At 68.1% G+C, this 57,671-nt stretch carries 47 protein-coding genes and 1 tRNA gene (2 of these 48 cut by a window edge); 19 read left to right on the top strand and 29 right to left on the bottom strand.

The features are described from left to right. From ABB55_RS01325 to topA, 5 genes are all read right to left on the bottom strand, one after another. Positions 1-510, bottom strand: the 5' portion of a protein-coding gene (locus ABB55_RS01325; RefSeq protein ID WP_054357190.1) for an NUDIX hydrolase. It extends 258 nt beyond the left edge of the window; 510 of the gene's 768 nt are visible here — the first part of the coding sequence; it begins with the start codon at positions 508-510; its stop codon lies beyond the left edge, outside the window. Further along, on the bottom strand, positions 507-959 hold the full coding sequence (locus ABB55_RS01320) for a DUF983 domain-containing protein (protein ID WP_054357189.1): 453 nt from the start codon (positions 957-959) through the stop codon (positions 507-509). The genes ABB55_RS01325 and ABB55_RS01320 overlap by 4 nt, the downstream gene beginning before the upstream one ends. 98 nt (positions 960-1,057) lie before the next feature. After that, positions 1,058-3,445 (bottom strand): ribonuclease R, encoded by a 2,388-nt coding sequence (gene rnr / locus ABB55_RS01315; protein WP_083463253.1) that lies wholly within the window; start codon positions 3,443-3,445, stop codon positions 1,058-1,060. A 37-nt stretch (positions 3,446-3,482) separates the two neighbouring features. After that, entirely contained in the window at positions 3,483-4,622 is a 1,140-nt protein-coding gene (locus ABB55_RS01310) for a helix-turn-helix transcriptional regulator (protein ID WP_054357188.1), read from the bottom strand. A 458-nt stretch (positions 4,623-5,080) separates the two neighbouring features. Then, positions 5,081-7,801 carry a type I DNA topoisomerase gene (gene topA / locus ABB55_RS01305; RefSeq protein ID WP_054357187.1) on the bottom strand — a complete coding sequence of 907 codons (2,721 nt, stop codon included), beginning with the start codon at positions 7,799-7,801 and terminating at the stop codon, positions 5,081-5,083. A gap of 311 nt (positions 7,802-8,112) precedes the next feature. On the opposite strand from topA, the gene ABB55_RS01300 reads away from it, so the two are divergent. Together ABB55_RS01300 and ABB55_RS01295 are read left to right on the top strand one after the other, a co-directional pair. After that, the gene (locus tag ABB55_RS01300; RefSeq protein ID WP_140940811.1) at positions 8,113-8,397 is read left to right on the top strand and encodes a hypothetical protein; all 285 of its coding nucleotides are present in this window, start codon (positions 8,113-8,115) and stop codon (positions 8,395-8,397) included. Between the two features lie 146 nt (positions 8,398-8,543). Beyond that, the gene (locus ABB55_RS01295) at positions 8,544-8,882 is read left to right on the top strand and encodes a hypothetical protein (RefSeq protein WP_054357185.1); all 339 of its coding nucleotides are present in this window, start codon (positions 8,544-8,546) and stop codon (positions 8,880-8,882) included. Positions 8,883-8,972: 90 nt separating this feature from the next. On the opposite strand, the gene ABB55_RS01290 is transcribed toward ABB55_RS01295, so the two are convergent. Then, positions 8,973-10,622 carry an acyl-CoA dehydrogenase family protein gene (locus ABB55_RS01290; protein ID WP_083463252.1) on the bottom strand — a complete coding sequence of 550 codons (1,650 nt, stop codon included), beginning with the start codon at positions 10,620-10,622 and terminating at the stop codon, positions 8,973-8,975. A gap of 588 nt (positions 10,623-11,210) precedes the next feature. Between ABB55_RS01290 and ABB55_RS01285 the strand changes: the two genes are divergently transcribed. The 3 genes from ABB55_RS01285 to plsY are packed head-to-tail and all read left to right on the top strand — an operon-like array spanning position 11,211 to position 14,204. After that, entirely contained in the window at positions 11,211-12,167 is a 957-nt protein-coding gene (locus ABB55_RS01285) for an aspartate carbamoyltransferase catalytic subunit (protein WP_054357183.1), read from the top strand. A 14-nt stretch (positions 12,168-12,181) separates the two neighbouring features. Continuing rightward, positions 12,182-13,516, top strand: a complete 1,335-nt coding sequence (locus ABB55_RS01280; RefSeq protein WP_244471943.1) for a dihydroorotase — start codon at positions 12,182-12,184, stop codon at positions 13,514-13,516. A gap of 40 nt (positions 13,517-13,556) precedes the next feature. Next, positions 13,557-14,204 carry a glycerol-3-phosphate 1-O-acyltransferase PlsY gene (gene plsY / locus ABB55_RS01275; RefSeq protein WP_054357182.1) on the top strand — a complete coding sequence of 216 codons (648 nt, stop codon included), beginning with the start codon at positions 13,557-13,559 and terminating at the stop codon, positions 14,202-14,204. A gap of 489 nt (positions 14,205-14,693) precedes the next feature. On the opposite strand, the gene ABB55_RS01270 is transcribed toward plsY, so the two are convergent. Beyond that, positions 14,694-17,531: an Rne/Rng family ribonuclease gene (locus tag ABB55_RS01270; RefSeq protein ID WP_083463251.1), complete on the bottom strand. Its 2,838-nt coding sequence runs from the start codon at positions 17,529-17,531 to the stop codon at positions 14,694-14,696. A 711-nt stretch (positions 17,532-18,242) separates the two neighbouring features. Here ABB55_RS01270 and ABB55_RS01265 point away from each other — a divergent pair. The 6 genes from ABB55_RS01265 (at position 18,243) to ABB55_RS01240 (ending at position 23,061) form a co-directional block, all read left to right on the top strand. Then, on the top strand, positions 18,243-18,659 hold the full coding sequence (locus ABB55_RS01265) for a PaaI family thioesterase (protein ID WP_054361772.1): 417 nt from the start codon (positions 18,243-18,245) through the stop codon (positions 18,657-18,659). Between the two features lie 247 nt (positions 18,660-18,906). Further along, a complete protein-coding gene (locus tag ABB55_RS01260) occupies positions 18,907-19,899 on the top strand; it encodes a hypothetical protein (protein ID WP_152981884.1) in 993 nt (330 codons plus the stop codon). Between the two features lie 290 nt (positions 19,900-20,189). Then, positions 20,190-20,651 (top strand): 50S ribosomal protein L13, encoded by a 462-nt coding sequence (rplM, locus tag ABB55_RS01255; RefSeq protein WP_054357180.1) that lies wholly within the window; start codon positions 20,190-20,192, stop codon positions 20,649-20,651. A gap of 2 nt (positions 20,652-20,653) precedes the next feature. Continuing rightward, complete coding sequence (rpsI, locus tag ABB55_RS01250) at positions 20,654-21,139, top strand: 30S ribosomal protein S9 (RefSeq protein ID WP_054357179.1); 486 nt, start codon at positions 20,654-20,656, stop codon at positions 21,137-21,139. Positions 21,140-21,264: 125 nt separating this feature from the next. Continuing rightward, entirely contained in the window at positions 21,265-22,239 is a 975-nt protein-coding gene (speB, locus tag ABB55_RS01245; RefSeq protein ID WP_054357178.1) for an agmatinase, read from the top strand. A 147-nt stretch (positions 22,240-22,386) separates the two neighbouring features. Next, positions 22,387-23,061, top strand: a complete 675-nt coding sequence (locus ABB55_RS01240) for a DUF502 domain-containing protein (protein WP_054357177.1) — start codon at positions 22,387-22,389, stop codon at positions 23,059-23,061. Between the two features lie 1,465 nt (positions 23,062-24,526). Here the strand turns inward: ABB55_RS01240 and surE are convergent. From surE to ABB55_RS01180, 12 genes are all read right to left on the bottom strand, one after another. Beyond that, positions 24,527-25,285, bottom strand: a complete 759-nt coding sequence (surE, locus tag ABB55_RS01235; RefSeq protein ID WP_054357176.1) for a 5'/3'-nucleotidase SurE — start codon at positions 25,283-25,285, stop codon at positions 24,527-24,529. A gap of 88 nt (positions 25,286-25,373) precedes the next feature. Further along, positions 25,374-26,648 carry a serine--tRNA ligase gene (gene serS / locus ABB55_RS01230; RefSeq protein WP_054357175.1) on the bottom strand — a complete coding sequence of 425 codons (1,275 nt, stop codon included), beginning with the start codon at positions 26,646-26,648 and terminating at the stop codon, positions 25,374-25,376. Between the two features lie 141 nt (positions 26,649-26,789). Continuing rightward, a complete protein-coding gene (gene tatC, locus ABB55_RS01225; protein WP_054357174.1) occupies positions 26,790-27,575 on the bottom strand; it encodes a twin-arginine translocase subunit TatC in 786 nt (261 codons plus the stop codon). A 4-nt stretch (positions 27,576-27,579) separates the two neighbouring features. Continuing rightward, positions 27,580-28,143 carry a Sec-independent protein translocase protein TatB gene (tatB, locus tag ABB55_RS01220; RefSeq protein ID WP_054357173.1) on the bottom strand — a complete coding sequence of 188 codons (564 nt, stop codon included), beginning with the start codon at positions 28,141-28,143 and terminating at the stop codon, positions 27,580-27,582. 170 nt (positions 28,144-28,313) lie between these two features. Next, positions 28,314-28,565 carry a twin-arginine translocase TatA/TatE family subunit gene (locus ABB55_RS01215; RefSeq protein WP_054357172.1) on the bottom strand — a complete coding sequence of 84 codons (252 nt, stop codon included), beginning with the start codon at positions 28,563-28,565 and terminating at the stop codon, positions 28,314-28,316. 259 nt (positions 28,566-28,824) lie between these two features. Then, complete coding sequence (locus ABB55_RS01210) at positions 28,825-29,952, bottom strand: ABC transporter ATP-binding protein (protein ID WP_394367213.1); 1,128 nt, start codon at positions 29,950-29,952, stop codon at positions 28,825-28,827. Between the two features lie 121 nt (positions 29,953-30,073). Continuing rightward, on the bottom strand, positions 30,074-30,847 hold the full coding sequence (scpB, locus tag ABB55_RS01205) for an SMC-Scp complex subunit ScpB (protein WP_083463249.1): 774 nt from the start codon (positions 30,845-30,847) through the stop codon (positions 30,074-30,076). Continuing rightward, on the bottom strand, positions 30,844-31,746 hold the full coding sequence (locus ABB55_RS01200; protein ID WP_083463248.1) for a segregation and condensation protein A: 903 nt from the start codon (positions 31,744-31,746) through the stop codon (positions 30,844-30,846). Before ABB55_RS01200 ends, scpB begins: the two co-directional genes overlap by 4 nt. A gap of 28 nt (positions 31,747-31,774) precedes the next feature. Then, positions 31,775-32,797 (bottom strand): beta-N-acetylhexosaminidase, encoded by a 1,023-nt coding sequence (gene nagZ / locus ABB55_RS01195; RefSeq protein ID WP_054357171.1) that lies wholly within the window; start codon positions 32,795-32,797, stop codon positions 31,775-31,777. A 186-nt stretch (positions 32,798-32,983) separates the two neighbouring features. Further along, the gene (locus ABB55_RS01190) at positions 32,984-34,687 is read right to left on the bottom strand and encodes an SPOR domain-containing protein (RefSeq protein WP_152981883.1); all 1,704 of its coding nucleotides are present in this window, start codon (positions 34,685-34,687) and stop codon (positions 32,984-32,986) included. Positions 34,688-35,140: 453 nt separating this feature from the next. Beyond that, positions 35,141-36,898 carry an arginine--tRNA ligase gene (gene argS / locus ABB55_RS01185; protein ID WP_054357169.1) on the bottom strand — a complete coding sequence of 586 codons (1,758 nt, stop codon included), beginning with the start codon at positions 36,896-36,898 and terminating at the stop codon, positions 35,141-35,143. 84 nt (positions 36,899-36,982) lie between these two features. Next, a complete protein-coding gene (locus tag ABB55_RS01180; RefSeq protein WP_420848220.1) occupies positions 36,983-38,218 on the bottom strand; it encodes a deoxyguanosinetriphosphate triphosphohydrolase in 1,236 nt (411 codons plus the stop codon). A gap of 227 nt (positions 38,219-38,445) precedes the next feature. Here ABB55_RS01180 and erpA point away from each other — a divergent pair, with 227 nt between their 5' ends. After that, complete coding sequence (gene erpA / locus ABB55_RS01175; RefSeq protein WP_054361768.1) at positions 38,446-38,787, top strand: iron-sulfur cluster insertion protein ErpA; 342 nt, start codon at positions 38,446-38,448, stop codon at positions 38,785-38,787. A gap of 409 nt (positions 38,788-39,196) precedes the next feature. Here the strand turns inward: erpA and groL are convergent, their stop codons facing one another. The 3 genes from groL to recG form a co-directional block, all read right to left on the bottom strand. Continuing rightward, positions 39,197-40,834, bottom strand: a complete 1,638-nt coding sequence (groL, locus tag ABB55_RS01170) for a chaperonin GroEL (protein WP_054357167.1) — start codon at positions 40,832-40,834, stop codon at positions 39,197-39,199. A 43-nt stretch (positions 40,835-40,877) separates the two neighbouring features. Beyond that, the gene (gene groES, locus ABB55_RS01165) at positions 40,878-41,192 is read right to left on the bottom strand and encodes a co-chaperone GroES (RefSeq protein ID WP_054357166.1); all 315 of its coding nucleotides are present in this window, start codon (positions 41,190-41,192) and stop codon (positions 40,878-40,880) included. Between the two features lie 303 nt (positions 41,193-41,495). Then, complete coding sequence (recG, locus tag ABB55_RS01160) at positions 41,496-43,601, bottom strand: ATP-dependent DNA helicase RecG (protein ID WP_054357165.1); 2,106 nt, start codon at positions 43,599-43,601, stop codon at positions 41,496-41,498. A gap of 375 nt (positions 43,602-43,976) precedes the next feature. Between recG and ABB55_RS01155 the strand changes: the two genes are divergently transcribed. Beyond that, positions 43,977-45,002: a hypothetical protein gene (locus tag ABB55_RS01155; protein ID WP_152981882.1), complete on the top strand. Its 1,026-nt coding sequence runs from the start codon at positions 43,977-43,979 to the stop codon at positions 45,000-45,002. Positions 45,003-45,053: 51 nt separating this feature from the next. Here ABB55_RS01155 and ABB55_RS01150 read toward each other — a convergent pair whose 3' ends face one another. The 3 genes from ABB55_RS01150 to ABB55_RS01140 all read right to left on the bottom strand — a co-directional run bounded on the left by ABB55_RS01150 (position 45,054) and on the right by ABB55_RS01140 (position 47,697). Continuing rightward, positions 45,054-46,160: a hypothetical protein gene (locus ABB55_RS01150; protein WP_054357163.1), complete on the bottom strand. Its 1,107-nt coding sequence runs from the start codon at positions 46,158-46,160 to the stop codon at positions 45,054-45,056. A 413-nt stretch (positions 46,161-46,573) separates the two neighbouring features. Beyond that, the gene (locus tag ABB55_RS01145; RefSeq protein WP_054357162.1) at positions 46,574-47,041 is read right to left on the bottom strand and encodes a Tad domain-containing protein; all 468 of its coding nucleotides are present in this window, start codon (positions 47,039-47,041) and stop codon (positions 46,574-46,576) included. Positions 47,042-47,621: 580 nt separating this feature from the next. Continuing rightward, a tRNA-Asn gene (locus tag ABB55_RS01140) sits at positions 47,622-47,697 on the bottom strand. A 205-nt stretch (positions 47,698-47,902) separates the two neighbouring features. Between ABB55_RS01140 and cobU the strand changes: the two genes are divergently transcribed. The 6 genes from cobU to cueR all read left to right on the top strand — a co-directional run bounded on the left by cobU (position 47,903) and on the right by cueR (position 52,941). Further along, positions 47,903-48,466 (top strand): bifunctional adenosylcobinamide kinase/adenosylcobinamide-phosphate guanylyltransferase, encoded by a 564-nt coding sequence (gene cobU, locus ABB55_RS01135; RefSeq protein ID WP_152981881.1) that lies wholly within the window; start codon positions 47,903-47,905, stop codon positions 48,464-48,466. Positions 48,467-48,564: 98 nt separating this feature from the next. Continuing rightward, complete coding sequence (argC, locus tag ABB55_RS01130) at positions 48,565-49,608, top strand: N-acetyl-gamma-glutamyl-phosphate reductase (RefSeq protein WP_054357161.1); 1,044 nt, start codon at positions 48,565-48,567, stop codon at positions 49,606-49,608. Positions 49,609-50,063: 455 nt separating this feature from the next. Further along, positions 50,064-50,231, top strand: a complete 168-nt coding sequence (locus ABB55_RS30765) for a hypothetical protein (protein ID WP_244471941.1) — start codon at positions 50,064-50,066, stop codon at positions 50,229-50,231. A gap of 345 nt (positions 50,232-50,576) precedes the next feature. Further along, the gene (locus tag ABB55_RS01125) at positions 50,577-50,858 is read left to right on the top strand and encodes an usg protein (RefSeq protein WP_394367205.1); all 282 of its coding nucleotides are present in this window, start codon (positions 50,577-50,579) and stop codon (positions 50,856-50,858) included. Positions 50,859-50,972: 114 nt separating this feature from the next. Continuing rightward, positions 50,973-52,307, top strand: coding sequence for a DUF2235 domain-containing protein (locus tag ABB55_RS01120; RefSeq protein WP_054357160.1), 1,335 nt, complete (start codon positions 50,973-50,975; stop codon positions 52,305-52,307). Between the two features lie 43 nt (positions 52,308-52,350). Next, positions 52,351-52,941, top strand: coding sequence for a Cu(I)-responsive transcriptional regulator (gene cueR / locus ABB55_RS01115; RefSeq protein ID WP_338053642.1), 591 nt, complete (start codon positions 52,351-52,353; stop codon positions 52,939-52,941). A gap of 93 nt (positions 52,942-53,034) precedes the next feature. On the opposite strand, the gene ABB55_RS01110 is transcribed toward cueR, so the two are convergent. The 4 genes from ABB55_RS01110 to ABB55_RS01095 form a co-directional block, all read right to left on the bottom strand. Next, positions 53,035-55,290, bottom strand: a complete 2,256-nt coding sequence (locus ABB55_RS01110; RefSeq protein ID WP_054357158.1) for a putative bifunctional diguanylate cyclase/phosphodiesterase — start codon at positions 55,288-55,290, stop codon at positions 53,035-53,037. A 113-nt stretch (positions 55,291-55,403) separates the two neighbouring features. Then, the gene (locus tag ABB55_RS01105; RefSeq protein ID WP_244471940.1) at positions 55,404-56,231 is read right to left on the bottom strand and encodes a proteasome-type protease; all 828 of its coding nucleotides are present in this window, start codon (positions 56,229-56,231) and stop codon (positions 55,404-55,406) included. A 148-nt stretch (positions 56,232-56,379) separates the two neighbouring features. Beyond that, positions 56,380-57,198 carry a transglutaminase family protein gene (locus ABB55_RS01100; protein ID WP_054357157.1) on the bottom strand — a complete coding sequence of 273 codons (819 nt, stop codon included), beginning with the start codon at positions 57,196-57,198 and terminating at the stop codon, positions 56,380-56,382. A 46-nt stretch (positions 57,199-57,244) separates the two neighbouring features. Further along, on the bottom strand, positions 57,245-57,671 hold the final stretch of the coding sequence (locus ABB55_RS01095) for an alpha-E domain-containing protein (protein WP_054357156.1). The gene runs 515 nt beyond the window's last position; only the last 427 of its 942 coding nucleotides appear in the window; the start codon falls outside the window, past its right edge; its stop codon occupies positions 57,245-57,247.

The raw sequence follows: 57,671 nt of genomic DNA, 5'->3' as shown, positions 1-57,671 counted from the left end.
GCGGCGCGGCCGGCGCGGCGGCGTGATCGCGCGGGCGACGAAGCGGAGCCGATCGAGGGCGATGGCGATGCTGCGTTCGGAGAAGGCCGCCATGTCGCCCTTGAGCTTCGGGGCATTGCCGTCCGCCCGGGTGCCGATGAACAGGCCGGCTTCCTCGAAGGTCTCGCGGATCGCCGCCACGCCGAAGGCGCGCGCACGGGCCGTCGTCTTCGGCCGCTTCAGATCGTGGCCGATCTTGGCGGCCGTTGCCTCGTCATAGGGCGTGGCGACGGGGACGAAGGAATCCGCCACGTCGACCTTGCCGCCGGGAAACACATAGGCGCCCGGAAAGAAGCGGTGGCGCATGTGCCGCCGGCCCATCAGCACCCGCAACGGTGCGCCGGCCGTGCGATCGAGGATCAGCAGCGTCGCGGCATCCTTGGGGCGTTGGTTGGCGTGGGTCGTGTCGCGGATTTCGTTGTTGAGCTTGGCCAGGCGATCCGAAAGCCCTGCCACCGCCTTCTCGTTCATGTTGCCGGTCCACCCGTCTGCCCGCTCGGGGCGTCGTCCTCGGCGCCTCCGGGATGGAACCCGTGCATATAGAGCGCCCATTGCAGGCCGATGATGGCGCCCTTGATCGGACGCAGCAAGGCGACCGAGAGGATAAGGGTCAGCGGCAGCCACAGGGCCGCGTGGATCCAGAGGTCCGGATGCCAGATCTTCTCGACGAAATACATCGCCGGCACGACGACATGGCCGACGATGAAGATGGTCGCATAGGGCGGGAAGTCGTCGGCGCGGTGGTGGTGCATCGCCTCGCCGCAGACCGGGCATTGGGCCGCGACCGTCACGAAGCCGTCGAACAGATGGCCTTCGCCGCATTTCGGGCAGCGCCCGAGCGCGCCGCGCCGCATGGCGAGCCCGACCGAGCGCTTCGGCAGCGCCGGCTCCGCTGCGCCGTCTCCATAGACCAAGGACATTCCGACCCCTTTTCCCGGCCTGTCGCAGGCCGTCCGGCCTGTCGCAGGCCGCCGTGCTTCGGCACCGAAGCGCGTCCGCCTATGCCTACCGCCGATGTCTACCCGCGCCCCGGCCGCCCGCCGGATCCGCGACTGCGGTCCGTTCGTCCGGTCCGGATGCCCGCCGGACGCCCGGCGCGAGAGCCCGGTCCGCCCGGACGGCGCCCCGGCGCCTTCTGGTACGCGCCTTCGCTCAAGAGTTCAAATCGCAGCGCCCCTGCAAAAGGCTGGGCTTCGACCAGCTTGACGTCGACCCGGTCACCGAGCCGCCAGGTCTCGCCGGTGCGCTCTCCGATCATCGAGCGGGTCTTCTCGTCGAACAGATAGTAGTCGCGGCCGATGGTCGAGGCCGGGATGAAGCCGTCGGCGCCGGTCTCCTCCAGGCGCACGAACAGGCCGGACTTGGTGACGCCCGAGATGCGGGCCCGGAAGGTGGCGCCGATCCGGTCCATCAGCCAACGCGCGATCAGGCGGTCGATCGTGTCGCGCTCGGCCGCCATGGCGCGCCGTTCGGCGGCCGAGATCTCCGCGCCGATCGCCGCCAGCTTGTCGTCGATGGTATCCGGCAGGCCGTCCCGGCCGAGCCGGAGCGCGCGGATCAGGGCGCGGTGCACGATCAGGTCGGCATAGCGGCGGATCGGACTGGTGAAATGCGCATAGCGCCTGAGATGCAGGCCGAAATGGCCGATATTGAGCGGGTTATATTCGGCCTGGGCCTGGGAGCGCAGCACCACCTCGTTGACGAGGCCGGATTCCGGCTTGTCGACGAAGCGCGCCAGGATGCCGTTGAAGGCCGCCGGCTTGAGGCCGCCCTTCATGCCGATCTTGACGTCGAGGGTCGCCAGGAAGTCCTTGAGGCCCTGCAGCTTTTCCGGCGAAGGCTGGTCGTGGATGCGATAGAGCAGGGGCGTGTGGTGCTTCTCCAGCGTCTCCGCCGCCGCCACATTGGCCATGATCATGAATTCCTCGATCAGCTTGTGGGCGTCGAGGCGTTCGGGAATCACGATCCGGTCGACCGTGCCCTCCGGGGTCAGCAGCACCTTGCGCTCCGGCAGGTCGAGGTCGAGCGGCTCGCGGGCATCGCGGCCGCGCTTCAACACGGCATAGCCGGCCCAGAGCGGCTTCAGCACACCGTCGAGGAGCGTGTCGGTCTTGGCGTCCGGCCGTCCGTCGATCGCCGCCTGGGCCTGCTGGTAGGAGAGCTTGGCGGCCGATCGCATCATGATGCGGTGGAAGCTGTGCTGCTGCTTGCGCCCGTCGGCGCCGAAGATCATGCGCACGGCGAGGGCCGGCCGGTCCTCCTTCTCGCGCAGCGAACAGAGATCGTTGGAGATGCGCTCGGGCAGCATCGGCACGACGCGATCGGGGAAATAGACCGAATTGCCGCGATGCACGGCTTCGCGGTCCATGGCCGTGCCGGGCTTCACATAGGCGGCCACGTCGGCGATGGCGACGGTGACGACGAAGCCGCCCGGGTTGGCCGGATCGGTGTCCGGCTCGGCATGGACGGCGTCGTCGTGATCCTTGGCGTCGGGCGGGTCGATGGTGACGAGCGGCAGGCGACGCCAGTCCTCGCGCCCGTCGAGCCCGACCGGCACGGCGGCCTCGGCCTCCTTCAGCACGGCGGACGCGAAGACATGCGGGATGTTGTGCGAGAACAGCGCGATCTGGCTGACCGCCTTTTCCGATGCCGTCGAGCCGATGACCTCGCGCACGCGGGCGCGCGGCAGGCCGAGCCGGCCGGAGCGGATCACGTCGAGCGCGACCAGATCGCCGTCGCGGGCCTCCTTCAGGTCGGCCTCGGCGACGGTGAATTCCTTCGACTTCTTGTCGATCGGCATGATCCGGGCGCCGCCCGGCTGCAGGCGCACGATGCCGAGCGCGGCGGCGGGTTTGCGGTCGAGAATGCGGGTGACGCGGCCCAGCGCGCCGACGCCCTTCGGCAGCGGCTCGTCGGTTTCGGTGAGGCGCAGGAGCACCCGGTCGCCGACGCCGGCATGCGGCACGCCCGGCCGCTTGGAGCGCTCGGGCAGCAGCAGGATCTTGGGCGCGGGGCCGAATTCGTCCTCGTCCCATTCGTCCGGCACGGCCAGCAGTTCCCCGTCGCCGTCGCGGCCGACCACGTCGGCGACCAGCACGGCCGGCATCTGGCCGGCCGGTGCCAGCTTGCGCCGTCGCCGCGTGACCGTGCCGTCCTCGGCCAGTTCCTTCAGGAGCTTCTTGAGGGCGATCTTGGCGCCGCCGGTGATGCCGAAGGCACGAGCGATCTCGCGCTTGCCCGCCTGCCCGGGATGCTCGGCCAGGAAGGCTAGAATCTCGTCGCGGGTCGGGAAGGTCGGGGCGGCGCTGGATTTCGGGCTTTTGGCCAAGGGTCTCGGTTCCGGTTCGGTCAAGGCACGATGATAGACCCGAATGCGCGCCCGTGTCGTCCCGTTCTCGCTCGACATTCGCGCCGGACCGCCCCCGTGATCGCGATATCGATCGTCAGGACAGATCCGACAGATGCGATATCAGCATCGACAATTGGCTCTGACGCTTGACCTGGAGCTTCGCGAACAGGGATTTCAGATGGGTGCGGACGGTTTCGCGGCCCAGACCGAGTTCGCGGGCCGCGTCGGCCGGGCTCCGTCCGTGACCGACGATGACCGCCACGGCGGCCTCCGCGCGGGTCAGGCCGAGCGCCTGCATGGCCTCGAACTGTATCGGGGTGACCTGCATTTCCGGGTCGACGACGGTGACCAGGGTCGACACCCCGAATTGCGGCACCAGCTTGAGCCGTTCCGAGGTGTCGGCCATGAGCGGTGCGACCGAGACCAGCAGGGGCAGGCGATCGGGATGGGGGATGGACAGTACGGCCGGCCGCACCGCGACGCCGTCCGGGTCGAGGCGCCGGAAGGCCTGACCGATGGACCGGTCGAGTTGGCCCTGCAGGCGCGGATCCGCCGTTATCAGCTTCGGCTTGCCGGTTGCATTGCGCAAGTGCAGGCCGCGGGATGCGAAGCTCTTCAGCGCCTGGTTGGCGAAAATCACGGTGAAATCGGGATCGATGACGGCGATGCCGTTCTTGTTGCGCTCCGCGCTCTCGGTGAGCGCGGTGATGATGCGTTGATTCAGGGTGTTCTGGCGCAGCTGGATGATCGAATGGAAGTGATTGTGGAAGATCTTGGCAATCTTGATTTCTTCGCACGATGCAGGCGGCGAGTCGATCGGTCTCTGCACGCCCAAGGTCAGGTATAGGTCCGAACGGGGTCGCATGGTGATCGACAGGAATGTCGAGAAATCATAGCGATGTGCGAAGTCATAGTAGAAGGGTGCATTCTGGGGGGCGTCGTGATTGATCAGTCTGCGCCCGTCGAGCACGCCCGTGGGAAACCCGTTGTTTCGTGCGAAGGCAAAGCCTGGATCCCGTTGCCACCAATGTTGTCTGTATTCGCTCACCGCTTCGACCAGGCAGGAAGAGACATGGGACGGAACGTTGTCTTCGGGGGTCAGCGGCACGAAGATGGCGCCGACGCCGCCAAGTTCCCGCGCCATGCCGTCGAGGAAAACGGGAAACAGATCGGGGTCGAACACCGACCGGTACATCATGGCAACGAGTTCATTGATCCGGATCAGTAAATCCATGTGCCTCTCGTCAGACGCAGAGGATCAATCAAAGCTGGAAATCGAACCGGCCTTGCCGGAAAGTTCGGGAATTGTGCAGGAGAAAAGCCAGGGAAACCGGGCATGACCGCGGCACCACCGCGGTCCTTCATGAGGCGAAGGCTCGAAGGCCCACCGCACTGAAGTAGCGGTAGGATGGTACCCCCGACCGCGCTACCGCCTACCCCAGATGGGTGATGCCGTAAGAGAATGTATTTGCCAGATTGCCGTCGCTCAAGCCGGTTTTCGGCACGGCGATCCCAGTCGCCGGCGGTAGAGCAAAGGCTTCCTCCAATTCTTGACCTTCAGGCCGCTGCATCCTCCCAGAATGCAGCGGCCATCCCGCCTGTGCGGAGGCCCGCCCATGGGGCGGCGCGCCTCTGTGGCGGCCCGCCAATTTGGCGACGGAAGGACTTGCGAGCAGACGGACGAGCCGCGCTTCAGCCCGCCGCCTTCTTCTTCGCAGCCGGCTTCTTCGCCATTGTCGCCGGCTTGTCGGCGCGGGCGGCGGCCTTCTTGGCCGGGGCCTTGGCCGATTTCGGCTTGGCGGCCGCGGTCTTGGTCGTCGTCTCGGCAGCGTCCGACGGCTCGGCAGCCTTCTTGGGTGCCGCCTTCCGGGCGGGAGCCTTCTTGGGGGGCGGTGCCTTGGCGGCGCGCTCGGCGAGGAGTGCGGTCGCGATCTCCATCGTCACGGTCTTCGGATCCATGCCCTTGGGCAGGGTCGCGTTGACCTTGTCGTGGCTGACATAGGGGCCGTAGCGGCCGTCGCGGACGGTGACCGGGCCGCCGAGCGTCGGATGGTCGCCGAGTTCGGCGAGCGCGGCCGGGGCGGCTCGGCCCTTGCCGCGGCTGGCGGCCTTCTCGGCGATCAGCGCCACGGCCCGGTTGAGGCCGACGGTGAAGACCTCGTCGACGCCCGGCAGGTTGGCATAGCCGCCGTCATGCAGCAGGAACGGCCCATAGCGGCCGATGCCGGCCTGGATCGGCTTCTTCGTCTCCGGGTGCAGGCCGACCTCGCGCGGCAGGTTGAGCAGCGCGAGCGCCTTTTCCAGGTCCAGGCTCGGCGCGTCCCAGCCCTTCGGCAGGCTGGCGCGCTTCGGCTTCTCGCCCTCGCCGAGCTGGACATAGGGACCGAAGCGGCCCGAGCGCAATGTGACGACCTGCCCGGTCGCCGGGTCGGTGCCGAGTTCGCGCGTGCCGTCGACGGTCAGCGCCGGATCGGCGGCGTCGCCCTCGGCGCCGCTCGCCTGCAGCTGCCTTGTATAGCGGCAGTCGGGATAGTTCGAGCAGCCGATGAAGGCGCCGAACTTGCCGAGCTTCAGCGACAGCCGGCCGCCGCCGCAGGTCGGGCAGGCGCGCGGATCGACGCCGTCGCCCTTGTCGGGGAAGATGTGCGGGGCGAGCAGGGCGTCGATCGCGTCCAGCACCTGGCCGACGCGCAGATCCTTGGTTCCGTCGATGGAGGCCGAGAACTGGCGCCAGAAGTCGCGCAGCACGTCCTTCCAGGACAGTTCGCCGGCCGAGATCTTGTCGAGGCTCTCCTCGAGCCCGGCCGTGAAGCCATATTCGATGTAGCGCTCGAAGAAGCTCTCCAGGAAGGCGGTGACCAGCCGGCCCTTGTCGCCGGGGATCAGGCGCCGCTTCTCGAGGGTCACATAGTCGCGATCGCGCAGCACCTGCAGCGTCGAGGCATAGGTCGACGGCCGGCCGATGCCGAGCTCTTCCATCTTCTTGACCAGCGTCGCCTCGGTGAAGCGCGGCGGCGGCTCGGTGAAATGCTGGTCGGCGGTGATCTTGCGCCGGGCGAGATCGTCCTTCTCGCGCATCGCCGGCAGGCGCTTGCCCTCCTCGTCCTCCTCGTCGTCGCGGCCTTCCGCATAGAGGGCGAGGAAGCCGTCGAAGCGCACGACGCTGCCGACCGCGCGCAGGTCGCAGCGCTCCGTCCCGTCCTCGGCGACGATCTCGACCGTCGTGCGCTCCAGCACGGCGGCCTCCATCTGGCTGGCGACGGCGCGCTTCCAGATCAGCTCGTAGAGCTTGGCCTGTTCGGCATCGAGGTAGCGGGCGACATCGCGCGGCCGGCGCGTCAGGTCGGTCGGCCGGATCGCCTCGTGGGCCTCCTGGGCGTTCTTCGCCTTGGTCTCGTAGTGGCGCGGCTTCTCGGGCAGGTAGCGGGCGCCGAAATCCTCGCCGATCACCTGGCGGATGCCGGCCACGCCCTCGGGGGCGATCTGCACGCCGTCGGTTCGCATATAGGTGATCAGGCCGACGGTCTCGCCGCCGATGTCGACGCCCTCGTAGAGCTTCTGGGCGGTCTGCATGGCGCGGCTGGCCGACAGGCCGAGCGCATAGTTGGCGGCCTGCTGCAACGTGGAGGTGGTAAAAGGCGGATAGGGGTTGCGTCGGACCGGCTTCGATTCCACCGAGGCGACGCGGAAGGTCGCGCGCTCCAGCATGGTCCGGATCTGGCCGGCCTCGCCACCGGTCTTCACGTCGAGCCGGCCGAGCTTGCGGCCCGAGAAGGCTGTGACGCGGGCGTCGAATTCCTCATTGCCCGGCGTCGCCAGCCGCGCCACGATCGACCAGTATTCCTGCGCGACGAAGGTCTCGATCTCCAGTTCCCGGTCGCAGATCAGGCGCAGGGCGACCGACTGGACGCGGCCGGCCGAGCGGGCGCCGGGCAGCTTGCGCCACAGCACCGGCGAGAGCGTGAACCCGACCAGGTAGTCGAGCGCCCGGCGCGCCAGATAGGCGTCGACCAGATCGGCGTCGATCGCACGCGGGTGGCGCATGGCCTCGAGCACGGCCTGCTTGGTCACTGCATTGAACACGACCCGTTCGACCGGCTGCGCCTTCAGGGCCCGCTTCTCCTTGAGAATCTGCAGGACATGCCAGGAAATCGCCTCGCCCTCGCGATCCGGGTCGGTGGCGAGGATCAGCTTGTCGGCGCCCTTGACGGCCTGGGCGATCTCGGCCAGCCGTTTGGCCGACTTGCCGTCGATCTCCCAGTCCATCGCAAAATCTTCGTCCGGGCGGACCGAACCGTCCTTGGCCGGGAGATCGCGGACATGGCCGTAGGAGGCCAGCACGGTGAAGCCGGACCCAAGATACTTGTTGATGGTCTTCGCCTTGGCGGGGGATTCGACAATGACGACGTTCATGGGTTCGGGTCGCTCGGCGGCTATCAATTGTGATATAAGAGGCCGGCGATTGCCGACATGCGAATGTCCGGAAGCGCCAGCGCCCCTCGCGGTCGCTCCCCGGTTCCCTCGGTATTCGAAGGACCCGGCGCGCGACTTTCGGCCGACGGCGTCATGCATGAGCCGGGCCGCCTTTCAATTGGACGCATGCGGGGTCCCGGTCAAGCCTCCCTAAGGAAGGCGGCATAGGCCGGTACACGCGACATGCAACCTATGATAGATAGACGTTCCGTCAGCTCGTATTAGTATGGGCTCGGGTGCGGCAGGTCGCCGTGCCGGAAGTCCTGCCAAGCGTGCTGCCGCTGGGCAGGAAGCGCAACGGCTGCGGCGCATGGCACGGGATCGGGGCTGGGGCATCAATGGATATTTCGGGTGAGAAGGCGCACAGGCGGGGGGATGCCGCAACCTATGTCGAGCAGGTCGCATCGGAATTGCGCGATCTCGCGGTCCGCAACGACCTCGATTTCCTGGCCTACATGCTGGATATGACCCGCCAGGCCGCCGCGATGGAATCCGCCAAGTCACGCCGTCAGGCGCCGGTCGCGACGGCAAAGTGAGCCGTCTCCTGTGGCGCGCATGCAACGCTGCGCATCCGAGCACGCCGGTGGCCCGCCGGATGGTCTCTCGGCCATAAACATGCCCCCGTGCAGTCACGATCCTTCGCAAAGGTCTGCATGACATCGTGCAAGGCACAGGTTGCGAAATGCTCTCCTCTCTTCGGGCGCGTCGGCTCGGCGCGCTCGCCGTCTCCCTGACCACGGCTTTGGTCGCCGGCTACGTCGCGTCGAGCGGCGGCGAGCTGCAGCCGGTCGCCTTGCCGGTGGTCTTCGGCGTCGCCCTTGCGACGGCGATCGAGCCGCGCCTGTGGCTCGTGCACCTGACTCTCGTGGCGATCGGTCTTGCCGCCTTCGACATGGTTCCCGATCTCGCCCGCGGGGGCATGGACCGCTTCAGCTTCGATCTGCGAACGAGCCTGTCCGCGCTCGGCCCTGCCTTCATCGGGGCCGCCATGGTGCGGCTGGCCTGCCGTTCGGCCATGTAGCTGCCCGAAGGGCGCATGGCGGACCGGTTCCGGCTTCGCGTTCCCGGCCGCCGGTCGGGGCTCAAGACCGGCCGACGGCCGGCCGGTCGATTACGAGGCCGGGTAGGTGTAGTCCACGATTCCGCGGGCATCGAAGCGCGCATCAAGCATGCCGTAGCTCGCCCGCCAGCCGCCGGCCAGCCGGGTATCGATGAAGGCGTCGGTGATCGCGCGCGGCGCGAAGCGGTGCAGGGCGGCGGCGGCCGTGGTGATGGCCAGTTGCTCGACGAAGATGCGGGCCGATCCGGGATCGTCCATGCAGGCATTCGCGGCGCCGCGAATCGCTTCCGCGGAGGCGCTCGCCTCGCGGCCGAGCACGGCGGTCACGTCGCCGAGGACGGCGTCGAGGGTTTCCGGGACCGATTCGATCATCGACAGGGCTTCGAGGGCGAGCTGATTGCTCGCGCCGCCCCAGATGCCGAAGGCCTGGGCATCGCGATAGGCCCGCGCCGCTTCGGAACTTTCCGTGTAGCCGTTGATGCCCTGGCACTCGAGCGCCTCGGCGGCGATCATCGGGGCGACCCGGCCGATCCAGAACTTGGCGACCGGGATCATCAGTCGGGCGATGGCGTCTTCGATCACGTCGTTGCCGGCGCGGTCGCGGGCATTGGCGAGGCGGATGACCAGGGCGGTCGCCGCGGCCACGTCGATCGCCATGTCGGCCAGGACCCGCGCCATTAGCGGCTTGTCGAGCAGCCGCGTCCCGCCGGAGGCGCGATGGCGCACATGATGGACGGCATTGGCCAGCGCGCCGCGCATCACGCCCGTCGCCATCACGGCCGCATCGTGGCGGAGCGTAAGGTGCGCATCGGCCACGAGCTTCGCCCCGTCGCCCTCGGCGCCGATCAGATGGGCCTCGGCATCGGCGAACTCGACCTCCGCAATCCCATTGCCCCTGAGGCCGACCGTGTCCTTGAGCCGCTGGATGCGGACCCGATTCAGGCTTTCGTCCCGGCGGAAGCGCGGGACCAGGAACACGGACGGTCCCCCGGCCGCGTCGGCAAGGACGATCAGCGCATCGGCCATCGGCCCCGACACGGCCCATTTGTGGCCGATCAGACGATAGCGGCGGCCCTCGAAGCGGGACGCCTGGGTCAGGTTGTCGACCCCCGGCGTGCTGCCCTGCTTCTCGGTCAGGGCGAGCGAGAGCGTCAGGCCGGCCTTGCTGGCGGCGGGCTGGGGCCGGTGGTCGTAGCGGCGGCCGGCGATCCTGGACATCCAGGGCTCTGCGAATTCCGGCGCGACGAGCGCGATGCCGGCAGCCGCGCAGGTCGTCGTCCACGGCACCAGATGGCTGCATTCGGTCTGCGCGGTCATGTAGAGCCGCGCCGACCGCATGGCATGGGCGCGGCCGGAATCATCCTCGCGGTCCGACTGCCAGATCGAGATGCCGAGCCCGGCCTCGGCGCTGCGCCGCATCAGCGCATGGTAGGCGGGGTGGTACTCGACCAGGTCGATCCGGCGCCCCTGGCCGTCATGGGTCCGCAACTGGGGGGGATGGGCATTGGCAAGCCGCGCCAGTTCCCGCGCCTCGGCCGTGCCCCAGAAGCCGCCATGCTCCGAGAGCAGCCGTTCGCCGGTCTCGTCGAGAGCCGTCTCCAGGGCGCCGTAGAGGATCGGATCGGTCTCGAACACGTTCCGCACCGGCAATTGTGGCGGCTGGTTGTAGACGTCGTGCGTCTCAAAAGCCGAAGGAGCCATCCGCCTGTCTCTCGATTCGTGCCCTTTTCATGGAGACTAACACGCCGGAGCGAAAGCCAAATCGTTCACGCAGGGGGGATTGCCGCGGCAGGCAGCGGGCATGTAAACGGTCCTCGGAAATCTTGGCTTCAAGTATACCACACAGTTATCGCTGCGTAACATTTTGACAGTGCGGGGCGGCCGGAGTATGGTAACTGTCAGACCCGCTGTTTGAATACATCGGGTAATCAACCTCCTGCGCGCCGCGCGGGGGCCGCCCGGCCAAGCCATGCGCTCCGGGCCTTTGGATCGGGCACGATCTCCGGGTGGGATCGTGCCCTTTCCTGTCTGGGGGCTGTGGTTCGCAGTCGCCGGGCCTGCCGCTGCAGGCTTGATGTGCCTTCGGCGTCCGGCGTCCGGCGTCCGGCGTCCAACTCGGTCTCCGACAGCGGAAGCCGGAACCGTGTGAAGCCCGGCCGCAGGGAGACCGGCCGGACGGGGGAGGGGTGGGCCCCGATCGGTCTCCTCTCGGATTTCGGTGGATAGGCGATCCGGTGGCGGTCTCGTCCCTTGCCGGAGGCAGCCGTTCCGCCTATAGCGACGGCTTTAATGATCAGCCCCGAAACGTCCGCCCGCGCGCCCTTCGCGCACAAGCACCTCCTCGGGATCGAAGACCTCGCTCCCGACGAGATCGTCGCCCTCATCGATCGCGCGGAAGCGCAGATCGAGGTGTCTCGACAGGTCGAGAAGAAGCGCACCGTCCTGCGTGGACGCACGCAGATCAACCTGTTCTTCGAGGCCTCGACCCGAACGCAGTCGTCCTTCGAGATCGCCGGCAAGCGCCTCGGCGCCGACGTGATGAACATGTCGGTCGCCTCGTCGTCGGTGAAGAAGGGCGAGACCCTGATCGACACCGCGACGACGCTGAACGCCATGCACCCGGATATCCTGGTGGTACGCCACCACGCGGCCGGGGCGGTGCATCTGCTCGCCCGCAAGGTGTCCTGCTCGGTGGTCAATGCCGGCGACGGCGCGCACGAGCACCCGACCCAGGCGCTGCTCGACGCGCTGACCATCCGGCGGCACAAGGGCACGATCCGCGGACTGACGGTGGCGATCTGCGGCGACGTGGCCCACAGCCGGGTGGCGCGCTCCAACATCATCGCATTGAATGCGCTCGGCGCCCGCGTCCGCGTCATCGGCCCGTCGACCCTGATGCCGCGGGGCATCGAGCGGCTGGGTGTCGATGTTTTCACGGACATGCGCCGGGGACTGGCCGATTGCGACATCGTCATGATGCTGCGCCTGCAGCGCGAGCGCATGGCCGGCGCCTTCGTCCCGTCGGTGCGCGAGTATTTCCACTTCTGGGGCCTCGACCAGGAGAAGCTCGGCCACGCCAAGCCGGACGCCTTGGTGATGCATCCCGGCCCGATGAACCGCGGTGTCGAGATCGATCCCGAGGTCGCCGACGGGCCGCAGAGCCTGATCGCCGAGCAGGTCGAGATGGGCGTCGCCGTGCGCATGGCGGTGCTCGAGACGCTCGCCGAACACCTTCCGAACGCGTGACCGGAGACGCCGCCTTGTCCATCTCCGAGGCCTCCTCATTCCGCGGCCGCCGCGGCGACGACCGCCCGCTGGTCATCGCCGGCGCCCGTATCGTCGATCCGTCGCGCGATCTCGATGCGGTCGGCACCGTCGTTGTCGTCGACGGCCGCATCGCGGCCGCCGGCCCGGACGCCCTGAACCAGGGCGTTCCGGACGGCGCGGAGGTCGTGGACGGAGCCGGCCGGTTGGTCCTGCCCGGCCTCGTCGATGCCCGGGTCTTCGTCAGCGAGCCGGGCCACGAGTATCGCGAGACCTTCGCGTCGGCGAGCCGGGCGGCGGCGGCCGGCGGCGTCACCACCATGATCACCATGCCGGATACCGATCCGGTCATCGACGACCCGGCCCTGGTCGATTTCGTCATGCGGCGTGCCCGCGATACCGCGGTGGTGCGCGTGCATCCGATGGCGGCGCTGACGCGCGGCTGCCTCGGCCAGGAGATGGTCGAGATCGGCCTCCTGCAGGATGCCGGCGCGGTCGCCTTTACGGACGGACGCCGGTCCGTCGCCAGTGCCGCCACGATGCGGCGGGCGCTGACCTATGCGCGCGATTTCGGCGCGCTGATCGCCCATCACGTCGAGGATTCGACGCTGGCCGGCAGCGGCGTCGTCAACGAAGGCGAGTTCGCCACCCGGCTCGGCCTTCCGGGCATTCCGCGCGAAGCCGAGACCATCATGCTCGAGCGCGACATGCGGCTCGTCGCGCTGACGCGCGGGCGCTATCACGCGGCGCAGGTCTCGACCGCCGACAGCGTCGAAATCCTGCGCGCCGCCAAGGGGCGCGGGCTCGATGTGACCGCCGCGGTCTCGATCGCGCATCTGACGCTGAACGAACTCGACATCGGCACCTACCGGTCCTTCCTCAAGCTGTCGCCGCCGCTGCGCGCCGAGGACGACCGGCGTGCGGTGATCGAAGGGCTTGCGGACGGGACCATCGATTTCGTGGTGTCCAGCCACGATCCGCAGGATGTCGAGACCAAGCGCCATCCCTTCGCGGAGTCGGCCGACGGGGCCGTCGGCCTGGAAACCCTGCTGGCCGCAGCCCTGCGCCTGGTCCACAATGGCGAGATCGGCTGGTCGACGCTGGTCGCCGCACTCTCGACGCGGCCTGCCGCACGCCTCGGCCTTGAAGGCGGCACGCTGAAGCCGGGCGCGCCGGCCGACCTGATCGTGGTCGATCCGCAGGTCTCCTGGGTGCTCGATCGCGCCGCGCTCTTGTCGCGCTCCAAGAACACGCCCTTCGAGGACGCCCGCTTCGAAGGCCGGGTGCTCAGAACGCTGGTTGCGGGACGGACGGTGCACGCCTACCGTTGACCGCTGCCGTCCCGCCCGCCGCCCGTTTCCGGAAACGCCGATGCCCGAACTCGTCGCCGCCTTTCCCGTTCTCGCGATCGCCGCCCTCTACGGCTATCTGATGGGTTCGGTGCCCTATGGGCTGCTCATCACCAAGGCCGCCGGGCTGGGCGACGTGCGCAACATCGGCTCCGGCAATATCGGTGCGACCAATGTGCTGCGCACGGGCCGCAAGGGGCTTGCCGCGGCGACGTTGCTGGCGGACGCGCTCAAGGGCACGATCGCGGTGCTGGTCGCCGGCCGCTTCGGGCAGGATGCCGCGCTGGCCGCAGGCGCGGCCGCGCTGGTCGGCCACTGCTTCCCGGTCTGGCTCGGTTTCAAGGGCGGCAAGGGGGTGGCGACCTATCTCGGCGTGCTGGCGGGCCTCTATCCGCCCGGCCTCCTGGTCTTCGCCGTGGTCTGGCTGGCCGTCGCCTTCTTCAGCCGCTATTCGTCGGCCGCCGCGCTCACCGCCATGGTGCTGGTGCCGCCGGCCATCTGGTTCGGCCCCGGCATCGCGCTGTCGGCCGAGAAGCGGGCCGCCTTCGAGGGCGACCATCGGGTCGCGGCGGTCATGGCGGTGATGAGCCTGCTGGTGATCGCCAAGCATCACACCAATATCAGGCGCCTGATCGCCGGGACCGAGACCAAGATCGGTTCGAAAGGGTAGGGGCGCGGGCCGCATCGCCGCCTCAGAGCCTGTCCCGGTCAGCTCGAAACGCTCTGACCGGAAAGGACCGGCTCAAGCCATTGAATCGGGAGCCTTTCCTTATCGATTGGAGGATTCCATCCAATCGGGAAATGCTCTGGGCGGCCGGCCGGTTCCCTTCGACAAAAGCGAACGTCATCGGACCTTCGGATCGGCCGCCCCGATCCGGGGCTTCTCGCCATGGGCGCCGATCGCGCCGCCCCGACATGGCTGCGTTCTGCGGCCACCGGTTGCCCCCTCGCGCGCCCGTCCGCTCAGGGCCGGCGACGCGTATCCGCGGGCTGGCGGCCCGCTCGGCCGCCGGTGCGTATCTGTGAGTTTGCGCCCGCTCGGCCGCCGCCGGCAGGGCATCCCTTCGACGGTGCGACGAAATCCGCGTGAGCAAAAAGAAAACCCCGCCAGGACGAATCCTGGCGGGGTGAAAACGGTCCGGACGGACCCTCGCGGGGGTCAGCCCTTCTTGGCCCACCAGCCGGAACGCTTCGGCTTCGACGGATCGACCTCGGTCGAGGTGAGTTCGGTCCGGGCGCGGGCCGGCGGTGCGGGTTCCGGCTCCGGCGCGGGGGTGGGGGCGGCCGGTTCGGCGACCGCGGTCGGCTCGGCCGTCACGGCCGGGATCGCGACGGTCTCCACCGTCTCGACCGACACGGCGGTGGCTTCCGGTGCGGCCGAGGCATCGGCGTCCGTGGCCTGCGCCGCCGCCTCAGCTTCGGCAGCCGCTTCCGCCGCCTTGGCCTTGGCCGACTTGCGCGGCGTCCGCGGCTTGGCCGGCTTGGGCTCCTTGGCGACCGCCTCCGTCGTGGTGGCAGCCTCCTTGGCCGTTGCGGCCTTCTTGGCGGGGGCGGCCTTGGTGCCGGCCGGCTTGCGGGTCGACTTGCGGCCGGCCTTGGCCGGCGCCGCTGCCGGTTCCTCGCCCTCGGCGATCGGCGTCTCTGCCGCGGCCCCGTCGGTCTCGGCTTCGTCGGTCACGGCTTCGGCGACGGGCTCGGATGCGATGTCCGACGGCATCGGCGTCTCGATGCCGCCTTCGTCCAATTCCTGGGACGTCGGTCCGGTATCGATCTCACCGTCGCCTGCGAACTCTCCGTCGGCCGCGAAGCCGTCGTCGCGCTGATCGCGGGTCTCGCCCGGCAGACCGCCTTCCTCGCCCTCGCGACGGTTGCGACGGCCACCGCGGCGTCCGCGACGACGGCGCTTGCGGGCGTCGTTGCTGGCCTGGCGATCACCTTCGGAGCGCGGCGCGCGGTTGCCCTCGGCATCGCCCTCGTCGTCGCCATCGGCGTCATCGCCGCCTTCGCCCTCGTCCTCGTAGGAGACGCGGTCGGCAGCGTCGTCGTTGTCGGCCGCCAGCGGCGCGGAGCCCTGCGGCTGACCCTCGCCGTTGCGGCCGCGGCCGCGCCGACGCCGGCGACGCTTGCGCCGATTGGCGCCTTCGCCGTCGGTCTCCGCACGCGGACCGCCTTCGCTGCGGCGTCCGCCGTCGCTTTCGGCCTCGCCCTCGGCTTCGATCTCGTCCTCGTCGATCTCGTCCTCGATCTCGTCTTCCGGCTCCACCGTCTGCGGCGTGACCAGAACGGGCGGCGGCGGCGCCATGGCCGGCCGGCTGACGGGCTCGCCCTTCTCGACGACGAACAGGTGGCCGCCGGTGGAGGCGTGATCGTCGGCCAGGATGGTGATGTCGAGGCCGAAGCGCCGTTCCAGATCGGCGAGATGCGCGCGCTTCTGGTTGAGGATGTAGAGAGCGACGCCGGTCCGGGTACGCACGATCAGGTCGTTGGTGACCGACTTGATCAGCGCCTCCTCCAGGCTGCGCAGGACATGCAGCGCGACCGATTCGGTGGACCGCACCATGCCGGAGCCGCCGCAATGCGGGCAGACGATCATGGAGGATTCCAGCACGCCGGTGCGGATGCGCTGGCGCGACATCTCCATCAGGCCGAAATGCGAGATGCGGCCGACCTGGATGCGCGCGCGGTCGTTCTTGAGGCAATCCTTGAGCTTGCGCTCGACCGACCGGTTGTTGCGCTTCTCCTCCATGTCGATGAAGTCGATCACGATCAGGCCGGCCAGATCGCGCAGGCGCAGCTGCCGGGAGACCTCCTCGGCGGCCTCCAGGTTGGTCTGCAGCGCGGTATCCTCGATATTGTGCTCGCGCGTCGACTTGCCCGAGTTCACGTCGATCGAGACCAGCGCTTCGGTCTGGTTGATGATGATGTAGCCGCCCGAGCGCAGGGTCACGCGCGGCGAGAACATCGCATCGAGCTGGCTTTCCACGCCGAAACGGGTGAAGACCGGGGCCGGCTCCTTGTAGGCCTGGACGTTCTTGGCATGGCTCGGCATGAGCATGCGCATGAAGTCCTTGGCCTCGCGATAGCCGTCGTCGCCGGCAACCAGGATTTCGTCGATATCCTTGTTGTAGAGATCACGGATCGACCGCTTGATCAGGCTGCCTTCCTCGTAGACGAGCTTGGGCGCCTTGGAGCTCAGGGTCAGTTCGCGGACATTCTCCCACAGGCGCAGGAGATACTCGAAATCGCGCTTGATCTCGGCCTTGGTGCGGGCCGCGCCGGCGGTGCGGACGATGACCCCCATGCCCTCCGGAACTTCCAGCTCCTGGGCGATCTTCTTCAGCCGCTTGCGGTCGGTCGGATTGGTGATCTTGCGCGAGATGCCGCCACCGCGGGCGGTGTTGGGCATCAGCACCGAATAGCGGCCGGCGAGCGACAGATAGGTGGTCAGAGCCGCGCCCTTGTTGCCGCGCTCCTCCTTCACCACCTGCACCAGCAGGACCCGGCGCCGCTTGATCACCTCCTGGATCTTGTAGTGCCGCTTCAGCTTCGGGGCCGAACGGCGCTCGGGAAGCTCCTCGAGGGCATCCTCGGAGCCGACCGATTCGACCTGGTCCTCATCGCCGTCGCCGTCGTCGGCGGCATCGTCGCCGTTGTTCGCGGCCGGCTTGGCGCGGCGCGGACGATTGTCCTCGCGATCCTCGGCCGAATGCATGCGCGACTCTTCCTCGAGCAGCGCCACGCGGTCGGCATGGGGGATGTCGTAATAGTCGGGATGGATCTCGGAGAAGGCCAGGAAGCCGTGCCGATTGCCGCCATAGTCCACGAAGGCCGCCTGGAGCGAGGGCTCCACGCGCGTCACGACGGCGAGATAGATGTTACCTCTGAGCTGCTTCTTGTTGGCGGCCTCGAAGTCGAATTCCTCGACCCGGCTGCCGCGCACCACCACGACCCGGGTCTCCTCCGGGTGGGTGGCGTCGATGAGCATCTTGTTGGCCATGGATGAATTGCTCCGCGGCCCACGCGCCAAAGCCCGGCAACCGCATGCGGTGACCGGGGTCCAGGGAGGCCGTCTTGTTGGGATTCATGAGAATTGACAGGTCGGTCGCGGAGGCGGCGGAACGCGTGGGCACGGGCGGACAGTGACGGTAGAGCGTCCGGACCTGTGCCGACCCCCCTTCCGTCACGCTGCGACCGTTCGTACCCCTCATGGCCTCGGCATGGACCCTGTCGCTCGAGTATGTCCGCGGACGCGTGCCACGCGCCACGGTGGAGCCTTCCTCCCGACGCGCCCACGCGAGGCAGCCGTTCGGGCCGGTTGGCGGTTTTTGTTTCGCGTCGGAGCCGCACGAAGCACGCACGGCACGTCGGCGGATGCTCCGCTGTCCGCGCGGATGCGCCGGCAAGGAGCCCCGGAGACGCCTCCCGGTCGAACATCCGGTGGAAAAGTCACGATGCTCAAGCGCTCCTCGTGGTTGGCCGCTCTGGCGAACCTGACGGGCACTCGGTCGCGACGTCGTTTACCGGACGCATGTTCGGACGGAGGACGGATTCCTTGTCCCCATCTTTTAAGGAGACCGGTACTCCATTGCAAGGAAAAGCCGCGGACGGTCAGCCAAACCCTTCGGCCGTCTCGACGGTTGCTGTTGTGCCGCTAAACTCCGATCGAGCCTGGACGGCAACGGGGGGAAATGGCGTGGCGACGACGCTGATGATGACCAAGGACGAGGTTTCCGACTTCCTCGACCGGGAATTTCCGCAGATACACATCGGCGGGCGGGCCTTTTCGATCGACGAACTCGCGCCGGGCGTCGCCGTGATGCGCCTGAGCGCCCAGGATCGCCATCTGCGCCCCGGCGGCACCGTCTCGGGTCCGTCGCTGTTCGCGCTCGCCGATCTGGCCGCCTATGTGGCGGTGCTCGGCCATCTCGGCCCGGTCGGCCTCGCCGTGACGACCAGCGCGACGATCAACTTCCTGTCAAAGCCCGACCCGGGCGATCTTCTCTGCACCTGCCGCATCCTGAAGGCCGGCAAGCGGCTTTTCGTGGTCGAATGCGCGACGCGGGCCGAAGGCAGCGACGCGATCGTCGCCCATGTCACCATGACCTACTCGATTCCCGCGCGCTGAGGCGCGCAAGCGGACGGGTCACCGCGCTCCGCCGGACGGTAGCCGGTCTCAGGATATTCACAGGTTTCGGGTATTCAGCGGCCATCGCCTCGACCGGGCAGCGGCCGGGTTCTTACAATTCTGCCAAGATCGTTAGCGGTTTGTCACCGCCCTGCCACACCCTGTCACCGTTCTGCGCATTCGGTTGCCGTATGCGTTGCGGGGTGGTCCGCCGCACGTCACTTTTGTCGGCAACGTGGGGGCGACTATGAAGACGACGAAGACGAGTTTTGCGGTTTGCCGGGCCGATGCGGCGCCGATGGCGGGATTCCTGCTCGCGGGTCTGACGGCTGCGGTCCTGAGCCTCGGCGCATCGGAGGCCCAGGCGGCATCCGCCAAGGCACCCGTCAAGCCGGCCCCCGTGGTCGCGGCGAAGCCGGCACCGGCCGCGGTTGAGGCCGAGGTCGAAGACGACGGTTTTGAAGTCGAGGACGCGTTCGGGTTCAGCCAGGGGGCTGCGACCGCCGGCGAGGGCAAGTGGGAGGCCAGCTCGACGCTGACCGGCGCCTTCGGCCGCTCCAAGGGCAGCTACCGCGCCTTCCAGACCGAAAGCGAGGCCGAATACGGCATCACCGACCGCATTCAGATGGGCTTTGCGGCCTTCACCGATGCCCATCGCGTCCGCAACGTGCCGCAGCTCGACAACCTCTCCAGCTTCGGTTTCGACGGCCTGTCGGTCTCGCCGAAGATCGCCATCCTGCAGAAGGACATCGACGGCCCGGTCGGCTTCGCGGTCGAGGGCGAACTGGAATGGCGCCGCCATGACGAGGCGAGCGGCCAATCCGGCCGGTTCTATCAGGGCGGACTGACGGCGCTGAGCGACTGGGTCGTGATGCCCAACACGCTCTATGCGGCCGCCAATGCCGGCTTCGAGCTCGGCCGCGGCCGGGAGAACGGCGAGGCCTGGGAGACCGAATCCTCGGTCTTCGCCTCGGGCGCGCTGTCCTGGCGCTTCACCAAGCGGGCCACGATCGGTGCCGAGGCGCGACTCGAGTCGGCCTTCGAGGACGTGTTCGGCAAGCGCGAGGGGACGGCCCTGTTCCTCGGCCCGACCTTCTTCTGGAAGATCAGCGGCAAGGTGTCGGTGGCGGCAGCCTGGAGCACGCAGGTCTGGGGCAACGGCCCGGACAGCCATGGCCGGCTCAATCTCGATGCCTTCGACCGGCATCGCGGCATGCTCAAGATCGGCCTCGAATTCTGACGGTATTATCGTACCGCATGGCGGTATTATGATGCCGCATACGTCTAACGTGATGATATTGAACGGATAATTCGATTTTTTGCGCCCGATGTGACGCTTGACTTGTCGGCTTCGTGCCAGTACATCAAAGCCCGAACGCGGCGGCCGGCGACGGCCGTCGTCTCGTTTTCGGACGATCCCGCAGGGTTCGCCCGATCCGCACCCGGTGCCGAGGCGCCGGCAACGGATCCGGGAGGGCAGGGGAGCCGGTCCGACTCCTTCTACCTTTCTCCTGAACCAGGACGAAACCCATGAGCACCTATTCGGCGAAGCCGGCCGAGGTGGAGAAGAAGTGGATCCTGATCGACGCCGAAGGCGTCGTACTCGGTCGCCTCGCCTCCCTCATCGCCATGCGCCTGCGCGGCAAGCACAAGCCGACCTTCACTCCGCATGTCGACTGCGGCGATCACGTCATCGTCGTCAATGCCGACAAGGTCGTGCTGACCGGCAACAAGTACAACGACAAGGTCTACTACTGGCACACCGGTCATCCCGGTGGCATCAAGGAGCGGACCGCGCGCAAGATCATCGAGGGTCGCTTCCCGGAGCGCGTGCTCGAGAAGGCCGTGCTGCGCATGCTGCCGCGCGGTCCCCTGGCCCGCAAGCAGATGACCCACCTGAAGCTCTATGCCGGCGCTTCGCATCCGCATGACGCCCAGCAGCCGACGGCGCTCGATGTGAAGTCGCTCAACCGCAAGAATGTGGGGGCCTGATCATGACCGAAGTCCAGTCTCTCTCCGAACTCGGCCAGGCCATGGGCGTCGCCGCGTCCACGCAGGCGGCGGCTCCGGTTCATGAGCGCAAGGTCGACTCGCTCGGCCGCGCCTACGCCACCGGCAAGCGCAAGAACGCGGTCTCCCGCGTCTGGCTGGTTCGCGGCTCCGGCAAGATCACCGTCAACGGCAAGGACTTCACGAGCTATTTCGCTCGCCCGGTCCTGCAGATGCTGATCATGCAGCCGATCCTGGCGGCCAACCGCGACGGCCAGTTCGACGTGATCGCCACCTGCGAAGGCGGCGGTCTGTCCGGTCAGGCCGGCGCGCTGCGCCACGGCATCTCCAAGGCGCTGACCTATTTCGAGCCGGAACTGCGCGGCGCGCTGAAGCCCTACGGCTTCCTCACCCGCGACAGCCGCGTCGTCGAGCGCAAGAAGTACGGCCGCGCCAAGGCCCGCCGCAGCTTCCAGTTCTCGAAGCGCTGATCGGTTCGATTGTACTTCGCGAAGGTTTCGAAGCGCCCCCTTGTGGGGCGCTTCGTCGTTTTGGGCACCCGTCGTGCCGCGCGGGAGGACTGGCCGCCCGCACGGGAGCGTGCTAGCGATCCCGCATGGCCGAGCCCACGAAAGATCCCCTTCGCCCGCGTCCCACCGACAATGCCGTGTTCGGACCGTCGCTGCTTGGCGGTGCGGCCGAGCCGACCTATGGCGGCGTGCTGTCCTTCATGCGTCGGCGGCTGACGCGCGACCTGGCCGGCGTCGACGCCGTCGTCTGGGGCATTCCGTTCGACAGTGCCGTCTCCAACCGATCCGGCGCCCGCTTCGGACCGCAGGCGATCCGACGCGCCTCGGCGATCTTCGACGGCGACCCGCAATATCCCTTCGAGGCCGATCCCTTCGCGGCCCTTGCGGTGGTCGACTACGGCGACGCGGTCTGGGACTACGGCCGGCCCTGGGAGGCCCATGGCCTGATCGAGCGCCAGGCGCGCGAGATCCTCGATGCCGGCTGCCATCTCTTCTCGCTCGGCGGCGATCATTCGGTGACCTGGCCGCTGCTCAAGGCGCATGCGGCGGTCTACGGGGCGCTCGGCCTGGTCATGTTCGATGCCCATCAGGACACCTGGCCCGACGACGGCGAGCGGATCGACCACGGGTCCTTCGTCCTGCGCGCGGTGCGCGAGGGTGTGATCGACCCGGACCGTTCGATCCAGGTCGGCATTCGCACCCATGCGCCGGAGACCTGCGGCATCGAGATCATCCACGGCTACGAACTCGACGATATCGGCATCTTCGGCGTCATCCGCCGAATCGAGAACCGCGTCGGCTCCGGGGCGGCCTACATGACCTTCGACATCGATTGCCTCGATCCGGCCTTCGCGCCCGGCACGGGCACGCCGGTGGCGGGCGGGCTCTCGTCGCGCGAGGCGCTGTCGATCCTGCGCGCGCTCGGCGATATCGGCTTCGTCGGTGGCGACGTGGTCGAAGTGGCGCCGGCTTACGATCACGCCGACATCACCGCCATCGCGGCTTCCACGGTCGCGCAGACCTATCTCGGCGTCCTGGCGGAAACCCGCCGCGGCGACTGACCCGATTTCGTTAGCCGGCATCGCCACGCCGCGGTCTGCCCAGGAAAGATGCGGTACGACGGTACGGCCTGCCGCGCGAAACGGCTTTTGCCGACGCGCCGACCCGAGTAGCATCCGGGCGGGCGGGCGTGTGACGACGGGGACGGAATGGCGGAGGAACACCAGCAGCGGCAGAATGCGGTCACGCAGTTGCGCAACAATTTCGTGACCGGCATCGTGGTGGTCGGCCCGCTGGCGATCACCTTCTATATCGCCCGGTCGCTGATCGACTGGGTCGACGCGACCGTGAAGCCGCTGATCCCGCCGTCCTGGAACCCGGATACCTATCTCCCCTTCGCCCTGCCGGGTTTCGGGCTGCTGGTCGGCATGATCGGCATCACCATGCTGGGCGCGGCCACCGCCTCGCTGATCGGCCGCTCGCTGATCTCCTATGGTGAGCAGCTGCTCGACCGCACGCCCTTCGTCCGCCCGGTCTACAAGACGCTGAAGCAGGTCTTCGAGACCGTGGTCGCCAACCGCGCGAACAGCTTCACCCAGGCCGGCCTGATCGAATGGCCGCGCAAGGGCGTCTGGTCGATCGTCTTCGTGTCGGCGCCGGCACGCGGGGAAATCCGCGCCCGTCTCGGTCCGGATTCCGACTTCCTGACCGTCTTCATCCCCACGACCCCGAATCCGACCGGCGGCTACATCATGTTCGTGCCGCGCCGCGACGTGATCCTGCTCGACATGTCGATCGAGGATGCCGCCAAGCTGGTCATTTCCGCCGGCCTTGTCGTTCCCGAGGAACGCCTCCGCTTCCCCGTTGCGGACGTACCGGGCTGAGGGCAAGCACTATACCGGGACCCACCCCGAAGCCGCATTCCCGGCCGGAGCGCAGCGGAGAGCCGGGACCCACTCTGTTGTGAGTGTGGCGCAAGACCTTGTTTTCGAACGCAATCTTGATGCCGCTCGCGAGGCGAGGTGGCCCCGGATCGGCGGCCCTTCGGGCTTTGTCCGGGGATGCTATCGAGGGATCGAAGAAGGTCCTCCCGGATCAGGGAATGAATGGTTGATCTCCCATCGCATTCCCGGCCGAAGCGCAGCGGAGAGCCGGGACCCACTCTGTTGCGAGCGTGTCGCAAGACCTTGTTTTCGAACGCAATCTTGCCGGCGATCGCGAGGAGAGTAGGCCCCGGATCGGCGGCCCTTCGGGCCTTGTCCGGGGATGCGTCGTGAGATAGACGCGGGTCACCGGGATCTGGGAATGATCGGGTGATCTCCCATCGCATTCCCGGCCGGAGCGGAGCGGAGAGCCGGGACCCACTCTGCTGCGAGCGTGTCGCAAGGCCTTGTTTTCGAACGCGATCTTGCCGGCGCCCGCGAGGCGAGTGGGCCCCGGATCGGCGGCCCTTCGGGCCTTGTCCGGGGATGCTATCGAGGGATCGAAGAAGGTCCCCCGGATCAGGGAACGAAAGCGCGATCTCCCATCGCATTCCCGGCCGGAGCGCAGCGGAGAGCCGGGACCCACTCTGCTGCGAGCGTGCCGCAAGACCTTGTTTTCGTACGCGATCTTGATGCCGCTCGCGAGACGAGTGGGCCCCGGATCGGCGGCCCTACGGGCCTTGTCCGGGGATGCGACTGCGGGATCGAAGAAGGTCCTCCGGATCTGGGAATGACGGGGTGATTTCCCATCGCATTCCCGGCCGGAGCGTAGCGGAGAGCCGGGACCCACTCTGCTGCGAGCGTGCCGCAAGATCTTGTTTTCGAACGCAATCTTGATGCCGCTCGCGAGACGAGTGGGCCCCGGATCGGCGGCCCTTCGGGCCTTGTCCGGGGATGCGACTGCGGGATCGAAGAAGGTCCCCCGGATCTGGGAATGAAAGCGCGATCTCCCATCGCATTCCCGGCCGGAGCGCAGCGGAGAGCCGGACCCACTCTGCCGCGAGCATGTCGCAAGACCTTGTTTTCGAACGCGATCTTGCTGCCGCTGCGAGGCGAGTAGGCCCCGGATCGGCGGCCCTTCGGGCCTTGTCCGGGGATGCGATTGCGGGATCGAAGAAGGTCCCCAGTATCTGGGAATGAAGGGGTGATTTCCCATCGCATTCCCGGCCGGAGCGTAGCGGAGAGCCGGGACCCACTCTGCTCGGAGCGTGTTGCAAGGCCTTGTTTTCGAACGCGATCTTGCCGGTGCTCGCGAGGCGAGTGGGCCCCGGATCGGCGGCCCTGACGGGCCTTGTCCGGGGATGCTATCGAGGGATCGTCATAGTCTCGAAACGCAATCTCGACCGAAGCGCAACCCAGACATAAACTATCGGAACGTATGGGCGAGCTTCTGGCGCAGGCCGTGGTCGGTCAGGTCGAGGCGGAGCGGGGTGACCGAGATGGCGCCCTGGTCGAGGGCCCACAAATCGGTGCCTTCGAGCGGTTCCAGGCGCTTCGGGCGATAGGCGATCCAGTAGTAGGGGAAGCCGCGGTTGTCCATGCGCTCGTCGACATGGATCAGGTCGCCATTGCGCTCGCCCTGGGCGGTTGCGATGACGCCGGTCACGGCGTCGGGCGCGCGGTTCGGGAAGTTGACGTTCATTAGCACGCCGTCGGGAATGCCGGCCTCGATCAGGCGCCGGATCACGTCCGGGCCGTGGGCGCGCGCGGTGTCCCAGGGCACGTCGGAGCCCTTCGGCCAGCCGAAGGCCTGGCTGAGCGCGATCGACGGGACGCCCAGGATGGTGCCCTCCATGGCGCCGGCGACCGTGCCCGAATAGGTCACGTCGTCGGCGATGTTGGCGCCGCGGTTGACGCCGGACAGGACCAGATCCGGCCGCGCCGGCAGGATGTGGCGCAGACCCATAATCACGCAGTCGGTCGGCGTGCCGCGCACCGCGACATGGCGGGCGTCGATCTCGCGCAGGCGCAGGGGATCCGACAGGGTCAGCGAATGCGCCTTGCCGGACTGGTCGGTCTCCGGCGCGACGACCCAGACATCGTCCGACAGCGCACGCGCGATCTCTTCCAGCACGGCGAGGCCCGGCGCATGGATGCCGTCGTCATTGGTGATCAGGATGCGCATGGAAACCTCGACGAATGCGGACGCGGCCGTGGGCGGCCGGCAGGGCGGGTGAGGGGCGAAGGCGACAGGCTGACGACCGCGCGGCCGGTCAGCCGATCACCTCCAGGCCGCCCATATAGGGCCGCAGCACCGACGGGACCGTGACGCTGCCGTCGGCGTTCTGGTAGTTTTCCAGGACCGCGACCAGCGCGCGGCCGACGGCGACGCCCGACCCATTCAGCGTGTGCACGAAACGGGTGCCCTTGCCCTCCTGCGGCCGGTAGCGCGCATTCATGCGGCGGGCCTGGAAGTCGCCGCAGTTCGAGCAGGACGAGATCTCACGATAGGCATTCTGACCCGGCAGCCAGACTTCCAGGTCGTAGGTCTTCTGCGAGGCGAAGCCCATGTCGCCGGTGCACAGCGCCATGGTGCGGAACGGCAGTTCGAGCCGCTTCAGGACCTCTTCGGCCGCCGCCGTCATGCGCTCGTGCTCGGCCGCCGAGTTCTCCGGCGTGGTGATCGAGACCAGCTCGACCTTCAGGAACTGGTGCTGCCGGATCATGCCGCGCGTGTCGCGTCCGGCCGAACCGGCCTCCGAGCGGAAGCACGGCGTCCAGGCGGTGAAGCGGAACGGCAGCGCGGTCTCGTCGAGAATTTCCTCGCGCACGATATTGGTGAGCGGGATCTCGGCGGTCGGCACCAGCCAGAAACCTTCGGTCGTGCGGAACAGATCCTCGGCGAATTTCGGCAGGTTGCCGGTGCCGTAGGCGCTCTCGGTCTTGACCAGGAAGGGCGGGTCGATCTCGGTATAGCCGTGCACGTCGGTGTGCAGGTCGAGCATGAACTGGCCGAGCGCGCGTTCGAGCCGCGCGAGCTTGCCCTTCAGGAACACGAAGCGGGCGCCCGAGACCTTGCCGGCGGTCTCGAAATCCATCAGGCCGAGCGCCTCGCCGATCTCGAAATGCTGCTTCGGCGCGAAATCGAAGCTGCGCGGCGTGCCGACCCGGCGCACCTCGACATTGCCGTGTTCGTCCGACCCGACCGGCACGTCGGCCTGCGGCACGTTCGGGATCTCGGCCAGCGCGGCCTCGAGTTCGGCCTGAATGGTGCGGTCGGCGGCCTCGCCGGCCTGGATGTCGGCCTTGAGTGACGCGACCTCGGCCATCAGCGCCTGCGCCCGGGCCTCGTCCTTGGTCGCCTTGGCCTTGCCGATATCCTTCGAGGCGGCATTCTGGCGCGCCTGCATCTCCTGCAGGCGGGTCATCTGGGCGCGGCGGCGATCGTCGATTTCGAGCAGGGTGGCCGACAGCGGAGCCTTGCCGCGGTTGACCAGCGCGCGGTCGAAAGCCTCGGCATTGTCGCGGATCCAGCGGATGTCGAACATCGTCGTCCCTCGGCACGGTCGGACGCGCGGCCTTGCGCGGATCCGACGGAAAGCGGCGTCATGCCTTCGGGGAAAGAGGTCGTTGCCGTCCCGGCGAGACCGGGCGCCTTTGCCGGCGCCGGCCCCGCGCGGGCCTCACGCTCACGAAGCGTTCGCCGCGGATTTCTCCTTCTGCCGCTCGACGAAGCGGACGGCGAAGATGGTGAGTTCGTAGAGGAGGATGGTGGGTATCGCAAGCGAGATCTGGCTGAGCGGATCGGGCGGCGTCAGCACGGCGGCGGCCACGAAGGCGATCAGAATCGCCCAGCGGCGGCGCAGGCGCAGGTCCTCCGAGGTGAGGAAGCCGATTCGCGCCAGCAGCGTGAGCACGACCGGCATCTGGAAGACGATGCCGAAGGCGAAGGTCAGCGACATGATCAGCGACAGATACTCGCTGACGCGCGGCAAGAGCTCGATCTTGATCTCGCCCTCTCCGGTCTGCTGCATGCCGGCGAAGAAGCCGAGCACCATCGGCAGCATGAAATAGACCAGCGCGGCGCCGAGCACGAAGAAGACCGGCGTGGCGATCAGATAGGGTGTGAAGGCCTGCTTCTCGTGCTTGTAGAGGCCCGGCGCGACGAACTTGTAGATCTGCGTCGCGATGACCGGGAAGGCGAAGAACAGGGCGCCGTAGAAGGCCACCTTGATCTGCGTGATGAAAAATTCCTGCGGCGCCGTGAAGATCATCACGGCCGGCTTGCCGGTCATGTGCCGTATGGTCAGGTCGTAGGGCCAGACCAGGAAGTTGTAGATCGACTTCGCGAAGGCGAAGCAGATGATGAAGGCGATCACGATGGCGATGATGGCGCGGATCAGGCGCGACCGCAATTCGATGAGATGCTCGATCAGCGGCGCCTTGGAGGCTTCGATATCGTCCTCTTCGCTCATGGAATCAGGCGCTCTTCGGCGGTATGGGGTCGATCGGATCGGGCGTCGCAGCCGGCATGGCGGCAAGGTCCGGCATCGGCGGCGGGCCTTCGAGCCCCATCGGGCGCGGCGGCATGGCCGGCGGCTCGTAGGGGGCGATCTCGGGCAGCGACAGGCTTTCCGCGCTCGGCACGGGCAGCGGTTCGGCGGAGGCCGTCACGGTCTCGGGTGCCGCCGGATCGGCAGGAAAACCTTCGGCGGGCCCGGCCGGCGTTGCCGCCGGCGTGGACTCAAGACCGGCCTCGATGCGCGAGAGTTCTGCGTTCAGGTCCTGCGAGACCTGATGGACCGGCGCCATGGCGGCGTCGATCTCGCTGCGGATCATGTTGGCCGGATTGAGCGCCTTCAGGTCCTCGACGCTCTTCTTCACGTCGTCGAGTTCCGCCTCGCGGATCGCCTCGCTGACCTGCCCCTGGAACTCCGCCGCCATGCGCCGGACCTTGCCGATGGTCTGACCGACCATCCGGAGCATCTTGGGGAGATCCTTGGGGCCGATGACGACGAGCGCCACGACCCCGATGATGAGCATTTCGCTCCAGGCTATGTCCAGCATCTCGTCCCGCGGGCTGCCCCGGTCCCTGATGGGAGCCGGGGTCTGTTCGCCCGTCCCGTATTACCGCCAAGTCGCATGCCGGACGCCTCCGGCGCAAGTCGGCCGATGCGGAATTCCGCGCCGGCAGCGCCTGCCGGGCGTGTTGTTCAGACGGCCTTGGACTTGTCCTCGGACGTGGCCCGGCTGTCGGCAGGATGGTTCTCGATGGTCTTCGGAGGCACGGTGGCGGCCGGCGGCGGGGGCGTGTCGGCCTTTGCCTCGTCGTCCTGCATGCCCTTCTTGAAGTTCTTGATGCCCTTGGCGAAGTCACCCATCAGTTCGGGGATCTTGCCGCGGCCGAACAGAAGCAACGCGATCACCAGGACGATCAGCCAATGCCAGATGCTCAAGGAACCCATTTCGTCTTTCTCCGTGCGAGACGGTCCGGGTCCGGTCTGGGCCCCGCGCCGTCCGCGTGTCGTCGATGTCCCGTGATCGCTTCGCGCCGGGACGGGGTCCCGATTTCCTCGCGGAGATCACCTTTGGCGGCGATGCGGCCGGCACTATGGCAAAACTGCTGTTGTGCCGCAACATGACTGGCACCGCCGGCGCGAGATACGGTTTCCGCGTCCGGCTGCCCGGCTGCGGATCCGCGCAGCGGAGCGCGATCATGAAGGACTATATGGGGCCGGCAGCCTCCTTCGGGAAGACCAGAACTTCGGCCGGATCGATCGTGACGCCGACATCCGCGCCGGGCGACAGCGCACCGCCGCCGCGCAGCCGCGCCTTGACGGTCCCGTCGAGGCCCTGGACGGCGACATCGAACAGGTCGACCTCGCCCAGAAAGCGTCGCTCCATGATGCGGCCGGGGATGCCGGTGCCCGGCCGGTCGAGCAGCACGCCCTGCGGGCGGATCGCCACATCCGCCCAGGCCCCGTCGGCCAGTCCGGCGGCCGCGAAGCTGCCGACCGGCGTCGCCACCGCGCCATGGGCGCCACGGCCCTGGATGACGTTCAGTTCGGAGAAGAAGCGCGCCGTGAAGAGGTCGGCCGGCGCATTGTAGATTTCGGCACCCGTGCCGACCTGGATCAGCCGTCCCTGGCGCATCAGGGCGATCCGGTCGCCCATGCGCATCGCCTCTTCCGGATCGTGGGTGACGACCAGAGATGTCGCCCGCGTCTCGCGCAGGACGGCGAGGGTCTCGTCGCGCACCGAATCTCGCAGGCGACGGTCGAGACCCGAGAAAGGCTCGTCCATCAGCAGGACCGAGGGCCGCGGGGCGATGGCGCGGGCAAGCGCGACGCGCTGCTGCTCGCCGCCGGACAGTTCGTGCGGGTAGTCGAAGGCGTGGCTCTCCAGCCCGACCCGGGCGAGCGCCTGCAGCGCCTCGCGCTCGCCCTCGCGCTTCGGCAGGGCGGTCAGGCCGAACATGACATTGGCCAGGATGGTCAGATGCGGGAACAGCGCATAATCCTGGAACATCAGGCCGATGCCGCGCCGTTCGGGCGGCAGGAAGGCGTTCGGGCCGCTCACTTCGCGCCCGTTGACCAGCACGCGGCCGCCGGCCGGCCGCTCGACGCCGGCGGCAAGCCGGAGCAGGGTGGTCTTGCCGCAGCCGGAATGCCCGAGCAGGCAGAGCACCTCGCCGGGTTCGACATCGAGCGTCACGCCGCGCAGGGACGGGGCTCCGTCATAGGCATGGCTGACGGTCTCGAAGGTCAGGCGGGCGGCGATGGTCGCAGCGGCCTTGGCGCGCGGGGCGGGCGTCGTGCGAAGCGGCGATGCGTGACGATCGATCGTGGACAAGGCGGCTCGGCTCTCCGCGGGACCGGCGGCTGGCCCCGCCAGGTTCCTCTATAGGGCTTCGGGACCGGCATTTCATCCCGGACCTTGGAGATGTGATGCCGGCGCGGGTTGCGATGCCGATTCAGGTTGCGTCGGGCGGTTCGGGTTCGTCCGCCTCGTCGGCGGCCAGCAGGTCGGCGAGTTCGCCCGGCTCGATCGGGTCCTCGTCGGGTGTCAGTGCGGGATCGTCGGTCGGCATGGGAACGTGGAAGCCGGGCGGGATGCGGCCTTCGAGCAGGCCGGCACCCTTCAATTCCTCCAGACCGGGCAGATCGCGCAGGCTGTCGAGGCCGAAATGGATCAGGAAAGCTTCGCTGGTGCCGTAGGTGACCGGCCGGCCCGGCGTCCGTCGGCGCCCGCGCATCCGGACCCAGCCGGTTTCGAGCAGGACGTCGAGCGTGCCCTTGGAGAGCCCGACGCCGCGGATCGCTTCGACTTCGGCACGCGTCACCGGCTGGTGATAGGCGATCGCCGCCAGGGTTTCGAGCGCCGGACGCGACAGGCGACGCGTCTCGTGCGCCTCGCGCGCCATCAGCCAGGCGAGATCGGAGGCGGTGCGGAACATCCACTTGCCGGCGACGCGCAGAAGATTGACCCCCCGGGCGCGGTAGTCCGCCTCCAGGTCGCGCAGGGCGCCGCGCAGGTCGGCGCCGGCCGGCAGACGGTCGGCGAGAGTCTTCTCGTCGAGCGGCTCGGCGGCGGCGAACAGCAGCGCCTCGATCATGCGCCGGACGTCGGCCGGCTCGGGACCGCGGGCCGGCGCCGGATCCGGGGCTCCGTCGGCGGCGGTCGAGGCGTCGGGATCGGCCGAGGGCGCCTCGTCCCGGTCCTGAGGGTCGGCGTCGGGCCGGCTCATTCCGACCCTCCCGCCGGTTCGGCGCGCGGGGTCGCCGGGGTGCGGATATAGAGCGGTTCGAAGGCCTCGGCCTGGCGGATCTCCAGCTTGCCCTCGCGCACCAGTTCCAGGCTCGCCGAAAAGGACGAGGCGATCACGGTGGCGCGCATCTCCGGCGACAGATAGGCGCCGAGGAAGGTGACGATCGGGGTCCAGTCGGCGATCCGCCCGACCAGACGCTCCAGGATGACGCGGGCGTCGGCGAGTGCCCAGACCTGGCGCCGGGCGACCCGCACCGTGGTGACCATCTGCCGCTGGCGCAGGCCCGCATAGGCGGTCAGCAGGTCGTAGAGGCTCGCCTGCCAGACATCCTGGCGCTCCACCGACACCGCCTCCGGGCGGCCACGGGCGAACACCTCGCGGCCGAGCCGCTGCCGCTCCATCAGGGCGCCGGCGGCAGCCCGCATGGCCTCCAGGCGCTGCAGGCGGAAGGCCAGTGCGGCGGCCAGTTCCTCGCCGCTCGGCTGGTCGTCGCTCGGCGGCGACGGCAGCAGCAGGCGCGATTTCAGATAGGCGAGCCAGGCAGCCATGACCAGGTAGTCGGCCGCCAGTTCGAGCCGCGTCGCCCGTGCCGCCTCGACGAAGGCGAGATACTGCTCGGCCAGCGCCAGGATCGAGATGCGGGCGAGGTCGACCTTCTGCGCGCGCGCCAAGTTCAAAAGCAGATCGAGCGGCCCCTCGAAGCCGTCGACATCGACGACCAGGGCCGGTTCACCGTCCTCGGCCCGGCTGGCGCCCGGCGTCGTGCGGACCGGCCGGTTCCAGTCGTCTGCGGTGGCGTCCGCCGGCGGCGTGGCGCGGCTCCCGGCGGCCTGCGCAACGGCCGTTTCGGGCACGATCCGGGTGCTTTCGACCGCCATCGTCGGATCCCCGGTTCGGGTCGCCCGGTCAGACGACCGCCGCGGCCATCAGATCGGCCAATTCATCGCGCGCTGCGGCCAGGTCGATCGGCTCCGGCCGGCGCCGCGCGTCGAGCGCAGCCTGCGCGCGCAGGGCGGCTGCGCCTTCGAGCGGACGGCAGGCGGCGGCGACCTGCTTCATCTCGTCGAGGCGGCCGCTGCAATGAAGCACGAGGTCGACCCCGGCGTCGAGCGCGGCGCGGCTGCGGTCGCCGAGCGATCCGGCCAGCGCCTGCATCGAGATGTCGTCGGTCATCAGGCAGCCCGTGAAGCCGATACGCCCGCGGATGATCTCCTCGACGACCACCGGCGACAGGGTGCCCGGCCGATCCGGATCGATCGCCCGATAGACGACATGCGCCGTCATGCCGAGCGGCAGGCCGGCCAGCGCGGCGAAGGGCGGGAAATCGGTCGCCTCCAGCGCGGCGCGCGGCACGTCGACCACAGGCAGCGACAGATGGCTGTCGACGCCCGCCCGGCCGTGACCGGGGATATGCTTGGCGACCGGCAGCACGCCGCCGGCCATGAGCCCCTCGGCGGCGGCCCGGCCGAGCGCCGCGACGATGGTCGGTTCGCGGCCATAGGCGCGGTTGCCGATCACGTCATGGGCGCCTTCGACCGGCACGTCGAGCACCGGCAGGCAGTCGACATCGATGCCGACCTCGGCGAGATCGGCGGCGATCAGCCGGGCGCCGAGCCACGCCGCGCGCAGCCCGGCGGCGGAATCCCGCTCGGCGAGTTGGCCGAAGGTGCGCCCCGACGGATAGGCCGGCCATTCCGGCGGTCCCATCCGCTGCACGCGCCCGCCTTCCTGGTCGATCAGCACGGGCGCATCCGGCCGCCCGACCGCGTCGCGCAGTTGCGCCGTCAAGGCAGAGACTTGTGGGCGATTTTGGATGTTGCGCTTGAAGAGGATGAAGCCCCAGGGCCGCGCGTCGCGAAAGAAGGCGACCTCTTCGTCGGTCAGTTCGAAGCCGGCACAGCCGGAAATGAAGGCGGCGTTGGACGACATGGCCTCGATCTCCTCGGAGCGGATGGGGGCGATCCGTGACAAGACGGCGATGCCGCATGCTGCAGGCGCAATGGGCGGGTAGTCATTGCGAAGGGTGGGCCCAGCGCACGCTCCCGTTCCTGCCCCGTCACGCGTAGCGGCCGCCGTTCAGCGAGCGGCGGCCGTCATGGCAATCGGTTTCCGCGGTCAGCGTCGGGTGGTGAAGCAGGCGCCACCCTGGGATTTGATCTGCTCACAGAGCGCCTTGGCTTCGCTCTCCGAGCCCGCCGCAACGCGAGCCCGATGATAGCTGCCGAAGACCTGCACGTAGGTCGAGCGCCCGCCCAGGACACCGGAAAATTTGCGCTGGGCATCGGCGATGACCCGGCGCGCTTCGGCGTCGGACGGGGCGGCGGCAAGCTGCACGGCCCAGGCGCCGTCGCCGGACGCTGCGGGCGGCGGAGCGCTGATCGGTGCGGGCGGTGCCACCGCCGCAGGGGCGGGCGTGGACGTGGTCGCGGCCGGACCGTTCGAGGCGAGCCGGGTCGGAGGGACGGCGCCGAGCGCCAGCGGCGCGCCGGTGGCGGCGGGCAGGGGCTGCGAGGCGACGGCGGGCTTCGGGGCCACGACCGGCTTCGGCGGCGCCGGCGGCGTTCCGGGCAGGCCGAGATTGGCGCTCGGCGGCGCCGTGACCGGAGTCGGCACGACCGGCTTGGGGGTGGCCGGCGGCGGCGTCGTGGCGGTGGTGACCGGCGCCGGGCCGGCCGCCGGCAACGGCGGAGCACCGGATCCGACCGACGTGACCGGGCCGGTCGACGGCGCCTTGGGGGCCGACAGGGCTGCGATCGGATCGTTGGCCCGCGGCGGCAGGGAGACGACCGGCTGCGCCGGTCCCGGCGGCAGGGCGGGCTCGCCGACGCGCACCGGCGTCGTGGTCACCGTGCGGGCCGGATCGCCCGACGGCACGATCGTCCCGTCCGGGCGCACGACCACGGTCCGAACCGTGCGCGGCTGCTCGGCGACGGCGGAATTCGGCGCGCCCGGAATGACCCGGACGTTGCGGCCGTCCTGGGTGCGGCCCGCGACCTGGTCGAGCGGCTCTTCCTGGCGGGTGACCAGGCGCGACTTGTCCTCGCCGGTGCCGTCGGTGGTCAGTTTCGGGCCGCTCGGTCCGGTCGCCTGGCCTTCCGGCTTGACCTTCATCGGCTTGGGATCGGCCGCGATCAGCGGCGGCGTGCCGCCGTCGCCGGGTGTCGCGAACGCGCGCCAGCCGAGAAAGCCGAGGCCGCCGAGCACGAAGACACCGAGCGCCACGCCGGCGGCCATCAGGCCGCGGTGGGGCTCGCGCGCCACATGGCGCGCAGCGGACCGCTCCGAAAGCGGATGCTCCGGCATGGTCGGCGCGCCGCCGAGATAGGGCTGCGCCTCGCGGGCGGCCGCGGCGATCTCCTCGCGGCCGAACTCGCCGAAGGTCGGCTCGACCTGCGGCGCGCGCACCCGACTGTCGACGGAGGGCGGCATCGGAGGCGTGGCGAAATCGGAGGCGGCCGGCGCTGTCCGCTGACTGCCCGGCTGCGCGCCGGGGAGCGGACCATGGCCGCCCTGGGCGCGGCCGCCCTGGCCCTGACCATGTCCGACGGATCCATGGCTCGCACCGCCCGGATAGGCAGCGGCGCCCTGGTGGGCCGCCGGGGCCTGCTGGCCGGCCCGCTGCTGCTGCGGATCGATCAGCTGTGTCGGCTCGTCGAAGAAATCGTCGAAGGCGGGATCGTAGGACCCGGCCGCGACGCCGCTCTGCACGTACCGATACTGTTCGTTGGCAAGATGCGAGGCGAAGTCGCCGCCGGCAGCCTGGGACGGTGCCGGCGCGGGTTCGCGGCGGACGGGCTGCGGAGCGGGTTGCGCGGACATGGCGGCTCTCTGTGCGACCGGCTGCGCGGCGGCAGGCGGTTGGGGGGCCGGAGGCGGAGCGGCGCTCGCCGCAGGCTGGACGCGGGCGCGCGGGGTGCGATCGGGATCGACCGTCGAGCGCAGTTCGCTGAACAATTCCTGTTCGAGGGCGGACAGTTGATTCGGCATCGGCTGGCGACCGATTTCGGCGCGCGGCTGGGGCTCGGGAGCCACCGCCCGCGGTTCCGGTGCGGCCGCACGAGCGCGCTGCGCCGGCTCCGGGAAAGGAGCGCCGCCACTGACGATTCGGGCCAGCTCGACCAGCGGATCGTCCTCGTAGGAGCGATCCTGAGGTCCGCGATCGTCATAACCGGTTGGCAGTCGCTTCAATTCGGCCATCGGATCTGTCCACCTCCGTCGCGCGACGGACTTCGTCGCGCGGAGCACCGCACCCGGAGTGTGCTCGCAATCCGATTATCGCATTTCATCGGGTGCCGTGACACCCAATATAGCGAGCCCGGACTCGAGAACCAAAGCAACGGCACGCACCATTGCCAATCGGGCTGAGGACGACAATGGATCGTCAACGTTAATAAAGCGTAATTGCGGCAGTTCCTTGCCCCGATTCCAGTGTCCGTGCAGTTCACTGGCGAGGTCGTGGAGGTAGAAGGCGAGCCGGTGCGGTTCATGTGCGCTGGCGGCGGATTCGACCAGCCGGGGCCACTCGGCAAGGCGACGCACCAGTGCCAGCTCGCCCGGATCGCTCAAAAGGGCCAGCGGGGCCGCCGCCAAGGCCGCGTCCGACAGGTCCAAATGCGGCAATTCCGCGGCAGCCTGGCGGAAGACGGACCGGCAGCGCGCGTGGGCATATTGCACGTAAAAGACCGGATTATCCTTGGATTGGTCTGTCACCTTCTGGAAGTCGAAGTCGAGCGGCGCATCGTTCTTCCGGTAGAGCATCATGAAGCGGACCGCGTCGCGGCCGACCTCTTCGACGACATCGGCCAGCGTGACGAAGGAACCGGACCGCTTGGACATCTTGACCGGCTCGCCGGCCCGAAACAGCTTCACGAGCTGGCAGAGCTTCACGTCGAGCCCGCCCTCGTCGCCGGTCATCGCCTTGACGGCGGCCTGCATGCGCTTGACGTAGCCGCCGTGGTCCGCGCCCCAGACGTCGATCATTTCGTGGAAGCCGCGCAGATACTTGTCGTAGTGATAGGCGATGTCGGAGGCGAAATAGGTGTAGCTGCCGTCCGACTTCATCAGCGGACGGTCGGTGTCGTCGCCGAATGCGCTCGACCGGAACAGCACCTGCTCGCGATCCTCCCAGTCGTCCGGCAACTGCCCCTTGGGCGGTGCCAGCCGGCCGCGATAGATCAGGTCCTTGGCCTCCAGCGCGGCGATCGCCTGGCGCACACGGTCGTGACCGGGCTCCTGCAGGCTGGCCTCGGAGAAGAAGACGTCGTGGTGGACGTTGAGAAGCTGCAGGTCCTTGCGGATCTCGGCCATCATGGCGTCGATCGCCGCCCGTTTGACGACCGGCAGCCATTCGGCCTCCGGCTTCGACAGGAGAGCGTCGCCATGGGCAGCGGCCAGCGCGGCCCCGACCGGCTTCAGATAGTCGCCCGGATAGAAGCCCTCCGGGATCTCGATCGTCTCGCCGAGCGCCTCGCGGTAGCGGAGGTACGCCGACCGGGCCAGCACCTCGACCTGGGCTCCGGCATCGTTGATGTAATATTCCTTGGTCACCGACCAGCCCGCATAGTCGAGCAGATTGGCCAGCGCGTCGCCGAAGACCGCGCCGCGGCAATGGCCGACATGCATCGGGCCGGTCGGATTGGCCGAGACATATTCGACGTTGACGGGGGCGTTGCGGCCGAGGCCGGAGCGGCCGAAGGCATCGCCGGCGCGCAGGATCGCACCCAGGAGGTCGGTCCAGTAGGCCGGCACCAGGCGCATGTTGATGAAGCCCGGCCCGGCGACTTCGGTCTCGGCGATGTCGGGATCGGCGGCCAGTTCGCCGACCAGCTTCAGGGCCAGCTGACGCGGGTTCTCGCCGGCGGCCTTGGCGAGCACCATGGCGGCGTTGGTGGCGAGGTCGCCATGGGCCGGATCGCGCGGCGGCTCGACCAGGACCCTCGTGAGATCGAGCGCCGATCCGTCGGTCGCCGTCAGCCCCAGGCTTTCGACTGCCTTGCGGACACGGATCGTGAAATCGGCGAAGACGTTCATAAGGGCGGTCTCTGGCGTTGGTCGGAGCGGACGCGTGCCCGTCCCGCGTCCGCTTGCGGCCGCTGCCGGAGGGGCGCGCGGGGCCTAACGCAAATCCGGGGTCGCGTCAAACAGGCGCCGGTGCTCGATTTCGGCGAAGCGGTCGGTCATGCCGGCAATGTAGTCGGCCACCCGTCGCGCCCGGCGGCCGGCGTCGTCGTCGTCGAGGCCGCGCCGCCATTCCGGCGGCATCTCCGCCGGCGCGGCCGTGTAGGCGGCATAGAGCGCCTGGACGACCTGTTCGGCGTTTCTCATCACCGCCATCACGCTGTCGGCCCGGTAGACATGGGCATAGAGGAACCGCTTGATGCCGCGATCGGCCTCGGCCATCGCCTCCGAGAAGGCGGCCATCGGTCGGGCCAGGTGCCGCACCGCGTCGGCATCGGCCGGGCGGTCGGCGGCGATCCGGGCGAGCGTCTCGGCGATCACGTCCTCGACCATGCGGGTGATCACCCGGCGGGTCACCTCCTGGATCAGGCGGCCGAGTTCGAGATCGGGATGGCGCGCGCGCACCTCGTGCAGGATGCCGCCGACCAGGGGCACGCCGGCCAACAGGTCCGGTGCGATCAGGCCGGCGCGCAGGCCGTCGTCGATATCGTGTGCGTCATAGGCGATGTCGTCGGCGAGGGCGGCGACCTGCGCCTCCAGCCCGGCATGGGACCAGAGCCGGAGATCGTGCCGCGCCTGGTAGACCCGGATCGCATAGGGCAGGGGCCCGACCTCGCCATGCACCGGCAGCGGCACGCCGGCGGTGTCGGTCAGCGGGCCGTTGTGCTTGACGAGGCCTTCGAGCGCTTCCCAGCTCAAATTCAAGCCGTCGAAGCCGGCATAGCGTCGCTCCAGGCTGGTGACCACGCGCAGCGTCTGGGCATTGTGGTCGAAGCCGCCGTGATCGAGCATGGCGCGGTTGAGGGCGCGTTCGCCGGCATGGCCGAAGGGCGTGTGGCCGAGATCGTGGCCGAGCGCGAGCGCCTCGGCGAGGTCTTCGTCGAGCCGGAGCGCCCGGGCCAGCGCGCGGGCGATCTGGGCGACCTCGATGGTATGGGTCAGCCGGGTCCGGAAATGATCGCCCTCGTGATAGACGAAGACCTGCGTCTTGTGGGCGAGACGGCGGAATGCGGTCGAATGCACGATCCGGTCGCGGTCGCGCTGATAGGGCGTGCGGGTCGGGCTTTCCGGCTCGTCGAAGAGCCGGCCGCGGCTCGCTCGCGGGTCACTGGCATAGGGCGCGCGCGGCTCGCCGCCGAAGCCGATCCCGCTCAAACCGGTCGCCCCCACCAAATCCTCCCCGGGTCCGGTCCGCGCCTCGAAGCGCCGACGCGGACCATCCGATCCGTTCGCATCCCGCCCGTGCGGATGCGAGGCCTTGAATCCACGTCCCGTCGAGCGCAATTAATTCCATGCCGATCGTGACGCAAGCGCGACCGGCCGATCCGGGCCGATCGTGACGCGAGCGGCCGAACCGGTTTGCCACTGACTGCGCACATGAGGTCTCCATGGACGGCGGCATGCCCCCAATCCCCCAGGCCCCGATCGCGGTTTCCGAGCGCGCGGCGAAGCGCATCCTCCGCATTACGGCGGGCGAGCCGGACGGCACGGTGCTGCGCGTCTCGGTGTCCGGTGGCGGCTGCTCCGGATTTCAGTACGGCTTCGACCTGACCCGCGAGCGTGCCGACGACGACCTGGTCATCGAGCGCGACGGTGCGACCGTGGTGATCGATCCGGTCTCGATCGAATACATGGCCGGGTCCGAGATCGATTTCGTCGACAGCCTGATCGGCCAGTCCTTCCAAATCCGCAATCCGAACGCCACCGCCAGCTGCGGCTGCGGGACCAGCTTCTCGCTCTGAAGCCGCCGCGGTGCGGCCGCGACGCCCAGCGCATCCGATCCGCACCTGAGGTTCAGGTTGGTGCGGCGTGGTGCGTGCGTCTGTCGGCAGGCTGCTCTGGCCGCACGTGCTTCTCCGCCCGACCGATCACCGACCCTCCGCCCGACCACACCCCGAAAAAGTGAAAGGCGCCGGATCGCTCCGACGCCTTCCATCTGCTTGGTGTCTGCCCTTGGCAGTCCCTGATCAGAAGTCCATGCCGCCCATGCCGCCGCCCGCGACGGCTTTGCCGTCGCTACTTTTCGAAGCTGGGCGGCGGCCCCGGCGACCTGATCAGAAGTCCATGCCGCCCATACCGCCCATGCCGCCGCCCGCGACGGCTTTGCCGTCGCTACTTTTCGAAGCTGGGCGGCGGCCCGGAACGGCCTGATCAGAAGTCCATGCCGCCCATGCCGCCGCCCGGCATGGCCGGACCGGCCTCGGCCTTCTTCGGCCGCTCGGCGATCATCGCCTCGGTGGTGATCAGGAGACCGGCCACCGACGCGGCGTCCTGCAGCGCGGTGCGCACGACCTTGGCCGGATCGATCACGCCGAACTTGAACATGTCGCCATATTCGCCGGTCTGTGCGTTCCAGCCGAACGCGCCGTCCTGGCTCTCCAGGATCTTGCCGACCACGATCGAGCCGTCATCGCCGGCATTGATGGCGATCTGACGGGCCGGCGCCTGGATCGCCTTGCGGACGATCTCGATGCCGGTCTTCTGGTCGCTGTTGGCCGGCTTGAGGCCGTCCAGAGCCTTCAGCGCGCGCAGCAGGGCGACGCCGCCGCCCGGCAGGATGCCTTCTTCGACGGCCGCACGGGTCGCGTGCATGGCGTCGTCGACGCGGTCCTTCTTCTCCTTGACTTCGATCTCGGTCGCGCCGCCGACACGGATCACCGCGACGCCGCCGGCGAGCTTGGCCAGACGCTCCTGCAGCTTCTCGCGGTCGTAGTCCGAGGTGGTCTCCTCGATCTGCGCCTTGATCTGCCCGACGCGGCCGTCGATCTCCTTCTTGGAGCCGGCGCCGTCGACGATGGTGGTGTTCTCCTTCTCGATCATGACGCGCTTGGCGCGGCCGAGCATGTCGAGCGTGACATTCTCAAGCTTGATGCCGAGATCCTCGGAGATGACCTGGCCGTTGGTCAGGATGGCGATGTCCTCGAGCATCGCTTTGCGGCGATCGCCGAAGCCCGGCGCCTTGACGGCGGCGATCTTGAGGCCGCCGCGCAGCTTGTTGACCACCAGGGTGGCGAGCGCTTCGCCCTCGACATCCTCGGCGATGATCAGGAGCGGCTTGCCCGACTGGACGACCGTCTCGAGCACCGGCAGCATGGCCTGCAGACCCGACAGCTTCTTCTCGAAGATCAGGATGTAGGGGTCTTCCAACTCGACGCGCATCTTGTCGGCGTTGGTGATGAAGTAGGGCGAGATGTAGCCGCGATCGAACTGCATGCCCTCGACCACGTCGAGCTCGGTCGTCAGGCTCTTGGCCTCCTCGACCGTGATCACGCCCTCGTTGCCGACCTTCTGCATCGCCTCGGCCAGGAAGCGGCCGATTTCGACGTCGCCGTTGGACGAGATGGTGCCGACCTGAGCGATTTCCTCGTTCGAGGTGACCTTCTTGGCGCGGGCCTTGAGATCCGCCACGACGGCCTCGACGGCGAGATCGACGCCGCGCTTCAGGTCCATCGGGTTCATGCCGGCGGCCACCGCCTTGGCGCCTTCCTTGACGATCGCCTGGGCGAGCACGGTCGCGGTGGTGGTGCCGTCACCGGCGAGGTCGTTGGTCTTCGAGGCCACTTCGCGCACCATCTGGGCGCCCATGTTCTCGAAGCGGTCCTCCAGCTCGATCTCCTTGGCGACGGTGACGCCGTCCTTGGTGATCCGCGGGGCGCCGTAGGACTTCTCGATGACCACGTTGCGACCCTTCGGGCCGAGCGTCACCTTGACGGCATTGGCGAGAATGTCGACGCCGCGCAGCATACGGTCGCGCGCATCGAGGGAAAATCGGACGTCTTTGGCAGCCATGGGCAAATGCTCCGTTCAAAGTGTTCTTGGGGGCGGGAAAGGGTCAGGCGGCCTTCTTGGCCGCGGCGGTCGTCTCGACGATGCCCATGATGTCGCTCTCCTTCATGATCAGGAGATCCTGGCCGTCGATCTTGACCTCGGTACCAGACCACTTGCCGAACAGGACGCGGTCGCCGACCTTGACATCGAGCGACACGAGCTTGCCGCTCTCGTCGCGCGCGCCGGGTCCGACGGCGATGACCTCGCCTTCCTGCGGCTTCTCCTGGGCGGTGCCCGGAATGATGATCCCGCCGGCAGTCTTCTGCTCCGCTTCGACGCGCTTGACGACAACGCGATCGTGCAGGGGACGGAATGCCATGATGCTTGCTCCTCCGAGTGATCGGAACTTCTGAAGTCGAACGTTCCGGTGGTTCGATGGATTGCCCGCCGGGCACGTGCCGATCGGCCCCGTGCCGGGTCGTGCGGACCTCAGGTAGGCAGGCGGACCAACCGGCACAAGGGGGGAGGACCAGAATTTTGGCACTCTCCCCATCGGAGTGCCAAAGGGGGTCCGAAGCGCGGTCCGACGACCGCCGACCGAAAACTGCGGGCCGGGGGGCGAACGCCGCATCCCGAACCGGCACCCGCCTCTATCATGCCTCGGCTGGACCGGCGAGCCCTCTCAGCCCGCGCCGAGCAGCCGGATGCCCTCGTCGCGGCCGAACAGGTAGAGCAGGGTGCGCAAGGCCGTCCCGCGCGGCGTCGTCAGGTCGGGGTCGCGGGCCAGAACCAAGCGGGCGTCGTCGCGGGCGGCCTCCATCAGCTCGCCATGGAGTTCGAGCCGGGCGAGGCGGAAGCCGGGCAGGCCGGATTGGCGCGTTCCGAGAATCTCGCCGCCGCCCCGCAGGCGCAGATCCTCCTCGGCGATGCGGAAGCCGTCCTCCGTCTCGCGCATGATGGCGAGCCGGGCCCGCGCGGTCTCGCCGAGAGGGCCGCGATAGAGCAGCAGGCAGGTCGAGGCCGCGCTGCCGCGCCCGACCCGGCCGCGCAACTGGTGCAACTGCGACAGGCCGAAGCGTTCCGCATGCTCGATCACCATCACGGTCGCCTCGGGCACGTCGACGCCGACCTCGATCACCGTGGTGGCGACCAGCACCGAAAGTTCCCCGGCGGCGAAGCGGCGCATCACCTCGTCCTTCTCGGCGCCCTTCATCCGGCCGTGGACCAGCCCGACGACCGGCCCGAAGATGTGCTCCAGGTCGCGCGCCCGGTCGCTCGCCGCGGCCAGGTCGATCGCCTCGCTCTCCTCGACCAGCGGGCAGACCCAGTAGACCCGCGCGCCGCCCGCCATGGCGCGGGCGAGACCGTCGACGACCTCTCCGATGCGCTCGGTCGGCACGGCCCGGGTGGCGATCGGCTGCCGTCCGGCCGGCTTTTCGTCCAACCGCGACACGTCCACGTCGCCGAACGAACTCATCATCAGCGTGCGCGGGATCGGCGTCGCCGTCATGATCAGGAGGTCGGTGCCCCGGCCCTTCTGCGTCAGGGCGAGCCGCTGGTGGACGCCGAAGCGGTGCTGCTCGTCGACGACCGCCAGGGCGAGATCGCGGAACTCGACCCCTTCCTGGAACAGCGCATGGGTGCCGACCGCGATCGCGATCGAGCCGTCCGCCAGGCCGGCCAGGATCGCCTCGCGCTCGCGGCCCTTCTCGCGCCCGGTCAGGATCGCGATGCCGAGGCCGCCGGCCCGGGCGAGGGCGGCGATGGTGCGGAAATGCTGTCGGGCGAGCAGTTCGGTTGGTGCCATGAAGGCGGTCTGGCCGCCGCTCTCCGCCGCATGCGCCGCGGCGAGCAGCCCGACCACCGTCTTGCCGGAGCCGACATCGCCCTGCAGCAGGCGCACCATCCGTTCCGGGCGCGCCATGTCGGCGGCGATCTCGGCGACGGCGCGGGCCTGCGCGCCGGTCAGCGCGAACGGCAGCCCGGCGCGCACCGCCTCGACCAGGCGGCCGTCGCCCGCGCGGGGCGGCTTCGGGCGCCGCCTCAGATCGCGCCGCACGATGGCGAGCGCCAACTGGCCGGCGAGGAGTTCGTCAAAGGCGAGCCGGGCGAGCGCGGTCGCCTGGGCGGGCTGGCCGTCGTCGCCATCGGGGCGGTGCAGGCGGGTCAGCGCGGTCGCGAAATCGGGGAAGCGCCGCTGCCGCAGCCATTCCGCATCCTGCCATTCGGGCAGGTCGGGCAGGCGGGCGAGCGCGGCTGCCACCGCCCGGCCGACCAGCTTCGCCGACAGGCCCTCGGTGAGCGGATAGACCGGCTCGACCGCCGGCATCTCGTCGAGCCGGTCGTGCGGCACAACATGGTCGGGATGCGCCATCTGCGGCGCGCCGTTGAACCATTCGACGCGGCCCGACACCCAGCGCCGCTCGCCCTCCGGCAACAGCTTCTCGAGCCAGTCGGCCTTGGCGTGGAAGAAGGTGAGGGCGATCTCCCCGGTGTCGTCATAGGCGAAGATCTTGTAGGGGGCCCGGCTGCCGGGCGGCGGCGGACGGTGCCGGTCGATGTGCAGGTCGAGCGTGACGATCGCGCCTTCCGGGGCGCGCGCGACGCCCGGACGCAGGCGCCGGTCGACGATGCCGGTCGGCACATGGAAGACGAGATCGACCAGCCGCGCGCCGATCCCGCCCTCCTCGGCGCCGAGCAGGCGGTCGAACAGCTTGGCGGTCTTGGGACCGACGCCCGGCAGACCGGACACGGCGGCGAAGAGCGGCGTCAGGACATCGGGGCGCATCGATACGGACTCGTCGTCGGGATTCCGGACAGGCGAAGAGCCTTAGAGCAAGTTCCGGTCGGGCAGAACCCGGCTTGAAGCGGAGATGCGCGCCCGGCCGGGCCGATGCGCCATTCCTCGGGCTGCGGTCCCGATCGGATCGCACTCCGGAGAGGGCTGCGGAGCGAACCGGCTGGTTGCGCGGCGCTCGCTGTGCGGCCGAGACCGGCGCCATTTCAAGCACGCGATACGACGGTCGACGGAAGTGTTTCCGACTATTCCCCGAAACGATGGTTTTCAAAAATTACTTCGCCAATCCGCAAGTTCCATCAAAGAATGAAATCAACAAAAAATTCAACAAGCCAATCTAGGGATTGCATCGGACATTAGATCGAAATGCGGATAATACTGCACTGTGGGACGCACAAGACAGGAACATCGTCGATCCAATATGTCCTGAGCTCAAGGCGCGATGAGTTGCATCAAGCGGGTCTGTGCTATCCGGCCAACGCGCACCGGGACTATGCCGCGCAGAACTCGCACAATTGGATCGCCAAGGCGTTCACCGGCGTCTACGACTGCACCAAGGACGATGTCGCCGAAGCCTTGCGCCGCCATGCCGGGTCGCCGACGGTCATCCTGTCGAGCGAAGACCTGAGCTGTTCGCTTCTGGGCTTCCGTTTGTGGGCAGGTCTCGACCGGGACGACTTTCGAAGGCGTCAGCGCGACTACCTCCAGGTCGTCGCCGACACGCTCGGGGCCTGGGAGGTCCATCCGGTACTGGTCTTCAGGCGCGGCGACGAATTCGCGCAGTCGTTGTATCAATATCTGGTCCGAAAGGACCACTTCACCAGATCCTTCGAAGCCTTTCTGAACTATGCGCGACCGCTCTTCGAGTATCGCGAGCAGGCGAGGGCGATCGAGGGCGCGTTCGGTCGCGTCGATCTCCTCTCCTATCACGATCTGGCGGACGACATCTGCGGCAACTTCCTGGCCCGAATCGGATTGCCCGGCTTCGAAGGCGGCAGCCCGCGACGCAATCGCTCTCCCGACGCGCGGTTGACCTATTGGCTCGCGACGCGCAACGACCGAGAGGTTCCCGGCGCCGCGTCGCGCATGGAACGCACCATCTTCGTCACGACGGCCGGTGCCCGCAGTGTGTTTGCAGAACGGCCCGGTGCCGGCTTCTGGCCGGACGACATCGCGCGGGAGGCCTTTCACGGCCGCTGTGCGGCGGGTCTCGACGGGCTGACTTTCCCGAAATCGGCGCTCGCCGAGGTAGGCTCGGCCGTGCTCGGGGCCGAAGACCTGATGGCCGTTGACCGGGCCTTCGAGATCTGGCGGGCGGCGCGCCGAAAGGTCGGTGCCAGGCGTCGTCCCTGGTGGCGGTTCTGGCGCAATGCCTCCGAGCGCAAAGCGTGAATTCGAGTGCTCGGTGCCTGCTGGCCTGGGTCGGAGTGTGGTCGGGTCCGATCAATCGTCCGAGATCGGCGTTGGACCCGGTTTGGACCGGGGGCCGGCGGCACGTCGCAACGGACGCGGCAGCCGGGCCCGCAGCCAGCCCCAGAGGCGGCTTAGCGGGCCGCTGGCGCGGCGCGTTTCGCCGACCGCCCGTTCCAGGCGCTCGACCAGGGCATCGACCGTATCGGATTGCCAGGCAAGCGGCGCGTCCGGGTAGCGCGGGCCGCGCGGCTGAACGTCGACGCCGTAATTTTCCTTGAGCCAGGCGATTTCGGGTTCTGCGCGGGCCTGAACGCGCTCCAGCGTGGCGCGCGGCAGCGAGAAACGTTCGCCGGGCAGGCGCATCAGGGCATATCTCAGGCGCCGGGACGCCGGCGATTGCTTCCCGTTGCGGGCTTCGTCGAGCCGTTTCAGCGCATCGACCAGCTGGACGGCTTCCTGGGAGAGCGTCAGGTTCTTGTCCTGCCGCGGCAGCGGTTCGGCAAGTTCAGGCCGTCCGATCGCGGCGAAGAAGTCGGCGATCAGGTCGCCGTTCGGGAAGGCCTCGCGCGCAAACGGCCGCAGGATCAGAGCGTCGCGGCCGAACACGTCCTCCCAGATCCGGATCGCCCTATAGGGCGGCACGAGCGGGCTCTGCTCCTGGTCGATCGAGGCGATGATCCGCTCCAGTGTGTCGGCGCCGTTCTTGATTTTCTGCTGCGTGCGACTGCTCGCCCAGGACAGCGGCTCGCGCAGATAGGCGACGATCGCGATGCGGTCGAAATGGGGTCGAAACACATCCCGGATCATTTCGACCTGTTCGCGCGTGAACGAGATCAGCGCCTCGCCCGAGACGATACCGACATCCTCGACCTTCCTTGCCTCCTCGACGATACGGCCGCCATAGGCTTCGGCCGTGCGTTTCAGGCCCTGCAATTCAATGGCGGTGGTGGCCGGAATGTCGCTGCGCGGGTGCGGGGCGCCGCAAAAGGTGCGGAAGATCTCGTTATGGCATTCGCCCAGCCGCAGATAGTAGACGCCGGCCGCCGCCAGAAGGTCGCGCTGGCTCCGGAGGGCGAACTGCAAGGTCGTGGACCCCGCCTTGGGCATTCCGATGTGGATGAAAAGCGTCTTGCCCATTCCGCGTCCGGCCGGCCTCCCGCTGCGCCATGAGGAGGGGACCGGTGCCTGGCCGTGTCGCTGTCCTCACAATTTCAGGGGTTGAAACGAGATGCCCAAATCCCGGCAACCGCTTAAGCCAAGCGGCTGCAATGGCCCCGCTTCTGTGTGCCCGAGCATTTCGGAGATGACAAGGGCAGGGCGGTTCGGCCGGATCCCGAATCACGTCAGGCGCGCAGCGGCAGGCTGCCCGGTCCGGGCGGATTCGGGAGGCTGACGCTCGTCAACCCGCCGGCTCCCCGCACCCCGGATGCCAAAGGCCCGGAGACGCAGCGTCGATTGTCCGATCGCCGCTCCCCCATGCTCATCGGATGCCTGTTCCGTCCTGCGAAGAGAGGCGGATTTCCCGGGCCGTCCGCTTGAGAAAACCGATGTCAGTGCGTCGAGGTTACCTTGCCGGTCGAATCGGCCGATGCATCCGACGATGCGGCGATCTCCACAAAGGCCGGGCCGATCAGGCTCGTCACGGTCGTGTCGACCCGCGCCGTCGCACGGCAGCGCACGCGCCGCGCCTTGCGATCGACCGCCACCGTGACATTGGCGATATCGGTCTCGGTCAAAAGGCGCGTCTGGATCATGTGCTGGACGCGGGCCTTCACCTCTTCGTCCGACCGCGCATCGAGATCGCCGACCGCCGATCGGGCTGCGGAGTCCAGTGCATTCTGCAGATCGGCCTTGGCCAGGACGGCATTGTTGTAGTCGACCACCGCGCCGATCACGCCGAAGGCGATGATGGTCGCGGCCAGAAGCGACATCCGCGGATGGCCGCTCACGAAGGAGCCGACCGGCTGGATGGCGCGCACGATCCGACGCCGGATCGCGATGATCCCATGTGCAGACATGACTATCCCCCCGCCGTCGAGCCTGTTTCTTGTGTGGCCGTACGACGTCTTTCAACTCTGCCATTTCGGCGGACCCCGCGTCAATGGCGATGGTTCTGGTTCGAAGACTGTTGCTGAAACGTATTGTCGAAATAGGTCCAGACCGTGGAAAGCAGAGCGCCAACCGGAAAAGAAGAATAGAGTGCCGGTGTCGCGGTGTTTGCTGCGCTGCACACGAGGCGAGCCCAGCGATTTCGAGTCGGAGTCGCAAGGAGTTCCGTAGCTGAAACAACCGTCCTGCTGGCGGCCCGTGCAACGTTTGCCCGGCGGTGCAACTCAACTGAAGGATCGGCGGGTACGGGATGGCGACGCAGGGAAAGCCGGACCGGCGTCTGTTCCGGTGCCGCCCCGCGCCGCACCGGCACTGTCGGCAACGGCCGCTGATGGGCGATGCCGCCGGATTCTCGCCGGCAGGCGGTTCGTCCGCGCGCGAAATTCGGTGGCGTCGCCCGGTGCCGCAGCGGTGCCGCCACGCGACTTGAAGCGGTCGGCGCAAAAGCGAAACGGGGACCGGATTTTTCATCCGATCCCCGTTCGAAACTGGCTCCGCGAGCAGGACTCGAACCTGCGACCATTCGATTAACAGTCGAACGCTCTACCAACTGAGCTATCGCGGATCACGCCATCGGCGCGCCGGGGGAGCCTATAGCAGCGCGAATCCGGCTTGCCAAGCCCGGACTTGGATGCTGTGGAAAAAGGTGAGCCGGCAGGAAAGCCCCCGATCGTCTCCGCCCCGCGCGCGGCGTGACAGCGACCGCAAGCCTGCCGTAACCCCTTTGACCCTCACGTCGCCGCCGCCGGTGACAAGGAGTTGCCCCGCCCGTGCCTTCCCCGTCCGAACGTCCGAAGATCGATTTCGTGCTGGGCGGCGCCCGCTCCGGCAAGAGCCGGCTCGCCCAGACCCGCGCCGAGGCATCCGGTCTCATCCCCGTCCTGGTCGCCACGGCGACGGCGGGCGATGCCGAGATGGCCGAGCGCATCGCGCGTCATCGTGCCGAGCGCGATGCACGCTGGCATACGGTCGAGGAGCCGATCGACCTCGCCGGGGCGCTGCGGCGGGAAGCCCGCCCGGACCGGATCCTGGTGGTCGACTGCCTGACCCTCTGGCTCACCAACCGGATGTTCGCCGCCGACCACGTCCCGCCGGAGGATGTCGATGCGGCCGGACGGGCCCTGGCGGCGTCGCTGCCGGAATTGGCCGGACCGGTCGTTCTGGTCTCCAACGAGGTCGGGCTCGGCATCGTCCCCGACAATGCGCTGGCGCGCCGCTTCCGCGATCATCAGGGGCGCCTCAATCAGACGGTCGCGGCCGTTGCCGATAGCGTCACCTTCGTGGCCGCCGGCCTGCCGCTGGTGCTCAAGGGCCGGTTCCCAGAGGAAATGTGACGGCAGGCGACCGCATGCGTGGTCTGCAGGGGCGATCGGCATCTTTCCATTGTCACCGAGATCCGCCATATCCAGCGTCCCTATTCGAGAGGGTCGTCATGTCAGAGAAGATCGCCGTCGCCATCCTCGGTGCGTCCGGCTACACCGGCGCGGAACTCGTGCGGATGCTTGCGCTGCATCCGCGCGTCCGCATCGCGGCTCTGACGGCCGACCGAAAGGCCGGGTCGACCATGGCCGAGGCCTTCCCGCAGTTCACCGGGCTCGACCTGCCGCGCCTGATCGCCATCGGCGAGGTCGACTGGGCCTCGATCGACCTGGTCTTCTGTGCGCTGCCACATGCCACCACCCAGGAGGTGCTGAAGGCGGTTCCGGCCTCGATCAAGATCGTCGATCTGTCGGCCGATTTCCGCCTGTCGGACCCGGAGGCCTATGCCTATTGGTACGGCCATGCGCACAAGGCGCTCGAACTGCAGGCCGAAGCCGTCTACGGCATCACCGAACTCGACCGTGCCGCCGTGGCCAAGGCGCGGCTTGTCGCCAATCCGGGCTGCTACACCACCTGCGGACAGCTGCCTGTGATCCCGCTCCTGGAGGCCGGCGCGATCGATCCCGACTCGATCGTGATCGATGCCAAGTCCGGCGTCTCGGGTGCCGGCCGGGCGGCCAAGGAAGCCAACCTGTTCACCGAGGTCTCCGAGGGCTTCCACGCCTACGGCGTCGGCCACCACCGGCACATGGCGGAATTGGAGCAGGGCTTCAGCAAGGCGGCCGGGCGTCCGGTCCGGGCGGCCTTCACGCCGCATCTGGTGCCGATGAACCGCGGCATCCTGTCGACCATCTATGTCAAGCTGCAGCCCGGACGGACCGCCGAGGATCTGCATGCGATTCTTGCCGAAAGGTACCAGGGCGAGCATTTCGTCAAGGTGCTGCCCTTCGGGGCGTCGCCGCAGACCCGGCACGTCCGTGGGTCCAATTTCGTGTTCATGTCGGTCGCGGCCGATCGCCGCCCGGGTCATGCAATCCTGCTTTGCGTGCTCGACAATCTGGTCAAAGGCGCCTCCGGGCAGGCGATTCAGAACATGAATGTGATGATGGGCTGGCCGGAAACGACCGGTCTGGAGCAGATCGGGCTGTTTCCCTGATCCTTCGCGCCGTGCCGGGCCGAGCCCGGCGGAGCTACAGTTTGTCGCGGCCCGTGCCGGTCAAGGCGCGGGCCGCATTGACTCTCACGGTCGGGCGGGCAGACTGCGGTCACCTTTTCCAAGGGTGGGAGGCCGGGATGCGGCGCGTCGGATTGTTGATGGTTTCTGTACTTGCTTTGGCTTTGGCCGGTTGCGAAGGCAAGCCCGGCGAGAAGGGCGCCCAGGGGGCTGCCGGTCCGGCGGGTCCCGCCGGTCCTGCAGGCGCGAAGGGCGATGCCGGCCCGGCCGGTCCCGCCGGCCCGAAGGGTGAAGCCGGTCCCGCCGGCCCGGCCGGTCCCGCGGGCCCCGCCGGTCCGCAAGGCCTTGCCGGTCCCGCCGGTCCTCAGGGCCCCGCAGGTCCTGCCGGTGCTCAGGGACCGACCGGTCCCGCCGGCCCGTCCGGCATCGGCGGCGGCATGACCCTGCGCAAGATCACCGGCAGCGCCAGCGCCTCCTGCGCCACCGGCGAAATGCTGATTTCGGCGATGTGCACGGGCACGATGCAGGGTCCGATCATGACCAGCGACGACGGCGCGACCTGCAATGGCGACGGCGCCAAGGTCGTGCTCGTCTGCGCCAAGTAATCCGGCTTCGGCCCGTCCGACTGACGATGGAGCCGCGCTCGCAAGGGCGCGGCTTTTTCGTGCGCCAGAAGGGCCGGTGCCGATCGGACCGCAGGCAGGAAAGGCGGTCGCGTCCGCTCGGATATGAGGCAGGAGATCGGCGTCGGCGGGCCTGCGCGCGGCGTCGAGAGCCATGATCCCCGGTGATGACGAACGGGCGGCAGGGCACGGCCCGTGCGACTGGCAGCACTCTGCCGGATATGCTGCTAAGACATTGAATTAATGGATGTTTAGTCGATTTTCGTCTTGATGGGAACCGAGCTTTTTGCTCTCATTTCGGCGTGCTGACCATGACGGAGGGGCTCCATGATGGAAAGACAGGTCGACGTCGCATTCGCCCGCCAGCTTGAAGGCTACGGTCTCACGACGGCCAACATTCTCTATCGCATGCCGGACCACCCGGCGATCCTGCAGGCCTTCGTCTGGCAGGACTATGACCTCGCTCCCAAATTTCCTGAGCTGGAGAGGTTCCTCGATTTCTGGAACCGTGAACTTGACGGTCCGATCGTGAAGGTCGAAGTCGCCCACAAGCGCCTGGTCGGTCCCAACGAGTGGACGGCGGTCAACGGCCTCTACCGGATGCACTGACGGGGCGGCTCCGATCCCAAATGCGACCATATCTTGTATATTCGGTTAACACATCTTGAAATATAGAATCGTGTGACGCATGGTCGCCTTCCGGCGGTACGCAGGGGGGCGACCATGAAGCGTCTGGTGCTTTTTCTCGACGGGACCTGGAACAAGACGGGCAAGTACGATGTTCCGTCCAACGTCGCCCGACTGAAGGAACTGGTCGAACGCGCCAACACCGATCCGACGCGCACGGACACAGTCGAGCAAAGGCTCTATTACGATTCCGGCGTTGGGACCGAGGGGCGGATCGACAAGTATCTTGGCGGGATGCTGGGACTCGGCCTGAGCGAAAAGGTTCGTGCGGGGTATCGTTTCCTCAGCCAGTTCTACCAGCCGTCCGACGCCAACGGCGTTCCGGACGAGATCTATATCTTCGGCTTCTCGCGCGGGTCGTTCACGGCGCGCAGCCTGGCCGGCTTCATCGGGGCCAGCGGCTTGCTTCGTCCGGAGTTCTGCTCGGCGGACGGACTGGCGGACGCGTGGTCCTACTACCGGACGGATCCTAAGCGCCGGCTTCCGGCCGACAAGGCGAAACTCTCCGACCGATGCCATCAGAATGTCAGGATCCATTTCCTGGGCGTGTTCGACACGGTCGGCTCGACGGGGGTTCCGTTGGGGACTGCAGGCAACTGGGCCGGCTCGCGGGATCGCTTCCACGATACCAAGCTTGGCTCGGCCATCGTCCATGCCGTACAGGCCTTGGCGATCGACGAGCATCGCGGTCCCTTCGTTCCCGCCCTCTTCGCGCGTCCGGATCATCTGAATGCGCGCCGGGTCGAACAGGTCTGGTTTCCCGGCGTGCATGCCGATATCGGGGGCGGCTACTCGGCCGCCTCGGCAGCTCTGAAACCCATCTCCGAGATCACGCTGGCCTGGATGGTCGGCAGAGTAAGAGCCCTGACCGGCCTTCAGATCGAGGAACCGCGCTGGCCGGCCGAGGAACCGGCCGACCCGCACGATTCGCTCAGTTGGTTCGTGATAAGCCGGCTCTTTCCGATGTATCGCCTGCTCGACGCGACCGAACTCGGCGGGCGATTGCGGCGGCGCTATCGCCCCTTCGCGATGGCCTATCCGGATCGCAGCTGGAAGGAGGCCATCCACCGCTCCGTCTTCGATCTGATGATCGCGACGGCCGGCACCAGCCGGCGCCCGACCTATCGGCCCCCCCAAGTCGATGTCGTCGCGGAGAAGTTCGGCCGGGAACTGCCGGTGATCGACCACGACGGCAGTCCGATGACGATGGCGGCGATCGAGGCGCTTCTCGCCAAGGTCGACGAAGCCACCAAGGACAGCAAATTCCTGCCCCGCTGGAAGGCGCGCAATCAGCCCCTGCTGGCCGCCGCCGAGACCGCTGTCACAACGCGAGGGACGCTCGGACCGGGGGACCCGATCTCGATCCCCTAGACCATCATCCGAACTGAACGGGCCGGATGATCTTTGGGATGTCTTGTTTGCGCTGACCTTTCCTGAACCGCGGCGACGCACCCTGATCGGATTGGCGCTCGTGAAGGCACGGATCGGGGGGGCATCGTCCGATGGCTTCCGGTCCGATGATGCTCCGGTCCCGGCCCTGCACGCCTTGACCCTGCCGGAGAGGGCACCTTTATCTGACGGTGGGTTCCTTGCCGGAGTGCGTCTGATGAACATTGCTTCCGCCGCCGGAGCCGCCGGCCTGACCGCCAAGGCGGTTCGCTACTACGAATCGGTCGGTCTGCTGGCCGCCCCTCGTCGGGACAACGGCTACCGGGACTATGGTCCGGCCGAGATCGCGCGACTGAAATTCCTCGCGCGCGCCCGCAATCTCGGCTTCTCGGTCGACGAGTGCCGTGCCTTGCTGTCGCTGTGGAGCGACAACCGCCGGTCGTCAGCGGATGTGCGCGCCATGGCGCAGACGCGAATTCGCGAAATCGAGGCCAAGATCGCCGAATTGGAGAGTCTGAAGCGCTCGCTCGGCAGCCTCGTGGCTGCCTGCCACGGTGACGACCGCCCGGATTGCCCGATCATCGACGATCTGGCGGGATGCGGACACGCCCATTGAGGCGGAATGGCGTGGTTCGCCGCGTCGCAGGGAGGACGCCGCGGCGCCGGGCAAACCGTTCGCACCGGCAGCGCGGGCACGCCCGGACGACCGTCACGCGACGGCGCGGATCCGCTCGCTCAGGGGGTGCTCAAGGAAGCGGCTCACCTCGGTCGCCGGCATGGGGCGTGCGCAGAGATGGCCCTGGACGGTCTGGCAGCCTGCCGCCTGGATAAAGCGGAACTGGCCGAAGGTCTCGACGCCCTCGGCGACCGTCTCCAGGCCCAGCTTGTTGGCGAGCTCGACCATCGAATGAACGATGGTCGCGACCTCCGGGGACGTCTCCAGCTTGGCGACGAAGCTGCGGTCGATCTTGATCGTGTCGAAGCGGAAGCGGGACAGATAGTTGAAGCTCGACTGTCCCGAGCCGAACTCGTCGAGCGCCACCCGGATGCCCGCCTTGCGGAGCGTCGCGATCGCCGTGATGGCCGCATCCGCATCGGTCAGGAGGATGTTCTCGGTGATGTCGACCTGCAGGCGGGCGGGATCGAGGCCTTCGTCCTCCAGGATGCGCATCAGGCTCTCGGCGAAATCCGCCTGCCGGATTTCCAGCGGGGAAACGTTCACGGCCAGCCGCACGCCGGGCCAGCGGTGCATGTCGCGGGCCGCCCGGTGCAGGATAAAGGCGCCGATCTCCCGGATCAGGCCGCATTGCTCGGCAACCGGAATGAACTCGCCGGCCGACAAGCGGCCGCGGGTCGGGTGGTCCCACGCGACCCGGGCCTCGACGCCGATCGCCCGCATCTCGGCGACCGAGAAATAGGGCTGGTACAGGACCGTCAGCCGGCCCTCGTTGATCGACGCCCGCAGGTCCTGGCGCATCTGCTGGACGCGGCGGAAGCCGTCGTCCATCTCCGGCGAGAAGATCAGCCAGCGGCCGCGGCCGCCGGCCTTGGCCCGGTAGAGCGCCAGATCCGCCTTGTGCTGGAGATCGGCGCGCTCCTTGCCGTGCTCGGGGGCGAGCGCACAGCCGACGCTGCCGCCCGGATAGACCGTGCGGTCGCCGATCGCGATCGGCCGCGCGATCTCGCGCACGATCGCGCCGAGGCGCTGCTCCAGTTCGGCCCGGTCGGGCGCCGAGCGCACCACCATGGCGAACTCGTCGCCGGATATGCGGGCGGCGGTGTCGCCGGGGCGCATGAGCGAATCGAGCCGCTTCGCCGTGACGCGGATGACCTCGTCGCCGGCCTGGTGGCCCAGCGTATCGTTCACGTCCTTGAAGCGGTCGAGATCGACATAGACGATGGCGCAACTGCGCTTCGGGTCGACCTCGACTTCGACCAGCGCCGCTTCCAGGCGTTCGGCGAACAGCACGCGGTTGGCGAGGCCGGACAGGGCATCGTGCATCGCCGACCGCTTCGCCCGCTCCTCGCTCTTGGCCAGTTCCGCGGTGCGGCGCTGGAACTTCACCACCACGATCAGCGCAAAGATGACGAACAGCGCGGTCGCGATGACGATCAGCGGCGCGAGATGCCGCATCATCTGGTAGCCGGGCTGCGACGGGGCCCAGACCAGGAAGCCGAGCGTCTGGTCGCCGCTCGTCTTGACGGTCGCGGAGGCACGGCCGACGGCCGCGACGGCTTCGTGATTCTCGATCGGGACGAACTGCAGCTCCGGCAGCACGAACTGGCGCGCCATCCGAGCCAGCAGGTCGCCGGCGACGAACTTGACCGCCACGACCACGGTGGGCGGCACGCCTTTCTTGAGGCCCTTGCCATCCTCCGGCACCAGCGCCGATACCGCGACCAGCGCGGCCCGATCGCCGACCCGCAGGACCGCGGTCTCCCGGACGATCTTGCCGACCATCAGCTCCGGGTCGTCCTGCCCGAGCGGGCGGCGCACGATCTCGGCGATCTGATTGCGCACCCGTTCGAGGGGGCCGCTGACATCGACCAGAACGGATTTCAGGTCCTTCGGTTCGGTCATGCGACCGGCGACATGGGCCTGGAGAATGGCGCGGCCCGGTCCGATGAGAAGCGTCATGTCGTGGCGATAGTCGCGCCACAGCCGCGCCCCGAAGGCGCGTTCGGCGAAATCGGCGTCGAAGCGGATATGGATGCGCCGATAGGCGTCGTCCGACACCGCACCGGTCTGCACCTCCGTGCCGATCCGCTCGATTTCCTGCTCCAGCCCGTTGGTGGCGAGGCGCACCTGCCGGTCGACGGCGAGGTCATTGGCCTGTTGCGACGTCCACGCTGCCGTCATGGTCAGGAACAGGAGGGCGAAACAAACGAGCGCGGCGATCGATTGCATGATCGACGCCTCGCGCATGGCCTGTTCCCAGCCGGATCTGATCGCCTTCAGCGCCATTCATCCACTCGGATCGGAGCGGCCGACTCGGGCGAACCCCGGCGACCAACGGACGAATGTTAGAATGGCGCCGCTTGTTTTGGCGTTCAGACTTTCTCGCGAATTTTATCGGTTCAGTGCGAAGCCGCCGGTTCGGTCGGGGCCGGCGGCACGGTCGACGGTTGCAGGATCGGAGGCTGCAGGATCGGCGGCTGCGGAGTGACCGGGCCGTAGGGCGGGCGGGGGATATTCTGATGGGCGGCGCGCAACGCGGCCGACCAGCGCTCGCGCAGATCGTGGAAGTAGGGCTCGCCCGGCTCGATCCGATGCACCAGCTGCGTGGCGATGGCATCGCGCGGGATCACCGCAAGATCGATCGGCATGCCGACGCCGAGGTTCGAGCGCATGGTCGAATCCATCGAGATCAGGCCGATCTTCAGACTGTCCTGCAGGTCGACGTCGTATTTGATCGCGCGGTCGAGGATCGGCTTGCCGTATTTGTGCTCGCCGATCTGCAGATAGGGCGTGTCGACGGTCGCCTCGATGAAATTGCCGGCCGAGTAGACCATGAACAGCCGCAGCCGGCCGCCCTTGATCTGACCGCCGAGCAGCATGGTCACATCGAAGTTCAGGTTCTTCTGCTCGAGCATTCGGCCGTCGAGACGATAAACCTCGCGGATTGCACGGCCGAGCAGTTGGGCGGTCTTGAACATGGTCCCGGCGGATTCGATCGTCTCGATCTCGCCGGTTTCCGGATTCTCGAAGCCTTCGGTCACGAGCGAAACGATCGACTGGCTGATCGCGAGATTGCCGGCGGTGGCAATGGCGATGGAGCGCTCGCCGGGGCGGTTGAAGACGTTCAGCTTGCGGAACGTGGCGATGTTGTCGAGCCCCGCATTGGTGCGGGTGTCGGCGATCATCACCAACCCTTCCCGAACCAGAATTCCGCAACAATAGGTCATGACGCGCCCCCGTTCCGCCCCGTCGCCGGACTGCCGCTGTCGCACAGGCAACTTTCGTCTGCAAGGGAAAGGTGGCCCATCCTTGCGAGCCGCGTATGTCGGTCAGGGTTGCATGGAAAGGTTTGGTCGGGCCGACCGTCAGACGGGATCAGAATTCTCCGGTCTTCTCGATCTTGACCTTGACCTTCATGACTTCGCCCTGGCCGCCGTAGCGCGTCCCGCGGATCGGGGCCGCGTCGAGATAGTCGAGACCGGAGGCAACCCGCACATAGGCCTCCGTCGGGCAAATGTCGTTGGCCGGATCGAACCCGACCCAGCCGAGTGCCGGGCTGACGAACGCCTCCACCCAGGCATGACCGGCCGCCTGAACGTTCTCGCCGTCGTCCCGCAGCATGTAGCCACCGACATAGCGGGCCGGGATCTCGAGCGAGCGCGCTGCGGCGATGAACACATGCGCCAGATCCTGGCAGACCCCGTGGCCCGCCTGGAAGGCATCCGCGGCCGTCGTCGAGGGCTCGGTCGCATCCTCGTCGTAACGCATCGCGTCATGCACTTCGGCCATCAGCTTGTGCAGGACGGCGAGGCGGTCCTCCTCGCCCTCGGCGATCGCTGCCGCAAACGCCCGGATCGCCGGATCGGGACGGGTCAGATCGGTGCTGCGCAGGAACAGCGACAGCGGCAACCGCTCGGGCGTGCCGCGCAGGACGCCGGTGGTCTCCTCCGTCACCACTTCGCCGGAGGCCACGATCGACAGCTCTTCGATCGGTCCGTCGATCGAGAAGGCATGGGTCAGATTGCCGAAATGATCCTCGACCGGGGACAGGCGGCAATCCTGGCTGACATCGATGCGCCACTCGGTCACGAACTGCTGCTGCGAGCCGCGCGGCATCAGGCGGAGCGTCTGGATCGCGTATGAGGCCGGCTTCTCGTAGGTGTAGACGGTCTCGTGGGTGATCCTGAGGCGCATCGCGTTTTCCGGGCGGCAAGGGGCGGGAACCGAAGGCAGGCGTGGTTCAGATCAGATATTGCTCGTTGATCTGCGACCCGAGGCGGTTGTTGTCGGCAATGAACTCCGACAGGAACTCGTGCAGGCCGGACTGGAAGACATCGTCCAGATTGGCGTTCTGAAGCCGCGTGAAGGTGCTGCGGGCATGCCGCTGGCTCGGCCCCTGGCGGCCGTAATGGCGGGCCAGCATGTCGAGATAGCGGGTCAGGTTCTCGTAGCAACTGGCGATCGAGCGCGGCATCTGCTGATTGAGAATGAGCAGGTCGGCAACCAGCCAGGGCTTCAGATTCTGGCGGTAGACCCAGTGATAGGCGGTCAAAGCCGACACCGAGCGCAGGATCGAGGACCATTGGAAATAGTCGAGGCTGCCGCCGACCTGCGCTCCGGGCGGCAGCAGGACGTGATACTTCACGTCCAGGATCCGCGCGGTGGCG

Origin of the sequence: Prosthecodimorpha hirschii, assembly GCF_001305515.1 — a bacterium.
Taxonomy (GTDB): Bacteria; Pseudomonadota; Alphaproteobacteria; order Rhizobiales; family Ancalomicrobiaceae; genus Prosthecodimorpha; species Prosthecodimorpha hirschii.
Note: the sequence above shows the minus strand (reverse complement) of the source record. Positions and strands in the feature narration are given on the sequence as shown.

Bases quoted from the DNA above. Each gene is read 5' to 3' on its own strand.
- ABB55_RS01320 (WP_054357189.1), bottom strand. From the start codon at position 959: ATGTCCTTGGTCTATGGAGACGGCGCAGCGGAGCCGGCGCTGCCGAAG.
- rnr (WP_083463253.1), bottom strand. From the start codon at position 3,445: ATGTCGAGCGAGAACGGGACGACACGGGCGCGCATTCGGGTCTATCAT.
- ABB55_RS01310 (WP_054357188.1), bottom strand. From the start codon at position 4,622: ATGGATTTACTGATCCGGATCAATGAACTCGTTGCCATGATGTACCGG.
- topA (WP_054357187.1), bottom strand. From the start codon at position 7,801: ATGAACGTCGTCATTGTCGAATCCCCCGCCAAGGCGAAGACCATCAAC.
- ABB55_RS01295 (WP_054357185.1), top strand. From the start codon at position 8,544: ATGCTCTCCTCTCTTCGGGCGCGTCGGCTCGGCGCGCTCGCCGTCTCC.
- ABB55_RS01290 (WP_083463252.1), bottom strand. From the start codon at position 10,622: ATGGCTCCTTCGGCTTTTGAGACGCACGACGTCTACAACCAGCCGCCA.
- ABB55_RS01285 (WP_054357183.1), top strand. From the start codon at position 11,211: ATGATCAGCCCCGAAACGTCCGCCCGCGCGCCCTTCGCGCACAAGCAC.
- plsY (WP_054357182.1), top strand. From the start codon at position 13,557: ATGCCCGAACTCGTCGCCGCCTTTCCCGTTCTCGCGATCGCCGCCCTC.
- ABB55_RS01270 (WP_083463251.1), bottom strand. From the start codon at position 17,531: ATGGCCAACAAGATGCTCATCGACGCCACCCACCCGGAGGAGACCCGG.
- ABB55_RS01265 (WP_054361772.1), top strand. From the start codon at position 18,243: ATGATGACCAAGGACGAGGTTTCCGACTTCCTCGACCGGGAATTTCCG.
- ABB55_RS01260 (WP_152981884.1), top strand. From the start codon at position 18,907: ATGAAGACGACGAAGACGAGTTTTGCGGTTTGCCGGGCCGATGCGGCG.
- rplM (WP_054357180.1), top strand. From the start codon at position 20,190: ATGAGCACCTATTCGGCGAAGCCGGCCGAGGTGGAGAAGAAGTGGATC.
- rpsI (WP_054357179.1), top strand. From the start codon at position 20,654: ATGACCGAAGTCCAGTCTCTCTCCGAACTCGGCCAGGCCATGGGCGTC.
- speB (WP_054357178.1), top strand. From the start codon at position 21,265: ATGGCCGAGCCCACGAAAGATCCCCTTCGCCCGCGTCCCACCGACAAT.
- ABB55_RS01240 (WP_054357177.1), top strand. From the start codon at position 22,387: ATGGCGGAGGAACACCAGCAGCGGCAGAATGCGGTCACGCAGTTGCGC.
- surE (WP_054357176.1), bottom strand. From the start codon at position 25,285: ATGCGCATCCTGATCACCAATGACGACGGCATCCATGCGCCGGGCCTC.
- serS (WP_054357175.1), bottom strand. From the start codon at position 26,648: ATGTTCGACATCCGCTGGATCCGCGACAATGCCGAGGCTTTCGACCGC.
- tatC (WP_054357174.1), bottom strand. From the start codon at position 27,575: ATGAGCGAAGAGGACGATATCGAAGCCTCCAAGGCGCCGCTGATCGAG.
- tatB (WP_054357173.1), bottom strand. From the start codon at position 28,143: ATGCTCATCATCGGGGTCGTGGCGCTCGTCGTCATCGGCCCCAAGGAT.
- ABB55_RS01215 (WP_054357172.1), bottom strand. From the start codon at position 28,565: ATGGGTTCCTTGAGCATCTGGCATTGGCTGATCGTCCTGGTGATCGCG.
- scpB (WP_083463249.1), bottom strand. From the start codon at position 30,847: ATGAGCCGGCCCGACGCCGACCCTCAGGACCGGGACGAGGCGCCCTCG.
- ABB55_RS01200 (WP_083463248.1), bottom strand. From the start codon at position 31,746: ATGGCGGTCGAAAGCACCCGGATCGTGCCCGAAACGGCCGTTGCGCAG.
- nagZ (WP_054357171.1), bottom strand. From the start codon at position 32,797: ATGTCGTCCAACGCCGCCTTCATTTCCGGCTGTGCCGGCTTCGAACTG.
- ABB55_RS01190 (WP_152981883.1), bottom strand. From the start codon at position 34,687: ATGTCCGCGCAACCCGCTCCGCAGCCCGTCCGCCGCGAACCCGCGCCG.
- argS (WP_054357169.1), bottom strand. From the start codon at position 36,898: ATGAACGTCTTCGCCGATTTCACGATCCGTGTCCGCAAGGCAGTCGAA.
- erpA (WP_054361768.1), top strand. From the start codon at position 38,446: ATGCCCCCAATCCCCCAGGCCCCGATCGCGGTTTCCGAGCGCGCGGCG.
- groL (WP_054357167.1), bottom strand. From the start codon at position 40,834: ATGGCTGCCAAAGACGTCCGATTTTCCCTCGATGCGCGCGACCGTATG.
- groES (WP_054357166.1), bottom strand. From the start codon at position 41,192: ATGGCATTCCGTCCCCTGCACGATCGCGTTGTCGTCAAGCGCGTCGAA.
- recG (WP_054357165.1), bottom strand. From the start codon at position 43,601: ATGCGCCCCGATGTCCTGACGCCGCTCTTCGCCGCCGTGTCCGGTCTG.
- ABB55_RS01155 (WP_152981882.1), top strand. From the start codon at position 43,977: ATGCGGATAATACTGCACTGTGGGACGCACAAGACAGGAACATCGTCG.
- ABB55_RS01150 (WP_054357163.1), bottom strand. From the start codon at position 46,160: ATGGGCAAGACGCTTTTCATCCACATCGGAATGCCCAAGGCGGGGTCC.
- ABB55_RS01145 (WP_054357162.1), bottom strand. From the start codon at position 47,041: ATGTCTGCACATGGGATCATCGCGATCCGGCGTCGGATCGTGCGCGCC.
- argC (WP_054357161.1), top strand. From the start codon at position 48,565: ATGTCAGAGAAGATCGCCGTCGCCATCCTCGGTGCGTCCGGCTACACC.
- ABB55_RS30765 (WP_244471941.1), top strand. From the start codon at position 50,064: ATGACCCTGCGCAAGATCACCGGCAGCGCCAGCGCCTCCTGCGCCACC.
- ABB55_RS01125 (WP_394367205.1), top strand. From the start codon at position 50,577: ATGATGGAAAGACAGGTCGACGTCGCATTCGCCCGCCAGCTTGAAGGC.
- ABB55_RS01120 (WP_054357160.1), top strand. From the start codon at position 50,973: ATGAAGCGTCTGGTGCTTTTTCTCGACGGGACCTGGAACAAGACGGGC.
- ABB55_RS01110 (WP_054357158.1), bottom strand. From the start codon at position 55,290: ATGGCGCTGAAGGCGATCAGATCCGGCTGGGAACAGGCCATGCGCGAG.
- ABB55_RS01105 (WP_244471940.1), bottom strand. From the start codon at position 56,231: ATGACCTATTGTTGCGGAATTCTGGTTCGGGAAGGGTTGGTGATGATC.
- ABB55_RS01100 (WP_054357157.1), bottom strand. From the start codon at position 57,198: ATGCGCCTCAGGATCACCCACGAGACCGTCTACACCTACGAGAAGCCG.